This is a genomic window from Ensifer sp. 1H6 (assembly GCF_001976035.1).
GTDB lineage: Bacteria > Pseudomonadota > Alphaproteobacteria > Rhizobiales > Rhizobiaceae > Ensifer > Ensifer canadensis.
Genome location: NZ_MOAI01000031.1, coordinates 1 through 54275, shown reverse-complemented (window position 1 = coordinate 54275; position 54275 = coordinate 1). Strand labels below are relative to the sequence as shown.

Annotated in this window: 65 protein-coding genes, 1 tRNA gene, 1 pseudogene and 1 riboswitch (1 of these 68 running past the window's edge); of the genes and pseudogenes, 33 read left to right on the top strand and 34 right to left on the bottom strand. The window is 57.7% G+C overall.

The genetic code is table 11. From position 1 onward, the window contains the following. The 5 genes from BKP54_RS28100 to BKP54_RS28075 form a co-directional block, all read right to left on the bottom strand. On the bottom strand, positions 1-207 hold the start of the coding sequence (locus tag BKP54_RS28100) for a thiazole synthase (protein WP_084815240.1). Its footprint begins 567 nt before the window's first position; only the first 207 of its 774 coding nucleotides appear in the window; its start codon is at positions 205-207; the stop codon falls past the left edge of the window. 2 nt (positions 208-209) lie between these two features. Beyond that, on the bottom strand, positions 210-407 hold the full coding sequence (gene thiS / locus BKP54_RS28095) for a sulfur carrier protein ThiS (protein ID WP_025428906.1): 198 nt from the start codon (positions 405-407) through the stop codon (positions 210-212). After that, positions 397-1392, bottom strand: coding sequence for a glycine oxidase ThiO (thiO, locus tag BKP54_RS28090; protein WP_084815239.1), 996 nt, complete (start codon positions 1390-1392; stop codon positions 397-399). Before thiO ends, thiS begins: the two co-directional genes overlap by 11 nt. Positions 1393-1614: 222 nt before the next feature. Next, positions 1615-1746: riboswitch (TPP riboswitch) on the bottom strand. Positions 1747-2679: 933 nt separating this feature from the next. After that, positions 2680-2949 (bottom strand): hypothetical protein, encoded by a 270-nt coding sequence (locus tag BKP54_RS28080; protein ID WP_025428903.1) that lies wholly within the window; start codon positions 2947-2949, stop codon positions 2680-2682. 358 nt (positions 2950-3307) lie between these two features. Further along, positions 3308-3508 carry a hypothetical protein gene (locus BKP54_RS28075; protein WP_084815238.1) on the bottom strand — a complete coding sequence of 67 codons (201 nt, stop codon included), beginning with the start codon at positions 3506-3508 and terminating at the stop codon, positions 3308-3310. A 1474-nt stretch (positions 3509-4982) separates the two neighbouring features. Between BKP54_RS28075 and BKP54_RS36825 the strand changes: the two are divergent. Continuing rightward, positions 4983-5078: pseudogene (locus BKP54_RS36825) on the top strand (ATP-dependent DNA ligase); the annotation flags it as partial. A 127-nt stretch (positions 5079-5205) separates the two neighbouring features. On the opposite strand, the gene BKP54_RS28065 reads toward BKP54_RS36825, so the two are convergent. The 5 genes from BKP54_RS28065 to BKP54_RS36155 form a co-directional block, all read right to left on the bottom strand. Continuing rightward, positions 5206-5631: a hypothetical protein gene (locus tag BKP54_RS28065; RefSeq protein WP_084815236.1), complete on the bottom strand. Its 426-nt coding sequence runs from the start codon at positions 5629-5631 to the stop codon at positions 5206-5208. A gap of 323 nt (positions 5632-5954) precedes the next feature. Continuing rightward, complete coding sequence (locus BKP54_RS28055; protein WP_128090512.1) at positions 5955-6224, bottom strand: hypothetical protein; 270 nt, start codon at positions 6222-6224, stop codon at positions 5955-5957. 19 nt (positions 6225-6243) lie between these two features. Beyond that, on the bottom strand, positions 6244-6489 hold the full coding sequence (locus tag BKP54_RS28050) for a hypothetical protein (RefSeq protein ID WP_038577891.1): 246 nt from the start codon (positions 6487-6489) through the stop codon (positions 6244-6246). 55 nt (positions 6490-6544) lie between these two features. Next, a complete protein-coding gene (locus BKP54_RS35950) occupies positions 6545-6811 on the bottom strand; it encodes a hypothetical protein (protein ID WP_057206260.1) in 267 nt (88 codons plus the stop codon). A gap of 554 nt (positions 6812-7365) precedes the next feature. Continuing rightward, positions 7366-7539: a hypothetical protein gene (locus BKP54_RS36155; protein WP_164474905.1), complete on the bottom strand. Its 174-nt coding sequence runs from the start codon at positions 7537-7539 to the stop codon at positions 7366-7368. 63 nt (positions 7540-7602) lie between these two features. On the opposite strand from BKP54_RS36155, the gene BKP54_RS35945 reads away from it, so the two are divergent. Together BKP54_RS35945 and BKP54_RS28035 are read left to right on the top strand one after the other, a co-directional pair. Continuing rightward, the gene (locus tag BKP54_RS35945) at positions 7603-7770 is read left to right on the top strand and encodes a hypothetical protein (RefSeq protein WP_158071730.1); all 168 of its coding nucleotides are present in this window, start codon (positions 7603-7605) and stop codon (positions 7768-7770) included. A 998-nt stretch (positions 7771-8768) separates the two neighbouring features. After that, positions 8769-9263 (top strand): ferritin-like domain-containing protein, encoded by a 495-nt coding sequence (locus BKP54_RS28035; RefSeq protein ID WP_084815233.1) that lies wholly within the window; start codon positions 8769-8771, stop codon positions 9261-9263. 1200 nt (positions 9264-10463) lie between these two features. Here the strand turns inward: BKP54_RS28035 and BKP54_RS28025 are convergent. Continuing rightward, complete coding sequence (locus BKP54_RS28025; protein ID WP_084815231.1) at positions 10464-10697, bottom strand: hypothetical protein; 234 nt, start codon at positions 10695-10697, stop codon at positions 10464-10466. Positions 10698-10760: 63 nt separating this feature from the next. Between BKP54_RS28025 and BKP54_RS28020 the strand changes: the two genes are divergently transcribed. The 3 genes from BKP54_RS28020 (at position 10761) to BKP54_RS28010 (ending at position 11378) form a co-directional block, all read left to right on the top strand. Further along, positions 10761-10841: transfer RNA gene (locus BKP54_RS28020), tRNA-Met, on the top strand. A gap of 97 nt (positions 10842-10938) precedes the next feature. After that, on the top strand, positions 10939-11103 hold the full coding sequence (locus BKP54_RS28015) for a hypothetical protein (RefSeq protein WP_245317915.1): 165 nt from the start codon (positions 10939-10941) through the stop codon (positions 11101-11103). Between the two features lie 23 nt (positions 11104-11126). Further along, positions 11127-11378, top strand: coding sequence for a hypothetical protein (locus BKP54_RS28010; RefSeq protein WP_084815229.1), 252 nt, complete (start codon positions 11127-11129; stop codon positions 11376-11378). 64 nt (positions 11379-11442) lie between these two features. Here the strand turns inward: BKP54_RS28010 and BKP54_RS28005 are convergent, their stop codons facing one another. Further along, a complete protein-coding gene (locus tag BKP54_RS28005) occupies positions 11443-11643 on the bottom strand; it encodes a hypothetical protein (RefSeq protein WP_084815228.1) in 201 nt (66 codons plus the stop codon). 372 nt (positions 11644-12015) lie between these two features. On the opposite strand from BKP54_RS28005, the gene BKP54_RS35470 reads away from it, so the two are divergent. Next, positions 12016-12186, top strand: coding sequence for a terminase family protein (locus BKP54_RS35470; RefSeq protein ID WP_245317914.1), 171 nt, complete (start codon positions 12016-12018; stop codon positions 12184-12186). Between the two features lie 160 nt (positions 12187-12346). On the opposite strand, the gene BKP54_RS35465 is transcribed toward BKP54_RS35470, so the two are convergent. From BKP54_RS35465 to BKP54_RS35460, 5 genes are all read right to left on the bottom strand, one after another. Then, the gene (locus BKP54_RS35465; protein ID WP_128090511.1) at positions 12347-12508 is read right to left on the bottom strand and encodes a Thivi_2564 family membrane protein; all 162 of its coding nucleotides are present in this window, start codon (positions 12506-12508) and stop codon (positions 12347-12349) included. Positions 12509-12808: 300 nt separating this feature from the next. Further along, a complete protein-coding gene (locus tag BKP54_RS27985; protein WP_084815227.1) occupies positions 12809-13471 on the bottom strand; it encodes a hypothetical protein in 663 nt (220 codons plus the stop codon). 540 nt (positions 13472-14011) lie between these two features. Next, complete coding sequence (locus tag BKP54_RS27975; RefSeq protein WP_084815226.1) at positions 14012-14362, bottom strand: hypothetical protein; 351 nt, start codon at positions 14360-14362, stop codon at positions 14012-14014. Positions 14363-14452: 90 nt separating this feature from the next. Beyond that, complete coding sequence (locus BKP54_RS27970; RefSeq protein WP_084815225.1) at positions 14453-14767, bottom strand: hypothetical protein; 315 nt, start codon at positions 14765-14767, stop codon at positions 14453-14455. A 3-nt stretch (positions 14768-14770) separates the two neighbouring features. Continuing rightward, positions 14771-15031 (bottom strand): hypothetical protein, encoded by a 261-nt coding sequence (locus tag BKP54_RS35460; RefSeq protein WP_128090510.1) that lies wholly within the window; start codon positions 15029-15031, stop codon positions 14771-14773. Between the two features lie 75 nt (positions 15032-15106). Between BKP54_RS35460 and BKP54_RS27965 the strand changes: the two genes are divergently transcribed. Beyond that, a complete protein-coding gene (locus BKP54_RS27965; RefSeq protein ID WP_084815224.1) occupies positions 15107-15592 on the top strand; it encodes a hypothetical protein in 486 nt (161 codons plus the stop codon). 153 nt (positions 15593-15745) lie between these two features. On the opposite strand, the gene BKP54_RS27960 is transcribed toward BKP54_RS27965, so the two are convergent. The 3 genes from BKP54_RS27960 to BKP54_RS27950 are packed head-to-tail and all read right to left on the bottom strand — an operon-like array spanning position 15746 to position 17079. Then, positions 15746-16489, bottom strand: coding sequence for an SOS response-associated peptidase (locus BKP54_RS27960; protein ID WP_057224324.1), 744 nt, complete (start codon positions 16487-16489; stop codon positions 15746-15748). A gap of 12 nt (positions 16490-16501) precedes the next feature. Continuing rightward, on the bottom strand, positions 16502-16825 hold the full coding sequence (locus tag BKP54_RS27955) for a hypothetical protein (RefSeq protein WP_128090509.1): 324 nt from the start codon (positions 16823-16825) through the stop codon (positions 16502-16504). A 5-nt stretch (positions 16826-16830) separates the two neighbouring features. Further along, positions 16831-17079, bottom strand: coding sequence for a hypothetical protein (locus tag BKP54_RS27950; protein ID WP_084815222.1), 249 nt, complete (start codon positions 17077-17079; stop codon positions 16831-16833). A gap of 264 nt (positions 17080-17343) precedes the next feature. Here BKP54_RS27950 and BKP54_RS36815 point away from each other — a divergent pair, with 264 nt between their 5' ends. Beyond that, entirely contained in the window at positions 17344-17670 is a 327-nt protein-coding gene (locus BKP54_RS36815; RefSeq protein WP_245317913.1) for a succinoglycan biosynthesis protein exoi, read from the top strand. A 107-nt stretch (positions 17671-17777) separates the two neighbouring features. Here BKP54_RS36815 and BKP54_RS27940 read toward each other — a convergent pair whose 3' ends face one another. The 4 genes from BKP54_RS27940 to BKP54_RS27925 all read right to left on the bottom strand — a co-directional run bounded on the left by BKP54_RS27940 (position 17778) and on the right by BKP54_RS27925 (position 21762). Continuing rightward, positions 17778-18848 (bottom strand): ABC transporter substrate-binding protein, encoded by a 1071-nt coding sequence (locus tag BKP54_RS27940; protein ID WP_084815221.1) that lies wholly within the window; start codon positions 18846-18848, stop codon positions 17778-17780. 49 nt (positions 18849-18897) lie between these two features. Beyond that, complete coding sequence (locus tag BKP54_RS27935) at positions 18898-19665, bottom strand: ABC transporter permease (RefSeq protein WP_084815256.1); 768 nt, start codon at positions 19663-19665, stop codon at positions 18898-18900. 85 nt (positions 19666-19750) lie between these two features. Next, entirely contained in the window at positions 19751-20620 is an 870-nt protein-coding gene (locus BKP54_RS27930) for an ABC transporter permease (protein ID WP_128090519.1), read from the bottom strand. Between the two features lie 26 nt (positions 20621-20646). Beyond that, complete coding sequence (locus BKP54_RS27925) at positions 20647-21762, bottom strand: ABC transporter ATP-binding protein (RefSeq protein ID WP_084815219.1); 1116 nt, start codon at positions 21760-21762, stop codon at positions 20647-20649. A 283-nt stretch (positions 21763-22045) separates the two neighbouring features. On the opposite strand from BKP54_RS27925, the gene BKP54_RS27920 reads away from it, so the two are divergent. The 5 genes from BKP54_RS27920 (at position 22046) to BKP54_RS27900 (ending at position 27415) form a co-directional block, all read left to right on the top strand. Then, positions 22046-22744, top strand: coding sequence for a GntR family transcriptional regulator (locus tag BKP54_RS27920; RefSeq protein ID WP_084815218.1), 699 nt, complete (start codon positions 22046-22048; stop codon positions 22742-22744). Between the two features lie 102 nt (positions 22745-22846). Beyond that, positions 22847-24205: an aspartate aminotransferase family protein gene (locus BKP54_RS27915; protein WP_084815217.1), complete on the top strand. Its 1359-nt coding sequence runs from the start codon at positions 22847-22849 to the stop codon at positions 24203-24205. Continuing rightward, a complete protein-coding gene (locus BKP54_RS27910; RefSeq protein ID WP_084815216.1) occupies positions 24202-25911 on the top strand; it encodes an acetolactate synthase catalytic subunit in 1710 nt (569 codons plus the stop codon). Before BKP54_RS27915 ends, BKP54_RS27910 begins: the two co-directional genes overlap by 4 nt. Beyond that, on the top strand, positions 25908-26684 hold the full coding sequence (gene fabG / locus BKP54_RS27905; protein WP_057215245.1) for a 3-oxoacyl-ACP reductase FabG: 777 nt from the start codon (positions 25908-25910) through the stop codon (positions 26682-26684). Before BKP54_RS27910 ends, fabG begins: the two co-directional genes overlap by 4 nt. A gap of 35 nt (positions 26685-26719) precedes the next feature. Continuing rightward, positions 26720-27415, top strand: a complete 696-nt coding sequence (locus BKP54_RS27900) for a response regulator transcription factor (RefSeq protein ID WP_084815215.1) — start codon at positions 26720-26722, stop codon at positions 27413-27415. Between the two features lie 33 nt (positions 27416-27448). On the opposite strand, the gene BKP54_RS27895 is transcribed toward BKP54_RS27900, so the two are convergent. From BKP54_RS27895 to BKP54_RS35450, 6 genes are all read right to left on the bottom strand, one after another. After that, positions 27449-27754: a helix-turn-helix transcriptional regulator gene (locus tag BKP54_RS27895; protein WP_025428883.1), complete on the bottom strand. Its 306-nt coding sequence runs from the start codon at positions 27752-27754 to the stop codon at positions 27449-27451. Between the two features lie 4 nt (positions 27755-27758). Further along, positions 27759-29096: a HipA domain-containing protein gene (locus BKP54_RS27890; protein WP_084815214.1), complete on the bottom strand. Its 1338-nt coding sequence runs from the start codon at positions 29094-29096 to the stop codon at positions 27759-27761. A gap of 726 nt (positions 29097-29822) precedes the next feature. Next, a complete protein-coding gene (locus BKP54_RS36810; RefSeq protein WP_084815213.1) occupies positions 29823-30011 on the bottom strand; it encodes a hypothetical protein in 189 nt (62 codons plus the stop codon). Positions 30012-30053: 42 nt separating this feature from the next. Continuing rightward, on the bottom strand, positions 30054-30521 hold the full coding sequence (locus BKP54_RS27880) for a hypothetical protein (protein WP_158071729.1): 468 nt from the start codon (positions 30519-30521) through the stop codon (positions 30054-30056). Between the two features lie 327 nt (positions 30522-30848). Continuing rightward, positions 30849-31082 (bottom strand): hypothetical protein, encoded by a 234-nt coding sequence (locus BKP54_RS27875; RefSeq protein WP_057206315.1) that lies wholly within the window; start codon positions 31080-31082, stop codon positions 30849-30851. Between the two features lie 2 nt (positions 31083-31084). Then, the gene (locus BKP54_RS35450) at positions 31085-31300 is read right to left on the bottom strand and encodes a hypothetical protein (RefSeq protein ID WP_128090507.1); all 216 of its coding nucleotides are present in this window, start codon (positions 31298-31300) and stop codon (positions 31085-31087) included. A 149-nt stretch (positions 31301-31449) separates the two neighbouring features. On the opposite strand from BKP54_RS35450, the gene BKP54_RS27870 reads away from it, so the two are divergent. From BKP54_RS27870 to BKP54_RS35445, 3 genes are all read left to right on the top strand, one after another. After that, positions 31450-32178 (top strand): response regulator transcription factor, encoded by a 729-nt coding sequence (locus tag BKP54_RS27870; protein ID WP_084815212.1) that lies wholly within the window; start codon positions 31450-31452, stop codon positions 32176-32178. A gap of 177 nt (positions 32179-32355) precedes the next feature. Further along, a complete protein-coding gene (locus tag BKP54_RS27865) occupies positions 32356-33639 on the top strand; it encodes an aminotransferase class I/II-fold pyridoxal phosphate-dependent enzyme (RefSeq protein ID WP_084815211.1) in 1284 nt (427 codons plus the stop codon). Then, positions 33620-33997: a hypothetical protein gene (locus tag BKP54_RS35445; RefSeq protein WP_128090506.1), complete on the top strand. Its 378-nt coding sequence runs from the start codon at positions 33620-33622 to the stop codon at positions 33995-33997. The genes BKP54_RS27865 and BKP54_RS35445 overlap by 20 nt, the downstream gene beginning before the upstream one ends. Positions 33998-34099: 102 nt before the next feature. On the opposite strand, the gene BKP54_RS27855 is transcribed toward BKP54_RS35445, so the two are convergent. Then, entirely contained in the window at positions 34100-34453 is a 354-nt protein-coding gene (locus BKP54_RS27855; RefSeq protein ID WP_057206320.1) for a MarR family transcriptional regulator, read from the bottom strand. 711 nt (positions 34454-35164) lie between these two features. On the opposite strand from BKP54_RS27855, the gene BKP54_RS27845 reads away from it, so the two are divergent. The 15 genes from BKP54_RS27845 to BKP54_RS36150 all read left to right on the top strand — a co-directional run bounded on the left by BKP54_RS27845 (position 35165) and on the right by BKP54_RS36150 (position 46866). Then, on the top strand, positions 35165-35755 hold the full coding sequence (locus tag BKP54_RS27845; protein WP_348626769.1) for a type IV secretion system protein VirB1: 591 nt from the start codon (positions 35165-35167) through the stop codon (positions 35753-35755). 12 nt (positions 35756-35767) lie between these two features. Then, complete coding sequence (locus BKP54_RS27840) at positions 35768-36064, top strand: TrbC/VirB2 family protein (protein WP_057206323.1); 297 nt, start codon at positions 35768-35770, stop codon at positions 36062-36064. Between the two features lie 5 nt (positions 36065-36069). After that, positions 36070-36396 (top strand): type IV secretion system protein VirB3, encoded by a 327-nt coding sequence (locus tag BKP54_RS27835; protein WP_057224327.1) that lies wholly within the window; start codon positions 36070-36072, stop codon positions 36394-36396. Between the two features lie 3 nt (positions 36397-36399). Beyond that, complete coding sequence (locus tag BKP54_RS27830) at positions 36400-38766, top strand: VirB4 family type IV secretion system protein (RefSeq protein WP_057224238.1); 2367 nt, start codon at positions 36400-36402, stop codon at positions 38764-38766. Then, complete coding sequence (virB5, locus tag BKP54_RS27825; protein WP_082523513.1) at positions 38766-39458, top strand: P-type DNA transfer protein VirB5; 693 nt, start codon at positions 38766-38768, stop codon at positions 39456-39458. The genes BKP54_RS27830 and virB5 overlap by 1 nt, the downstream gene beginning before the upstream one ends. A 142-nt stretch (positions 39459-39600) precedes the next feature. Continuing rightward, entirely contained in the window at positions 39601-40533 is a 933-nt protein-coding gene (locus BKP54_RS27820; protein ID WP_084815208.1) for a type IV secretion system protein, read from the top strand. Positions 40534-40667: 134 nt separating this feature from the next. Next, positions 40668-40865, top strand: a complete 198-nt coding sequence (locus tag BKP54_RS27815) for a hypothetical protein (RefSeq protein ID WP_347369219.1) — start codon at positions 40668-40670, stop codon at positions 40863-40865. After that, entirely contained in the window at positions 40862-41533 is a 672-nt protein-coding gene (locus tag BKP54_RS27810; RefSeq protein ID WP_057206329.1) for a virB8 family protein, read from the top strand. The genes BKP54_RS27815 and BKP54_RS27810 overlap by 4 nt, the downstream gene beginning before the upstream one ends. A gap of 5 nt (positions 41534-41538) precedes the next feature. After that, entirely contained in the window at positions 41539-42411 is an 873-nt protein-coding gene (virB9, locus tag BKP54_RS27805; protein ID WP_084815255.1) for a P-type conjugative transfer protein VirB9, read from the top strand. Next, positions 42408-43580 carry a type IV secretion system protein VirB10 gene (gene virB10, locus BKP54_RS27800; RefSeq protein ID WP_084815207.1) on the top strand — a complete coding sequence of 391 codons (1173 nt, stop codon included), beginning with the start codon at positions 42408-42410 and terminating at the stop codon, positions 43578-43580. Before virB9 ends, virB10 begins: the two co-directional genes overlap by 4 nt. A gap of 10 nt (positions 43581-43590) precedes the next feature. Further along, positions 43591-44586, top strand: a complete 996-nt coding sequence (virB11, locus tag BKP54_RS27795; RefSeq protein WP_057224245.1) for a P-type DNA transfer ATPase VirB11 — start codon at positions 43591-43593, stop codon at positions 44584-44586. Positions 44587-44896: 310 nt separating this feature from the next. After that, the gene (locus tag BKP54_RS27790) at positions 44897-45106 is read left to right on the top strand and encodes a dodecin (protein ID WP_057206335.1); all 210 of its coding nucleotides are present in this window, start codon (positions 44897-44899) and stop codon (positions 45104-45106) included. Positions 45107-45627: 521 nt separating this feature from the next. Beyond that, complete coding sequence (locus tag BKP54_RS27785) at positions 45628-45951, top strand: DUF736 family protein (protein ID WP_057215297.1); 324 nt, start codon at positions 45628-45630, stop codon at positions 45949-45951. A gap of 65 nt (positions 45952-46016) precedes the next feature. Continuing rightward, positions 46017-46367, top strand: coding sequence for a DUF2958 domain-containing protein (locus tag BKP54_RS27780; RefSeq protein WP_198956882.1), 351 nt, complete (start codon positions 46017-46019; stop codon positions 46365-46367). Positions 46368-46719: 352 nt separating this feature from the next. Then, positions 46720-46866, top strand: coding sequence for a hypothetical protein (locus tag BKP54_RS36150; RefSeq protein ID WP_164474906.1), 147 nt, complete (start codon positions 46720-46722; stop codon positions 46864-46866). A 71-nt stretch (positions 46867-46937) separates the two neighbouring features. On the opposite strand, the gene traG is transcribed toward BKP54_RS36150, so the two are convergent. The 3 genes from traG to BKP54_RS27760 are packed head-to-tail and all read right to left on the bottom strand — an operon-like array spanning position 46938 to position 49361. Continuing rightward, a complete protein-coding gene (traG, locus tag BKP54_RS27770; RefSeq protein WP_084815205.1) occupies positions 46938-48860 on the bottom strand; it encodes a Ti-type conjugative transfer system protein TraG in 1923 nt (640 codons plus the stop codon). Between the two features lie 14 nt (positions 48861-48874). Continuing rightward, positions 48875-49087: a conjugal transfer protein TraD gene (locus BKP54_RS27765; RefSeq protein WP_057206342.1), complete on the bottom strand. Its 213-nt coding sequence runs from the start codon at positions 49085-49087 to the stop codon at positions 48875-48877. 49 nt (positions 49088-49136) lie between these two features. After that, positions 49137-49361, bottom strand: a complete 225-nt coding sequence (locus BKP54_RS27760; protein ID WP_057206344.1) for a TraC family protein — start codon at positions 49359-49361, stop codon at positions 49137-49139. A 190-nt stretch (positions 49362-49551) separates the two neighbouring features. On the opposite strand from BKP54_RS27760, the gene traA reads away from it, so the two are divergent. Next, the gene (gene traA, locus BKP54_RS27755) at positions 49552-54153 is read left to right on the top strand and encodes a Ti-type conjugative transfer relaxase TraA (protein WP_084815204.1); all 4602 of its coding nucleotides are present in this window, start codon (positions 49552-49554) and stop codon (positions 54151-54153) included. The last annotated feature ends 122 nt before the right edge of the window (positions 54154-54275 follow it).

Here is a 54275-nt window from a genome sequence, read left to right as displayed (position 1 = left end):
GTTCGGCAGTATTTTCGTCCCGAGCTCGCGGATCAGTTCGAAAAACGCACCTCCCGCTTTGCCGCCGGCCGTCTCTCTCCTCAACGAGACCGTGATGATTTGTGTCCCTGAAGCCCGCACGGCGTCCGAAAGCACGGCTGGAGATGGATAGCCCGCTGTTCCCAGAAGCAGTCGAGAGGTGATTTCCGTGTCGTAGACTTGCAGCATGTTCAGCCACCTTTCATCGGCGAGAGAATTTCGATGCGATCATGATCGCCTAAGCGCCATCGATCGCGGTCGGCCGCGTGAACGAGTTCGCCGTTGACAGCGGTCGCCAGCCAGCTTCCTTCATAGTCGAGTGCAGCCATCAGTTCGGCGAGCGTCGAGCAGGCGACCTCGTGCTCTTCGCCATTGACGTTAAGGTTCATCATAGAACTCCGATCTGTGGTCCGGGTTGAGCAGAAGTTCGGCAACGTCGTGCGCAAGAGCCGGCGAGAGCAGGAAACCATGCCGATACATACCGTTCACGGAATAGATCGAACCGCTTTTCGTGATCCTTGGCAGATTGTCGGGGTAGGCGGGGCGAATGCCAGTTCCGGTTTCGGTGATCTGCGCTTCGCCGAAGGCCGGGTGCAGGGCGTAGGCTGCGTTTAAGAGCTCCATCAGCGACCGTGCAGTGATAGGACCGGACAATTCGCTCTCTATCATTGTTGCCCCGACCATGAAGACGCCCTGGCGGCGTGGAACGACATAGATGGGGTGTCGAGGATGCAGGAAGCGCACTGGACGCGACAGTTGAATGTCGCCGGTGCGCAGATAGAGCATCTCGCCACGCACGCCCCGCAGTGCCGCGTCATCCGGGAGCCTGGCAGGGCCTGTGCAGTCAATATGCGAATCGACACGGCGATCGACGGTGGCATCGGTCGCCTGGCCGAAATGAAAACGCACCCCCATGGCCATTAATGTGTCATGGAGTGAAGGCAGCGCCTCTCTCGGATCGAGATGCGCTTCCCTCGGGAAGTGGAGTGCACGAGAAAAACGGCCGGCGAGATCGGGTTCCAGTTCGGCTATCTGGTCTGCATCAAGCCATCTGTGCCCTTTGGTTCGCGCCGCGAAGCGATCGAGCTCGCGTGTATCGCGCGCGGCGGCGACGACAAGTGTCCCCTCTTGCACGACCTTGTCGGGCAGCGCCGTCTTCCACCACTCGATGGCTGTCGCGCCGACGCGTTCGACTTTCTCGTCGGCACTTTCGCGCTCACACCAGGGCGCCAGCATGCCGCCCGCAAACCAGGATGCGCCGGCGCCAATCCGTTTTGAACGTTCGAAGACGTCGACCTCAATGCCGCGTCGCGCCAGTTCGTATGCGGTGACAAGGCCGATGACACCCGCTCCGTTGATCAGCACCTGCCTCATTTGGCAGCCGTTCGAGCTGTTACCTGGCCGGAGCTGTAGGGCCATTCATCCATGCGCCGCACCGCTAACGGGCGTCGATGTTGCCGTCTATGTCCGCGGTTTGGCTCGTGTACGACATCTGAAAAAACCATTGGTCGGCTCCAACCTTGACGTTTGGAGACCCAGATCTTGGCGCTGGAAAGATAGAGACACGTCCACGCGATCGCAAAGGAGCTGTCGCAACTGCCGTCGTTCCCACCGTCCCTACGCCAGCATGAACTGGATCAGGTTCAACGGGTCATTGCGCTGCGGTCGAAAGAGCCGATCCGCCCAGCAATATCTCAGCCCCTTGTCGGGACTCCCCTGGTGAATGAACCGAGTTGAACGGCCAATGCCGTGCTTTGTCAAGCGTTGTTAGTTTATTCCCAACGGGGCTAAAGCGTCATCCACATACCTTAGACTCAACGCGTATCGCGCCGAGAGGAGCAACATGAGCCGGCGCATCAATGCGGCGGGCCTCGCGCTCGTCTAGCGGCGGGAAGGCATCAAGGAGCATGCGTTTAGTAGAAAAGGCGCTGCAGCGTGAGTTTTGCTCTCAGGCAAGTGGAGGCATCGTCTGCCACACAACAATCAATGGTCTCGAATGTTCTCAAGCGATTCCTTTCTCGCTTCTTCATTGATGTCGCTCAGAGACCTTTCATGGTTGGTGCCGTCCCTGGAAGTGACAATACACACATTTCCCAAGCACACCGTCGTGTCCGCCTGCGCGGGCGCGCCCGAGGCGATGAGAGCCACGGCGTTCATGCAGTTCGACCATTTCTCCTCGTCCTGGAGCCATGAGAGTCCCCCGTTTTGAGTGGTTCACGGTGCAAGCCCGGTCGGAAAATGGCCAGCATCCAATAAAAAGGAATCCGAATGGCGCCATATCTGTGCAGAAAATTCGCTCGGCCGCGAAAGGGCGGTCAATGCAAGCAACTTCACCTCCGTCATGGTCGCGCTCGATCGCTATGGCGACATGTTTGGTCTCGATAAGTCCCGTCGCCTGCTGCTCGCAGCACGGACATGAACGTGCCGACTTCCGATTCTATCGCGAGGTCTGGGGACCGACGCCGGCGCTGAATTAACGAGCACATGCATATCGGATCGGGCCTCGGATGCGGAATATTTTCAGCTGTCTCTGGGGCATCTCGATGACGGCGTGGCCGTTGCGCGGCCACGCTGACCGGAGTATGCCTGGCGTAGTGTGATCCCAGTCGAGGGCCGAGAGTGGGGCAGCGCGTCACTCTGCGGTGTTGAGCAACACATCGCCTAGTGCAGCATACTGGTCGGTTGCTGTTCGCTCTGAATTCGACGTGTTGGGCTCGCCCGCCTACAGAACCAGCGACCGCACTCTGTTAACGCCAACTCATCCGTATTGCCGAACCTAAATTCATCCATCAGGAATTTTGCGAGGCGGCCAGCGCGGATGTCTTGGCGCGGGATCCTCGTTTCGAAGCAAATGCGATCGAATATCCTTTGAAGTGTATCGAGCTGTTCGGGTGCGAGTTCAAAACCTGACTGGTCAAAGTGAATAGCCATTTAGACCTCCCTTCTTGAGCTACCGCCTTCACCGAAGAGAGAAAGATAGCGAAATCTTTAATTGGCTCCAAGTGAGCAAAAGTTGAGATTTGCGTGCGTCGAACTGCTGCTGGTAGCGGGGAATCCGGCTCAGAGCCCACAGAGAAGCGGCGCTTATAAAAGGCGCCGCGGGAACGACAGCGGAAACGAGACGACTCCTTAGCCGCTCCTTTCCTTAAATGCGAATTGTTCTCGCCAATCATCAGATTTAGTTCGATATTTAGTCGTTGCTGAGATTGCTAGCGGTCTTCCCGCAGAGCCCCAAAAGAAGGCCGCTCTTTTCCAGTTGTCCCGCCGGGTCAGGCAGCCACCCTCCCAATTAACCAGCCATTTGCTTGAGCGCATCGTGGTCGTGGATGCCGCTTTGAAAAAGGCTGATCAGGTGCGCCGCGAGCGTAACGGCTTCATCGCTATCAAAGGCGAGGTGCCTTTCCTGGACCATTTCCCGGAAGACACATTCGATCTGCTTGACGTCGTCAGGCGTTACAATCCCTGTGCGAGATCCAACCGCTTTACCCATAGCCCTAATCCCAGCCGGCCCAGGGGAGAACAGGGCCGATGTTTGCCCCGCATAGAGTATGCGCCGTTGCTGGGGGGATTACACTGGAATCGTGGAGGGAGATCCAGACGGTCTTTGGGTTGGAGAGTAGCCAGACCGTCCGGAGCCCACGTTGGGTTGCCTCCACAATACACCAACGCTTATGCACTTAAAAACGCGTGCGGTAAGGCATTGTTCCGATTGCTAATGTATCGTCACTCTGTTTGGCGTGCGTGCCTTATGGCTCTGGCTAAAGTACCCGCCCACGGTTCTCGACCAAGGTGCCTGCTTCACAACGGCGATTGGGTAAAGCTGAAGTGCATCCAGAGCGACGGCTTCGTAGTCGTCGGATGTGAGCCATCGACGAAGGTGGCCGGCGCGATTTCGCGGTTGCTGCTTACGGCGAGGCGAGGCAACGAGCTGGTCTATGTAGGCGGGGTCGGAACAGGCTTTACGGACAAAATGGCCCGCGACCTTCGCAAGCAATTGTCGGACATGCCGCCGGTCGCGCTCAAGCGCAAGAACGCGGTTTTCTGTGAGCCGGCATTTGTCGCCGATCACCTATACCGAGATCACCAGCGAAGGGAAGTTACGGCATCCATCGTTCGAAGGCCTGCGCGAGCTGGCCGAGAACGTTGATGTCTTCGAGCTCAAAAAATAGACCCGGGGAAGAGGGGCCTTGGAGCTGATACGTTGGGGTGCTCTTATAACTCGGGTGCGACAACAATGTTCCATCGCTGCGGTCGACAATCACCGTCGGTGTTTTCGCACCCGGATCACGTTACCGTTGTTGTTGCTGCACTGCTTACAACGCATGCGTCGACCACGTGCCACGATCGACTGAGTTGTGCCGAACCATCGCGCCAGGCCGTGCCGATCGATGTGATCCCAGAGTGTTGCTTTGCTTGGGACAGGGGCGTGCGCCCTGGGACCTCTAGCGACCTAGAGGCCGCTCTGGACAATCGGAAGCCACAGACCTTCGGCGCAGCGCCAGCCGGTTAGTGGAATGTCGCACTTGCGGTCGAACTTGCCAATTGGCGCCTCGCGAACACAATTCACAGTCGAGCGAAATGGGTGTCCTGGGACCTGGAAGGTTGTCTGAGCATAGGAGGCGGTGCACGAAAAGTATGTGAGGAAAGCTAGGGCGCATGCGATATAGTTCGGCATTGCGGGATCCTCTCCAATTTTAGTAGGGGCTAAAGTTACTTCAAAACGGAGCGATTTGCCCTTAGCCTTTTCGAACTAGCTCAGGCGGAGGGGACTCTTGTTCAAACATGGGAAGCTTCATTCCTTCCCATCCAGGATAATCCGCAACGTCCAGATCATATTTGCTGCATCGAGCAGGGCAGCCCTGATTTCTCTTTTACGCGGCTCTCGATAAAACCACGCTGGCACACCTTGTCGGGAACGTGTTGCCACCATGCTGCTAGAAAGGTGCAAACGGTTAAAGATGGACCGGTCATGGAGCAGCGACGGGAAGCTCCGTCATCCGTCGTTCAAAGGGCTGCGCGAACTGGCCGATAAAGTCGATGTCTTCGAGCTACAAAAATAGGCCCCTGCGGGAGGGGCCCGAGAGTTCGACAGTGGCTGCGGGGGGACTGCCTGCTGTCACGTGGCATGTCCGGAAAAAACGCGGCTCTAAGAGGATTGTTCCTTCCCATAGACAAGCCTTTCAGGCGCTATCGACGTGGGCCAACATTGGGCGCCTTGTAGATCGACGGCCCCATGCCCCGATACTCGGGTTGAAGGAACGTGAATTCGCAGCTCCGGGTCAATGCTTCGACCAGCGCGTTGACGATGGCTGTACGGGCGACCTCTTTCCTGTTGGCGTCAATGGCGACGAGGTCTTTCGCTACTGCGTTAGGCAGCTTCCAAAGTTCGGCCGCGACGAGCGCGACAACTTCGGCATCGTCGACCTCAGTTCCGGCGCGCTCGATACGGTGGTTGATGCGGATATGCCTGACGAGTTCCTCAGCAATTGAGCGGGCGCTGTCCTGTTCGCGGCGGCGCGAAACGCCTGTTCCTGCGAAGCGGCGTTTGGTCGATTGGTCTATCACCGCCAGATGGATGGCGACGAATGAGGATAGTTTGGCGTGGTCGGTCACGGCTGAACTCCAGATAGCATTATTCAGTGCCCGATCGTCGATCGAGAAGAGTTGTGCTGCATGTCTGAGATTGGCGCCCGCCTAGCGCCGCGGGTCAGGATCGCTTGGCTGGTGGCCATTCGATCCTATGTTCGAAGCAATACCAGTTTGGCGCCGACCGTCCGTGGGCATAGCCGAACGCGTCTCACTTCATGCAGCAGGGAGGTTCGCAAAGGTGCTCGACCAGGCCGCTTTCCGCTCTCTTGGTAGCGCCAACCTCGTCGCTCATGCTCAATGCCTTCTGAGTAAATGTGTTCTACAAATGTTCTCATTAAGGCAGAGAGTCAACGACCAGATTTGGGGAGGCTCTCCGCATAACTCAAAAAGGGGAGCGCTGAATCGGGGAGCTCAATCGACCATTCGAAGCCGGTAGGTGGCTCGCAATTGTCCCAACCACCAAACTCATTCATTTGCTGCCATCGACCCTTCTTGCCGTGTCGAAATTCCTCGCTATTCGATTTGTAGATTTTGAACCGATAGGGGCGCACGACGCGGACAAAGATTACGGATCCATCCTCCGGCATGTCGCCTTTTCGCCATGTGGTGCCGGGCATTTTGATAGCCTCCACCCAATCAATGCGGCTTTGGGGCTATCAGCACGACGCCGGCGCCAAGCTCAAACATTTCTGCCTCCGCATTGATCGAGAGATAGTGGTTTTCGGCCAGTTCGATCAACGCTGATGAGGCCTCTTCGGGCGACCATCCTGCCGCCTCGATCCTTTCGATCAAAAACTGGAATTCATCAGTGATCGCCTCCTGGCATTGCAGGTCACGATCGGGGTGAGATTTCGGGTGTCTTGGCCCGGCGATTTTCGGCATGGCGTTTCCTCCTGCAGAAGATGTTAGGGCGGTCATTTCTTTCTGCAAGGCTTGGCTAATTTAACGACTCGCCTTCGATCTTAACGCGCCTGTCAGTCCAGCCGCGCCGATAGGCCTCGTCGAGCACGTCGCGCCACATGTCGTCATCGGTCCTGTTGACCCAATTTGCTTGAGCAAGCAGGAAGACGGCCAGCAGGTAAACCTCACGAAGCTCGTCGACGCCCAGACGGTGACGCCGTACATGCAGGCCCACTACGGCACGGGTGACTGCCAGCCGGAAACGGAACCGACGCGAACCATCACGAAGGACCGTGATGGTCATGTCGAGGCGACCGTCACTGCGCCGCCGTTCACGCTACGGTAGGCTGAGCGGGCTCGCGAGGTCGCCAATTTCATGCGGGCACACGGGCTTTCGGGACGATCGCGAGTTCGTCACGGTCGAGGTCTCGGGCGCTACCTTCGTCATCGTCGATATCGCCATGCGGATGCTGACGCCGCGGGAGGGGCCTTCCCACCGGATTGCGTCCTCGCCGGTGCTCATGACTATCAGGCTTGGGGTCGGTCTGGCGCTTGTTTTCCAAATCCGTGCAGGTGTCCTGCGTCGGCAACTCCGTGTCGCCCCCGGTCGCGTGCGCGCTCGTCCCCGCGCATTGCGCTGTACCTGGCAGTGCAGAAGGGCGCCGCATGAAAATCACCTACGCCGAACTCATTGAATAGGCCGAAGCACAAAAGCGCCAGAAGTTCACTGGTTGGATGACCAGGCTCGCGCTCCAAGTTCCCGCGCCCCGACGCTGAGATAGAAAACAAGATGCGGGGCATCGCCATGCTCGACGCCGTCAGCAGCATCTTCAAGGCGAGGGCGGCTGCATGACGATGCTATTTCAGGTGCTTTGGCGGCTTGTCATTTTCATCCGGATTCGGGTTGGGAATCTCGTCGGGAAGGACGTCAGGCTCGGGTTCCTCAATCGGTGGCTGAGGCAGGTCCGGCGGCAGGCCTGGCGGCAGCTCTGGAGGGGGCTTTGGGATCGGTTCCGTAGGTATCGTGCTCATGGTGGTCTCCTTTCGGAGGCCAACTAATCCCGCGCCGTTTTTGTTCCGCGAGGGAGACGAAGCGTGACGGTAGTTGCATCCAACTACAACCGGGTCGAGAACGATCTCTACCAGACGGAACCATGGGGCACCGAGCTTCTCGAGCGCTTCCCTGGTGGATGGTCTCGACGTTTTCCGGCGGCAGGAAACCACCTCATGGCCGATGTTCTGGCAGAGCAAGCCGCGTGGTGAACACGTCTGACATAGCCCTACGGTCGCCAGCATGACGAGATTTTCGACTTCCTGAAGCCTTACGGGTCTTGGGCGATTTCGGACGCCGTCATCACCAACCGCCCTACGGCGAGGGGAGCCGTGACGCCCGCCTTTTCGCCGGGTATGCGCTGCCCCGTTGCAAGGGCGCTGGTCGCTTTACTCGAGGCGATGCCTGGTGTCGCTGGCAACAAAGCCGTCGATGGTCGCCCTCTTGCGATCGATATCATGGATATCCTCAAGGTAAGGGCGGCCGAGGTCGACGCTGAGGTCGAGTTTGACCGCAGGTCACGGCTTGCGAGTCAGATTCTGCGCAAGAATACGAAGACAGATCCTCAGGGCGGCCGACGCCCTTTTCCATTCACTTGCTGTACGTGGTCTTCCCGCTTCTATTCTGGCCACTTGAGTTGTCCTCGGAGGTGAAGCCGCGGCTTCGTTGGGGGCCAGCTGCCAGTTTGATCTGGTAGGTTGCTTCCTCGCCGCGAGCGATGCCACTCCGGCGATAATGAACTTCATTGGTAGTCTCCTAGGTTCGAGCCACCCGCCAAGGATGCGGGAGTCTTGGCCTAGGACTATCGACGAACCAGTGACATACGGCAGGTGTCGTATTTCCACGGTTCAACGGTACGCGACACCTCGAAATGGTTACGAACTTGTTTGGAACACATTGGCCCCCTATATACCCGCCATCGGCATTGGTTATGAGCGCTGAAAGTTTCGCCGCTCGCAAATGCCTCATCGCTTTAGACTTTTGACCACGGATGTACTGGCACTGGTTGGTAAGCGATGATGAGGAAGGTCGGTGCGGTTTCGCCCCGGCCTTTTTTCTTGCATAAAGACGAGCTCTTCCGTTTCCTTGCTATTCGTGCGGACCCCTTGCGGCCCGTCGTCCGCGTGTCCGGTATTTTAGACACACGAACTGGAACGATTCCGCCGCAGGAAGCTTTCTCCCCTGCATTCATTTGCCAAGGAGAGAATTGATGAAATCGCTGTCTGATATTTTCGAACATACGCTGCAGGATGTTTATTTCGCTGAGAACGCCATCACTAGGGCGCTTCCAAAGGTCGCAAAGGCCGCGAATAACGCGGATCTCAAGAAGGCGGCCGAGGAGCATCTTTCGGAAACGAAAGAGCAGATCAAGAAGTTGGAGCAGGTCTTCAAGTCAATCGGCAAGACGGCATCCGGCGAAAAATGCGACGCCATCGAGGGTCTCATCAAGGAGGCCGACGGTTTAATAAAAGAGGCGGAAGGGACCGCGCTGGACGCGGGACTTCTGGCCGCTTGCCAAGCTGTCGAGCACTACGAGATCGCCCGCTATGGCTCGCTTCGTGAATGGGCCAAGGACCTCGGCCATGATGAGGCGCACAAGCTTCTTAGCGAGATCCTCGACCAGGAGAAAGCGACGAACAACAAGCTCACCAACTTGGCGGTCACATCGATTAACAAGACCTCGGCGCGTTCCAAGGCTGCATAGCAAAACAAGGGCGGCACTGACCGCCCTTTTTCCATTTCATATTCAGCGCCATTAGTAGTGGCGAGACCTTTTCCTCCCGCCGGAGAGGTGGATGAATCCGGTAACAATTTCCGCAGGCAGGGCAAATGGTAAGCCGCGTGCGAAGAACCGGGATCAATTCCCGGGCCTGCAATCGGATAGCCGCTTAGTCGGCAATAGAGCAAGAGTCGGAGCGACTATAGCTCCGGCCCCCGCCAGACGGTAAACAAGCTGGTGGGGCACCAATGAAATTAGCGGCTTCGGTCGCCTTTTTCCGCCCCGGCGACGTGAGTGAGCACGAGGCGTCATGATGCAATTTCACGCAGGCAAATGCCCGAGCTGTTATAACGGCCGGCTCTTTCTCTTTCGCGAGAGCGAAACCGGAGATGTCTACGGACACTGCGAGGAGTGCGAGCAGGGTTATCGATCGCCAGAAGAAATCGAGGGCAAGAGCGGGTTTCTAACGCTACTCAACGATTCCGATGCCGAATGGGCGACCGAGGATGAAATATCTCGAAGTGTCTGGGCGAACTATCAGATTTTCGAGGCATAGCCTCAACAGTTACGACAAGCAAAGGAGCGGTCACCCGATGATTGCCGCCTATGGAATATGGCGGCTCGACTGTTTCCAGTTCAACGGGTGATTGGTGGTGTCGGGGCTGTCTCTGATCCGAAATCCTCTTTGAACGCCATGAGGCTAAGTACGATCCCAACGAGGATGCATAGCAGCACGATGAAGATGAGGCCGGATTTGTTCATCACTCATTTCAGGCTCAGAATGTGAGAAATTCGTGGCAGAAGGCGACCACCCACTGACCGCAGTCTCTTCGTTGGGTGATCGCCTTCATTTGCGTCACTGAGTTTGGGTATCAGACTGATTTGTCTGCGACGACCCTGTGAACATTGGCGTCGCAGGTCTAAATGCCCAGACCAGCAGGATGCTCATCGAGACGACGAACAGAGAGAAAACAAGACGATTTGACATGGCGCTTTCCTCCATAGTTGGAGCGCTGTGAATGCAGGTTCAGCATTCGTCGCCGTGTCAGGTCGAGTATTTCTGGCAAGGAGACGCGCAAGCGCCTTAATCGAGGCGTCGCGGTCCGTGCGGTACGGGCGGGTTTGAAGTGTCCTGTCGCCGCATGGCAACGTGGGAAGTGTACCACGTTCTTGCTTGCGAGCGCGTCAAATAATCAACTGCACGATGTGCGAAAAGGGCGTCATCGCCCATCTGCCGTTAGCATCCTTCGCAGTTCTGTAAATGATGAAGTCCCGACCGATGGTGAACTTCCCGTGCATAGTGATCTCGTTACCAGTTGAGAGCACGGCGCGAAGTTCGTTTGCATGACGGTTAGCAATTTCGTCACCGATCAAATCGGCCAAGACCTGGTCTAAAATCACCGGTTTTGAATCAGTCATTGGAAACCCCGAACTGTTGTGCTGCAGATTTGCACTCTAACCGTTCAACCAGCGATTTCCATACGTCGGCGTAGAGCAGCCCGGTAGCTCGCCAGCCTCATAAGTTGGAGTGTGTCGCAGGTTCGAACCCTGTCGCCGTAACCAGATCCGTGCCCGGCGGTATCGGGTATAACGAAGGAGAAGGCCGACGACGGCACGAGTACGCGCAAAATTCATGTGTAGCGGCAAGGAAGGCACAACTGTGTTCCTTCACACCGTCTATTCCGAAGACATCCAGTCCGAGGACGGGCGCTTTACGAAGGTGACCCCTTGGGGTGAGCATCGGATGAACGTCGACAATCCAGACGCTGCAATCCAGTACGAGCCGGGCAAGTCTTATTACCTCAACTTCACGCCCGCCGAGTAATCCCCCAGCGGATAGGAACCAGCATGCGCCTGCACTTCGCACACCATTACGGATTCCACCGCTTGTTCGTGATCGCCGACATCTTCGCGGCGGTCGCGACGATTGTCGCATCCTTCGCACTCGCCGTCGTCCGGTACGGCGCCAGCGTCACCAGGCACTCGCTTCAGGGCCTCGGCATCGCCGCCTATCGCGTCGTCGGCTCGCTCAGGCCGGTCTACCGCGAAAGCTACGACAGCCACGGCCTCAGTCTCGCCGACGGCCGAATGCGGCCCTGATCCCACATACCTGGTTAGGGAGCCGGACCCGTGGCCCGGTTCCCCGATGTCTAAATTTCTGCCCTCAGGCGAGGCGACGTCGTTCCTCTACCATCATATTCATGATGTCGCTGGCACGTTCCTTGACGTACACAACGCGACCACCGCTGATAGCGAGTTGAATAACTGCCCTGTGGGCATCACCCATGCCGTCGTAGAAGTCCGTGGCGTTGTCCATGTTGACGAATATCGGTTGTCCGTCCTCGCTGGTAAGTTCAAGCCACATTCCATTCTCCTCCAAGGTTGCTGTGCCAGTGCAAAAAAACACCCGGCGAAACAAGTTTGCTCAGCGGCAGCGCATAGGCAAGTGGTGATCTCATGCGACCGCAACTACCGATAGAGTTACTCGAGGATTTCAACGGATGCGCCTTCGCGGCTTGCTCCTGAACTCGAAGCTTGGGCAAGAGACACCTTCATCGATCCGGACAGTGACATGTTCAACCCGGATCACGCTCACCTTATCCCGGCAACCGTCGGCATGCTGTGGACTACGGCGAACAACAAGAAGGGCCGCACCCGTCGGCTAAGCCGAGATGGGCAGCCCCGGTGGTATGATGGGTAAGTGGGCAGGAGCCCGAGCCGAGGCACAGGTGTTGGCATGGTTCGGTGGCGTGCCCGACTTCAGCAGTGGAACTTCCCGGCCGGCGCCTCGGTATCGTTCGCTCACCTTGAGCACGACAAGACGGTTCTGAACTGGCAGGGCTCGCAGATACCACTGACCTGCTTCGACGAGCTAACGCATTTCAGCGCCAAGCAGTTGCCGCTGTGATCTGTCGAATACGCCACGTCGTCGTCGACAGACATCGAGGACGTGCTCGCACTCGCAAGACATGTTGTGACCACGATCGAGGGGCTGCTCTGGCCGTTCCTCGTGCCGGTTTGGCCGGGCGCGTTGGTTGTGTAGCTTCGCGTCCTTGCCTGGATGCCGATCAGATGACGCCCAGAGAGTTGAGCAGCGAAACCACGCCGATGATCAGAATGACGATCTGAGCCATCTGCTTCATCGTCGAATCGATCGGAAGCTTCTGTACGAGATAGAGCACAACGACGACGAAAAGGACTGTGACGAGGATGCTGATAGCGGCGGTCATGTGCCCAGATCCTTGAAAAAGAGCCTCTCGGCAATGAAGGCGTAAATATGCCCAAGTTCTCAAAAAGGAAGAGCGGACTACGGTGCCTTCAGTTGGGAACGGTTCTGGAAACTCCGGCAGTCGCAGCCGCCGGGGGTTCTCTGGACTACGTGTTTCGAACCTTGAGTTCATGGCTTGGTGCCAAACCACGGGAAATATGGTCTCTCGCGAGGAGCTGGCGATCCTCAAGGCGATGGACGCAAAGCTCTGCGCTGAGATCGAGAGGGAGACTGAGGCCATCAGAGCAAGAGAGACTGCAAACTAACTGGCGGACGGCCCCGTCTTGTTAGTCCTGGGTTTCTCTTTCAGTTCGGCGACGCGCATGCGGATATTTTCCAACAACTCACGCGCTTCCTTCTGGACAATCAACGCCTTCTCAATTGCCTCGTCGGAGCCATAAATGGCGATAGAACCCACGACACGGTCAACGTGTCGAAGCTGGGTTTCGGCTTTGCGTTCAATCTTCCGGAGTTCGGTGACGTTGGCCGCCGCGTCAGCGGAAGCCGCCAATGCGGCGATGATTTCCGGTTCATTGGAAACAAACTCCTCGCGCTGCTCCTCTTCTTTTTGGCGGCGCTCTTCACGCCGCTGCTCCGGTAACGATTGGTGTAGCGAGGGTAGACGGTTCATGTGCCGTAGAGCTTCAGTCTTCGCTATGTCGACAGTCTCATACGGTTCGGAAAAATACGGTTCGCGTCGATCGTTCGGGTCACCAATGGTAAATTTCCATCCACCATCGGATTCGAACACCGCGACGTGTTTGCCGTGGTAAATCTGCGTCGGGTTTCCGTTCTCGGAGGCGCCCCACTCCTGCAGAATAGCCTGCGGTTTTTTGTCAGCTTTAGAAGGTTTCGATTTCTGAAATAGATAAACAGCAGCACCTGCTGCGACCAATAGGACCAACCAGAAAATGCTAGCCTCCATTTGTGTGCGTCACCTTCCATCAAAGGGAAACATGCGCGTTGATTAATGTCGAGGTTCTAATATCCGCCTGGGCGAGAAGAAGCGCTTCGCCTACCGCACTTGTTCCCCGCGGCATCGTATTGCCAGTCATACTGGCAGTTTCCCCTATAGTAGGGCGTGTATCCGCCTCCACCACAGTCGTTGTTCGCACAGACCGCCACAGCAGTCCCGACAATTGCCACCGCAACGAGTGCTGCGGCCGCCTGATTTTGCTGCTGAACCATTTGGTTGCACTCGATGGGGCTAATGCCACGTCGCGCTAGTTCATGGGTGAGTTCTGGCGAAAAATTAAGGTCGGTGTTTGTGATGAAGGTTCGACAGAGAGCCGCTTTGCTCACGCGCGCTGGATCCTTGCGAAAGTCTGCTTGTGTGGTCGTACAACTCGCCAACGCGAGCGCCATCGCAGCGGCCGCAGCGAGCCGCTTCGTAATGTGGATATGCAAGATTTTTCCCCCAGTTCCCTAGGGGATCATGTCACAACTTGTCGAAGAGTCGAGTCGCCTACTTAAACTCTTCTTTGGTGCCGTCTTCGTAGACGACGCCCCGCACACAGGCGTATGCGGTGACTTCATCGTATTTCAACTTTAACAGCCGTTCGAAAGTCGTCCGCCACTTCCTGATCGTTGTCGCGGATCCACCGCCCGCAATTTCTACGTCTCTATCGAACGTGTCTGCGGCGACGTGTCCGCCGAGGACATCTTTAAACCCGAAATCAGCATCGAGCATTCGGATCGGCTTTTGAGCGCGGGAATTCACGGTCACCGTTACTTCAATGTTTCGATCTGACCACTCGTCAATTGAAAGAAGGTCGGCATTGCACGCTGCGAACGACAGCAGCACCGTATCGCGCAACCTTCATTCGGCGCGCGCGCTATCCCAATCATAGCCCATCTGCCCGCTCCAACGGTTTCATGCCGCGGGGGTGATGATCGGCCATGCCATTTAACAAAGAGGAAAAGCACCATGGACAAGAACGTGTCCGCCGGCGCGGCTGTGCTGACGTGCGGCCATTCTTGTTGTGACAATGCGAAGTAACCGATCCACATCCTTTTCGATCTCGTCGCAGATTGCCTCATATTCGTTCAGGAGCGTGCTATCGGCGCCGGATGATCGGCGTAGTCGATCACGGAACATCGCCGCTTTCGCATATGCTCGGCACAGTTCTCGCAAAGCAAGGCTTCGGACCTCCGACAATTGCTGCCGGCGCTCTGGTAATTTGATCGTCAATCGAGAGCGGCCGATTTTCTCAAGGTCCATATGCTATTTCCAGATCTGCCTTACGTTAGATGTTCGCAGCAGTCGATCGACATCTCTTTCGATTTCAGCGAGGACGGCGTTCAAACCGTCGAGATCGACGTGGTCATGACGCAGCGCAACGATCAAGTCATCTCGGGCCATGGCGGCGAGTGCGTATTCTTCACATAACGCACGAAAGGCCGGGCTCCGTTGCGCTTCGATCATCGCTCGCAGCGCTGGGAGCCGCATTTTCAATCGGGATCTGCCGATCCTTTCAAGGTCCATAACGGTCTCTCCTGACCTGGCCTTGCCGCCTATCAACTATCGCATGTTTCCCTGAAAATAAAAGGGGTTAGCACCATGACACGACGCATCAACGCGGCGGGCCTTGCGCTCGTCAAGCAGTGGGAAGGCCTGAAGACGAAAGCCTATCGAGACGTAGGCGGGATCTGGACCACTGGCTACGGCCATACAAGCGCGGCCGGCGCGCCTGCGATGACGCCGAACATGGTGACCACCGAGGCAAAGTCCGAAGAGATCCTGCGCGCCGATCTGGCCAAGTTAGAGGAGCGAACCGACGCTAAGCTCGAACATCTTGGTGTTGGCATTAATCGAGCGCGAAATGCACTTGCGGAGGGCGATCACGGTCTCGCGGCGGATCTTCTGCGAGATTTCGGGGTAGGGTGCCCCGGGCGAGGTGATCCCAGAGCGCTGCGTTGCTTGGGGCTGGGGCGTCGCTCTGGGATCATTAGCGCCAATGGTGCGGTTGGCGCTCAACCAGCAATGGCAGGACCATTTAGATTCGGCAATGCAACTAGGACCTTTGTCCGGATGGATCAGACTTAAGTCCTAGGTTGTGCACTCCGCCGCTGCATGCAGGATCCTACGTCGCCCGATGCGAGTTGGCTGGTCGGGGCAGCTCCTTGTTGACCTCCGTCCCTCCTGTCGGCTGCGGTGGGTTTATGGTTTCCGGACCTTCATAGTGGACAAGGAAAGGTGTCAACCTGCATTGGCAAGCGCTTGCATGTCTGCCACCTGTACGATCTTCAGCTTGTCGTCGGGTAGGGCGCGCTGCAGTGCGCGCGCTTCTTCCCACGGAGCCGCAAGCCATGTCGCGACCTCGTTCTTCGTCGTCAGAAGCACCGGCATCGCCTTTTGATGGATTGGCGCAACGACACCATTCGGTTCCGTCGTCAGGAATGCGTACAGGTCCAGCGTGACGAGCCCTTCCTTGATCTTGCGAACGCTGGTCCAATCCTTCACCCAAATGCCGGCGAAGAACATCAATGGGTCGTCCGCAGTGCTTGCGAACCACGCGTTTGGTATGCGGCCGCCCTCGACCTTGCTTGCTGGATCCGGTTCGGCAAAGCGGGTTACGGGGACGACGCAGCGGTTTTCCACTCCCAGCCAACGCTTCCAGTGTTTACTGGATGTGTTGCGAACATTGGTGGTCCCGCCATCGGGCTCCATCTTCACCAGTTCCTCGAAGTCGACCTCTTTCCCTTTAGCGCGGAGCTTGTCGGCGCGCTTCTTCGCGCCCTCGAAAAGCGCCTGGCTTGAGGACGGCATACCCCAGCGCACCATCGCCAGTTCGCGGCGATCCTGGTTGTTGCGAATGATCGGCGCGAAGCGATCGGGGTAGATGTCAACGGACGGCTCGAGGTTGCCGACCAGGTCATGCGTGACCGATACGAAATCGCGGATCGCCTGCTGGTTCGTGGTCAAATTGTAGAGATTGCACATCGTCATTGCCCCTCAGAAAAAGTCGTCTTTCCATACTGGCTTGCGAACCGTCTTGATCCTGACCAGCTTCCGGATGCGGAGCTTCCCAGTGTCGGCTCCCCGTGGCAACTCGAAAACTGCCCGTAAATAATCCTTGTGATTGCATTTCTCGCAGCGAAAGTGCGGTGCGATTTCGTCAATCGGGACATCACCACAAAGCTGCAACAGGTCGCGACAGTGATAGCGATGCGTGATGCGGCAATACATGCAGTCGATCCTGACGATCTGGCCGGTCTCCTCGGCCTTGGACAGGGTATGCATGCGCTGTCGACGGGTTAGGCCATTCTGTTCAGGCATGGTCGTCAGCCTGAAGCGCTTGCGCTTTCTATAACTGCGGCGGCCGGATCGCGGCACGGGCGCCACCCGCGCGTGAAGCCCAGGCTCATCGAAATCTCGGCCAGTGCGAGCTGTTCGCGTAAATGCCGGCAGTCGGCCAGTAGGGTCCGGATGGTGGCCTCGGCATCGCCATTGTGCCACGCAAGGGCCGCGGCGAATTCGTCATGCGTCTGATCTGTGTTGTCGATCTGGGTCGTTTTCTGAGCGGCGGACATGGTTTCTCCTTGTCCGGAGTGCCTTCCCGGAGCGTTCGTCTGTCAGGTTTTAGGTTGGCGGCCGCATCGCCGGTGAAATTAGGACTTCTTGGCCGGTGGCCAGTCGATCCTCGTCACTCATGCTGCCTGCCTTCCCGCTGCGATGTTCCTAATATGTTCTCGTGATCGCAAGAGTCAATGTCCCTACTTGGGGCGGTTGCTTTTTGATCGATGGCTAATATATTATGCAACTCTAACTTTAGGAATTTGATGGCACGGGGAGACATGCGCCATCAGCATCGCAGAGTTCCACAGCGACGGAGATCACTGCTACGAGATGCGCCGGCCCTGCTTGTCCTTGTAGGCGCCACAGGCATCGCAGGCGTGACTTCGATCGAGGAGTGGATTTCAGACCCTTCGAAGCTCCTTTCGATGGTCGATCCTGGTTGCACTATCAAAGGCAATGTCAGCATCAATACCGGCGAGCGGATCTACCACCTGCCAGGTCAGACCTTTTATTCAGAGACCGTGATCAATTCGCGTTACGGAGAACGGTGGTTCTGCAGTGAGGCCGAAGCGCGGGCCGCTGGATGGCGAAAAGCACGGCGTTAGCCCTGAGGTGTCACCAAGCATTGAGAGATCAACGACACGCCGAACGGACGGCTCAGATCTGCTTGAGAGACCCGAGCTGTCTGTTTCATTTCTGCGGCTTGGCGCTGCTAGCGAAGCCACTCATTCCAGCGTTGCAGCAGTTGCGCCGCATTGGCGTTGATCCACTCTGAATCGGGGACAACCATATAATCCCGGACTTCATCTGCATGCGGCATCGTCTTGCGCACGTCTTCCGACATCAAGGCGATCGCCTCGGTGCTTGGCGGTGTGCACGACAGCACTTCGCAGGCCTGCGCCTGCGCCTTCGGTGAGTTCAGCCAAAAGGCCATCAGCTTCAGCGCGTTCTCACGGTTTTGCGCACCTCTGACAAGCGCAATTCGGTCTCCAACCAAAAACGATGCCTTGTAGGACCAGGCGATCGGCAACCCTTCGTTCTGCATCGCCTTTGCGCGCGTCAGCCATATCTGTCCAACTGAATAGTCGCCATTGCGAAACCCTTGCACACTCTGGTCGCCGGTCTTCCACCACACCGAAACCGAGGGCCGGATCTCGTCCAGTTTTCTTAACGCCCGCTCGACGTCAAGCGGAAACAGCTCCTCACGGCTGACACCATCGGCAAGCAATGCCGCTGCCATCACACGCCATGGATCATCGAAGTTCGGAAATGCACGCTCACCCGGAAAGGTCTTGCTGTCCCACATATCGGCCCAGGTCTGTGGCGCCGGTTCTCCATCGCCAGTTCGATAGGCGAGCAATGTGGCTGTTGATTGCAAAAGTGCACCGCCGGCTGCACAGGCGTTTGCACCGAGATCCCTTCTTCCGGCGAACTGTTTGCAGAAATCCGTCAGGTCTTCGGTGACCGCCTTGTGTGCCTTGGATGCCGCCTGGATTTCACCATCGAGATAAAGATCCCAGGTGACATTTCCAGTCTTCACCATTGCCGCGACCTTGGCGCGCATTTCCGCGTTTGTCGCAACGACAGTTACGACCTTTATCCCGGTCGCCTTGGTGAAGGGATCAAACCAGGCCTCCTTCAGCGCGCGGTCGTAGGCACCGCCCGTCGAAGCGATGACCACCTGCTCAGCTGCAAGCGATCCGGAGGACCAGGTTAGCAGAGGCAAAACGCCTGCAAGCACTATCCCGTGTATTCTAGTCCAACGCAGCGGAATCGAAATCATGGCTGTTTCCTTTGTAGGGTTGGTAGGGATATGGAAAGCGTCGCTGTGATCAGTTTCGCTTTTGGGCATTCGCCAAATGAATGGCGCCCATCAACATGAGGGAAACCGCCACGAGCACTGTCGAGACCGCGGCGATGACCGGCGTGAGGTTGAAGTCGATATCTTCGAACATCTTTCGTCCGATCGACTTGCCGCCAATATCCGAGATGAAGAACGCGACCGTCGCTTCATCGAACGAAGCCAGAAAAGCGAACACAGCCCCTGCCGCCACACCCGGTGCAATATTGGGCAAGATCACAAGGACGAAGGCCTCAAGCCTGTTGGCCCCGCAGTTCAATGCTGCCAGTTCGAGCGCGGGGTCGAAACGTTGCAGCGCCGCCGTCACCGTTATCATCACGTAAGGTGTGGCAAGCACGGTATGGGCGATGAGAAAGCCGAAGAAGTTGCCCGTAAGCTGCAGCGGCGAGAACACCAGATATAGTGCGACCCCAAGGACAATGTGCGGCACGATCATCGGCCCAAGCGCAAGAGCCTGAAGCGCCGATCTGAAGGGGAGGCGCCCTCTCACGATCGCCAGCGCGGCCATCGTGCCAGTAATCGTGGCCGTCGCGGTCGTAGCAAGCGCGATCTTGAGGCTGAACCAGGTTGCCGCCATCCAGTCCGGGTCACTGAAATAGGCACGGTACCATTTGAGGCTCAACCCGCTCGGCGGAAACTCAATATAGTCCATTTCGCTGAGTGACATGGGGATGACGATGAGCGTTGGCAGCAGCAAGAAGAAGAGGACGCAACCGATCACGACAGCCAGAGTGATCATGCCGACGGTCTTGGCAAAGACGTGGAAGGCTGACGCGGCGTAATGGTCGCGAACCACGGACAGACGATTTGGCGAACGTGCGAGATCAATGGACACTGTGCAATCCCTTGCTGAGCGAGAGCGTCTTTCGAAACAGGAAGACGAAGATGAGCGTCACGGTTAAAAGCACCGTCGAAAGCGCTGCGGCGAACGGCCAGTCGAGCAGAACAGTCGTCTGCTGTCCGATCAACGTTGCCATCAGCATAGATCCTGGGCCGCCGACCAACGCCGGCGTGATGTAAAAGCCCAGGGCAAGGACAAAGCACAGGACGCTGCCCGCAAAGACACCCGGCAGGCTGAGGGGCAAGGTGACACTGATGAATGCGCGAAACGCTCCAGCACCAAGATTGCGCGCTGCCCTGACATAGTCGGGCGGCAAGGTCCGCAATGTCGAATAGATTGGCAGGATCATGAACGGCATCAACACATGCGTCATCGCCACGATGACCGCGCCCTGCGTGTAGATCAGCTTCAGCGGTCCGTCGGTGATACCGACATCCGCCAAAAGTGTATTCACGATGCCATTGCGCTGGAGAAGAACCACCCACGCGTAGGACCTGACCAGAACCGATGTCCACAAGGGTATGAAGACGCAGGCCGCAACCACCATGGCAACGCCATGTCGCAACCGCGCCATCAGATAGGCGACGGGAAAGCCGAGAAGCAGGCTTGCAATCGTCACAACGAATGCAACCTTCACCGTGCTCGCCAACACGCCGAGATAGAGCGGCTCGGCAACAAGCCGCCGATAGTGATCAAGGCTTCCGCCCTCAAAACTCAGCGCAACCAGCCGGGTGACGGGATAGACGAACCCGAGGACCAGTGCGGCGACAAGTGGCGTCACCAAGCAGACCGAAACGCTACGCGAATAAAACCGTGCGGATGCCTCAGTCGATCGTGGCTGGCGTGCGGACATGGCCTGCGAAACTTCGGAAAGGCCGCTCATGCCGCATGCCTTTCCGTTTCTGGAAATAAGTGAATGGCTCCATCATCGAGCAGAAGGTCAACCTGATCCCGCTCGTGAAATGGCAATCCTCCATCGGCCGGCAGCTGTATCTGCAACACAACGTCCGGGCGGCTTTCCAGCCGTACCATGACAATATGGACAGAGCCCACAAAGACACAGGTCTCCACGACAGCCGCAAGGCAGCCCGCACCACCTTCACCACACCTGGCAACCCGAACCCGCTCCGGGCGTATCGCAAGCTTTACTGTTTGCCCGGCCGATGGGCCGACATTTCGCAGACCTTGTGAACGAATGGAGAGAACAGTGTCGTCGGAAAGACGCACCACGGCCGTGCCACCTGCGTTCTCGAGGCAACTGCCCTCGATGAAGTTCATTCGACCGATAAAATCGGCAACAAATGCGGAATTCGGGTGCCGATAGAGTTCTGTGGGAGGACCGAATTGCATCAACTCGCCGCCGGCCATAACCGCAACGCGGTCTGACATGGTCAGGGCCTCGTCCTGATCATGCGTCACATAGACTACCGTAGCGCCCAGCCGCTCTTGCAGGCGCTTGATTTCGAACTGCATCGCCTCTCGCAGCTTCTTGTCCAGCGCACCCAATGGTTCATCCATCAACAGAACAGGCGGCTCGAATGCCAGCGCTCGGGCTAATGCAACGCGCTGCTGTTGGCCGCCGGACAATTGTTGGGGGTAGCGCTCCCCATAACTTGAGAGCTGCACGAGTTCGAGCATCTCCTCGACCCGTGTGGCAATCCGCGTCCTGTTCGCTCGGCCCCGCATGCGCAACGGAAATGCGATGTTTTGATGCACCGTCAGATGCGGAAAAAGAGCGTACTTTTGAAACACCATGCCGATGCCACGCCGGTTAGGAGCAACATGCGTTACATCTCGTCCTCCAATGACGATTTTGCCGGCGCTCGGTCCCTCAAATCCCGCGATCATGTTCAGCGCGGTTGTCTTGCCGGAACCGGAAGGACCGACAAGCGAAACAAACTCACCGGCACTGATTTCAAGCGACAGGCTCGTGACGGCCCTAACACTGCCAAAATGCTTTTCGAGCCCAACAAGCGATAAATATTGACCAATCAATTCTGACTTTCCTTTCAACTGTTCCGGCGACGCTCTGTGGCGTCTAACCTCTGAAGGGCCCGTTTGACGGCCCCGTACCAACAATCCCATCGGGCGACCCGCAGGCGCAGCCAGGGCAAATCAACGGCGATGAAAAAATCCGCGCCAACCTGGCAGGCGGCACCCGTGACGATAATCAAGAAAGCTGCTAGGACTCGTTGATGCGACAAAAGCTTTGCAGAACTTTCATATTTCATTTTTGTTGCATCAAAAATTTGCATTGTCAACTGAGTGAGAGGTTTGAATGGCGGTCCATGTGAGCGAGTTGGCCAATATTGATCGTGCGGCGGAGAACCTTGGCGATGCGGCGTATCGCCAGATGAAGGAGCGGATTATCCGCGGCGTCTACCGTCCGGGGCATAAGTTGACGGTGAGGGCGGTTGCCCAGGACTTGGATGTCAGTACTACTCCTGCGCGTGACGCCATCAATCGGCTCGCAAGCGAAGCGGCGCTCGTCTATGCCGGCCCAAAGACGGTCGTCGTGCCTGTCCTTGATGCAAAAGCCCTGCAGGAGATCACGCTTATTCGGTTGGCGCTCGAGGGGTTGGCTGCGCAGCAGGCCGCCGAACATGCTGTCCCGCAGGACGTGCAGGCCCTTAGGTCTCTGCAAAAACAAATTAATTCAGCACTTGACGCTGGGCGGTACGCAGATGCCCTGTGGCACAACAAGGAGTTCCATTTCGCGATCTTCCGGCTGGCAAAATTGCCGCACCTTGTTTCGATGATCGAAACCCTTTGGTTGCGGATCGGCCCCTCCCTGCACGATCTCTACCCAGAATTTGCAAAGGAGCGGTTTGGCGTTCACAACCATGAGGTTGCGATGGAGGCGCTCGAGGAGCGCGATGGTGCAGCCGTCCGGGCTGCAATGGAGAATGATATTCGCGACGGCTATCGGCGTCTGAGGCGAGCCTGTCGCGAAAGGGCGATTGGCTCCGCGCAATAGAGAATTTGTTGCATGGACTTGACTGTTGGGTTTTTTGTTGCAACAAAAGTGTAAAGCTCGTACAAACGACGAGCCGAATTTGTTGCTCAGAAAGCCCAAGCCATGTCAGTTCAAGGAATTCATGCCGCGCAGGCCTCGCCTGCACGGACTAAATCGACACGTCTATTCCGTCGCGCAGTGCCGGTTTTCCCCGGTGGTGTGACCCGCGCCACGGTGGAGAAAGATCCTATCCCGTTTTACGTCGCGTACGGGGAGGGCGCCTATCTGGTTGACGTCGATGGCAATCGTCTCCTCGACCTCAACAATAACTTTACGACCCTTATTCATGGACACGGCTTCGAGCCGGTCCGTCAGGCTGCAAGCGATCTTATGCGGACGGGAACGTGCTTTGCCAACCCGACGCAACACGAGATCGGGCTTGCCGAGTTGCTTGTTGATCGTATCCCGGCCATCGAACAGGTGCGCTTCGTCAACAGCGGCACCGAAGCGGTGATGTTCGCAATCAAAGCCGCCCGCGCATTCACGGGCCGACCTGGAATTGTCAGGGTCGAAGGGGCCTATCACGGCGCTTATGATTGGGCCGAGGCCGGGCAGGCGGTGGCCTCAAACCCAGACGATCGGGCAGCCATCCCACGGGCAATACCTGCCTACCATGGCACTCCTGTAAGTGTCGCCGATGACGTCCATCTCATTCGCTTCAACGACGTGGACGGACTTGAGCAACGCCTACACGCCTTGCGTGACCGTGTCGCCTGCCTGTTGATCGATCCGATGCCCAGCCGCGCCGGTCTTCTTCATCCCAATGCCACCTTCATCGAGGCACTGAGTTCGGCTGCACGCAAGCATGGCATTCTCATCATCGCCGATGAGGTTCTCAATCTCAGGCAGGGCTACGCAGGAGCCTCGCCGCGATACGGGCTCACCCCCGATCTCGTCACGGCCGGCAAAATCATCGGTGGTGGGTTCCCGATCGGCGCGATCGGTGGACGTGAAGAGATCATGCGGGTTTTTGGTACACAGGTGAACAAGCCTCTGCTGCTGCAGGGCGGCACATTTTCCGCCAATCCCGTCTCCATGGTCGCCGGTCGCGTCGCCATGGAAGCAATGACACATGATAGCTTCAATCACCTGGAGGCGCTTGGAGAACGGCTGCGTGACGGCCTTCGAAGCAGCATCAGCCGCGTTGACGCGCCATTCTCTGTCACCGGCGCAGCTTCGCTGTTTCGAATACACCCCAAAACCAATGCACCAACCGAGTTTCGAGAAGCTTTGCTGAGCGATGCGGAAGGCCTCGTGATGAGGGGACTTGCACGGCATTTCCTTCAACGCGGCATCCTCCTTCCCCATGGCGCCGCAGCCAGCCTTTCGACACCAATGACCAACAGCGACATCGACCTCATCCTCGCTGCCTTCGATGATTTCCTGAGTGTTCACGCCGCCAACGAGAGGGCGCAATCATGACCAATGCCGCAACTGAAACTGTCGCCGAGCGCATTGCCCGCATCCTTTGCCGCCACCAGGTGGAAGTCATCTTCGCCCAGAGCCTTCCCTCGGCAGTTATTCTCGCAGCGGAGGCGGCCGGCATCAAACAGATCGCCTATAGGCAAGAAAACATGGGCGGGGCGATGGCCGACGGATATGCCCGCATATCAGGCAAAGTCGCTGTGGTTGCCGCCCAGAACGGTCCTGCCGCGACACTTCTTGTCCCGCCTCTTGCGGAAGCCTTAAAGGCGAGTGTTCCGATCGTTGCGCTCGTTCAGGATGTGGAACGCGACCAGGCGGACAGAAACGCATTCCAGGATTTCGACCAGATCGCGCTCTTTCAATCCTGCGCCAAATGGGTCCGGCGCGTTCAAGTCCCAGACCGGATTGACGACTATATCGACGCCGCCTTTACCGCAGCTGCATCCGGCCGCCCGGGGCCAGCAGTCTTGCTCCTACCTGCCGATCTGTTGCGCGCGCCGGCTCAGCCGGCCACCCTTTCGAGATCAAAATGCCTCGGCCGATGGCCACTTGATCGCACGCGTCCCTCTGAAGAAGCCCTCGATGAGGTGGCACGGCGAATTGCATCGGCGAAGGCGCCTATCATCGTTGCAGGTGGCGGCGTGCATGGCTCAGGCGCCGCAGAAGAGCTGACAGCCTTGCAGCATGAAGCAAGCCTGCCGGTGATAACCACTAATATGGGCAAGGGGGTGGTCGATGAGTTTCATCCATTGTCTGCCGGTGTCCTTGGATCATTGACCGGCCCACGCTCGCTCGGACGTCACTCGCTGCCATTGATTGAAGAAGCTGATCTTGTCCTTCTGGTCGGTACGCGAACCAATCAAAATGGAACGGACAACTGGCGCCAAATTCCAACCTCTGCGACAATCGTACATATCGATGTCGATCCGGCAGAGATCGGACGGAATTATGAGGCAATCCGCCTCGTTGGCGACGCCGCGGAAACACTTTCGGCCCTTCGGGAAGCACTTGGTCGCGTCGACCTTACGCGTCGCAATAGCGATCGTGCGCGATTGGAGGAGCGCATCAAAGGCTTCTGGACCGCGTTCGAACGTGATCGTTTAGACGTTTCAACCGCGACTTCCGGGCCCATCCGTCCGGAAAGAGTGATGGCCGAGCTTCAGTCCCTACTGACCGCTGACATGATGGTCGTCGCCGATGCCTCCTATTCCTCGATGTGGGTTGTCGGGCAGTTGCGTGCACCAGGCGTCATGCGGTTTATCACGCCTCGCGGTCTCGCAGGACTTGGTTGGGGTGTGCCGCTCGCGATCGGCGCTAAGGCTGCCCGTCCACAAAGCCCTGTCGTTGCTCTCGTTGGCGATGGCGGCTTCGCCCATAGTTGGGCGGAGCTCGAAACCATGGTGCGCATGCAACTTCCCGTTCTCATCATCGTTTTGAACAACGGCATCCTTGGTTTCCAACGGGATGCGGAGACCGTGAAATTCGGCAGATACACGACGGCATGCCATTTCGCCGACGTCGACCATGTGCAGATCGCCAAGGCTTGCGGCTGCCCCGCGGTCCGCGTTGAAGATCCTTGTGATCTGGCCGATCTGCTCAAAAGCAGCATCAATGCTGAGGGACCAATGTTGATTGAGGTCATGACAGACCCGGAAGCACATCCTCCTCTTTCTCTCTTTGCCAATATGGATGCGGCAGCATGACAAATCGCCAAACGGAAAGGATCGCCGTGGTGACCGGCGGCACGACAGGTATTGGGCTGGCAACAGCCCAATACCTTCTCGCACGCGGCCACCGGGTTGCGATCTTCGGTCAAAACGAAGGGCATGTGCGAAACGCCAAAGACGATCTTACCCGTGAATTTGGTGCTGAGCGCCTGTTCGCGCGCACCGTTGATCTCGTGCAACCACCTCAGATCACCACATTCTTTCGTGAGCTCGAGCAAAGCTGGGGAAGTGCTGGTGTTCTCGTTTGCAATGCCGGGGTCTCGCCGAAGGGTGTCGACGGTCCGTCCCCCTTCGATGAGGTCGACCTTAAAGAGTGGAACTCAGTTCTTTCGGTCAATCTAACCGGTGCAATGTTGTGCTGCCAGGCGGTGTTGCCAGGCATGGTCCGGCATGGATTCGGACGCATCGTGTTCGTTGGTTCGATCGCCGGGCGAACGCTTCCCCGCATCGCCGGTAGCGCTTACGTAACCTCTAAGGCAGCAATGGCTGGTCTCGCGCGTTCGCTTGTCTGGCCTTATGGCGCCCACGGCGTCACAGCCAACGTCGTTGCTCCGGGCAGAATTGCGACCGCCATGGCCGGTGCTATCAGCGCCCCAACCAATCAGGCGGCTATTGCGCGCATTCCCGCTGGCCGAATGGGCGTCCCGAACGAAGTTGCCGCTGCCATAGGCTTTCTCGCCGGCGATGAAGCCGCCTTCGTCAACGGGGCAATCTTGGATGTCAATGGCGGCGAGTACGCGCCAGCGTGAGGCTGAAGTTGAGCGTTTTCCGCAAAGGAGGATAGATGAACGGGCGAATAGTTATCCATACCGAAGACGCGGAGCTTTACCTGCTTCTTAAACACATCCTCACGCTTGAAGGTTTCTCGGCCGAAAACACCAACCGTTTGACCGAGCTGCTGAGCCGTGTTCATCTTGCCCCACCGCTAGCGGTCATTGTCGACTGCTCTGATCCCGACATGAATGCATCTGCCGTCTGCGCCCGCATCAGGGCCAACACAAAGCCTGAGGCAAAGGTTGTGTCTCTCGTGAATACGGCGAACGGCGGCGACGGTCATCGCCTGGCCGCGTCAACCGTGGACTGCATCATACACCGTCCGTTCAATCCGGAGCGGTTGCTTGCATTTCTGCGCGGTTTGCGCGCCGATGTGGCGGCGCAATCCAGCACGCAAACACCAACGATATTGCGTTACGCCGACATCGAAATGAACCTCGGTCGGCTTCGCGTCGAGCGAGACGGCCACCCGGTCCTTCTGTCGGCACTCCAGTTTCGTCTGTTGCTGTGCCTGATGCGGGCTCCCGACGTTGTCCATACCCGCGATGACCTAATTGCCGCTGCTTGGCCACCCGATGCAGAGGTCGAACCGCGAACCGTTGATATTCACATTGGACATATAAGACGAGCAATGAAGCGGGCGGGGGCTGATGTCATTCGAACCGTTCGCTCTGTCGGGTACGCGCTTTACCTGCCATCGCATTGACTGAGCGGATTTAATGGCTTTGCAGAACTCTTCCTATTTGTGATCTTCGGCCGGCGAATCCAGGCGTGATTTCGGGACGAACCCCAACGTGAATCCAAAGAGCCGCCCGATCTTGGCAACCGTGTCGACAGTCGGATTTGCTTTCCCGGTTTCAATCTCAGCGACTTGTCTGCGCGTGATGCCAGTCAGTTCCGAAAATTGTTTTTGGTTCAAACCAAGTGCCCTTCGGATCTCAGAAACAGCCTGGGGAAGTCGCAGATCCCCAGCCGCCGCTCTTTCAGCCAGGCGCCGTCTCAATTCCCTCGTTTCTTCCTTGGTGGGTTTCTTCCATCGAGGCATATTCTCACACCCCCGGCGCTGAAGCGGCTGCGTCCAGCACCTTTCCAACAAGCTCGGCGCACCCTGACATTGCGAAATCCACGACTTCCGCGGGCACTCCCATTGCCAGCGATATTTTCGGTGCGTTGGCAAGCCGCTCTGCAAACGTCGCCATCTCCTCAAGAAGCGCGGCCGCTGCTCTCTCGTCCTCCATGAAAATTGCACGGCAGACCTGCCACCAATCAGGATCGCTGTCGCGGTGTGTGTCGCGCATCACTCCCCATCTCGTCGATCTGGCGATGCCTTCGATCGCAAGACGCATCGGCGCGAAATCGAACAGCGGCGCAAGTGTGATATCTCCACCAGGAGTCTTGCGCAGAGCGGTGTTCCGTCCATGGTTGTCAGGATTGCCCATCGCTCTATTGGTGAGATCGCGTTTCGCGTATTCCACGATATCGATGAATGGTTGGTCCGAATGGCGCTTCAAGACATTCACATAGTCTTCGTGGTCTGCGTTGTGTCCGAACTGCGCGACACCAATGCTAGAAACCATGCTTTCCTGGCCGAAGCGACATAGCAGCCCTCCTTGGATTTCCCGATCAAAGCGCGGGATCATCAACACCCCTTGCTCATAGGCCGAGACTTCATGAACCCGCAGGCCGAGCTCTTTGGCAACGCGCGAATAGCCGGATTCCGCCTCCAGGATCAGCCGATCGCGTTCGTTGCTGCTCCTGAGTAGTTTTACGATTACGTGTCGGATGGCTTCGTCGTCCTTCACAAACGCGTCTGGATAATAGAGACCATCGACCGCTTGTGTTAGAGCGACCTTCGGCCATTCGCCTTGCAGGCCGCTCGATCCTGAGGCGATCATGCCGAACCGGTCGACGACTTCGATGAATTTTTCGCTGCGATTGAAGATGTCGTCTTCAGTGACCCCAGCGCGCGTCACGTTCTTAAGTCGTTCCCGTTCAGCCTCCGCTGCCTGCTTGATGCGGACGTTGCCCACCGGGCTGCCCGCTGCTCTCAGAAGGAGTGGGAGGTCGGATTCACGGTCATCCACATGCAGCCCAAGGTGCTCCGCGAGCTTACGTCGCGCGTGCCCCTGTGGCATGAGGTCCAGTAGGAAAGGAGGCCAAGTCGCCAGATATCGACTCTCAAGGTCTACAGGGAACCTGACAGACATGGCTCTGGCGTCGCCTACCTCACCGTTGGCACTATAATCTGCGGCGGCGAAATTGGCGAAATAGTCGATGTCATACTCAACGATCGACGGCCCCCGATAACCAAGCTGGGCGTCGAGGATCTCAATTGTGCCGCATTCGCGCCAGTCGCTTCTCCAGAATGCTTCGACAGTCAAACGCATTTAATAATCCCCTTTAAGGGATATATTAATAGAGCTTTCGGCTTTTTCCAACCCATCAAAAGGGTCTGTTGTTTTGGTCGAGATTTTTACTGCGGAGAAGGACTGATCACAGAATTCGACTCCGTCGAGCGTCGCTACGCGATTATCCAGGATGCGCAGCTTGCGTGGCGACCCAGTGCACCCCTGGCGATCTCTCAGTGTCCAACAGGTCAACCAACTGGCGTCATCTTCAATGGCGCGCGGATCGTCGGTGGGATCGCGGCTGGGATAGGCGGCACGCTTGGCGTTCCTGCGGTTACTACAGCAGGTGCTACCTGCGCCATTACGGGTACTACGACGGCTACCGCTACCAGCGTCGATCGGGCCTCACAATCTACTTTAATTTCTAGCGGGCTAGCGCGCACAGCACTGCGGCACGTCAATGCACCGACCCCGCGCGTCGTTGGGCGGCGCACATATCGCTCGCCTTGCTCGAGAAAAAAGCCGACGAAGTGAGAATCCTAGAACCGGTCGACAGACGCCCGATCCTCTTCTCATCGTCACCGTCGAACCAACCCTTTAAGTCTGTTGCAATCGGCATAGATCCTCCCGCAGGAGGATGCCGCGATGTCAGAAGAATGGCCGATGTATATTTTGCAGTGTGTTGTCGTGATCGGCCTCGTAGGAGCTCTGTTCATCAGGGCAGACTAAACCTCGATAAATACTGCTTCCTGCTTCGACATCTGCTCAGGTCCGCCATTTCGGCGTGCGGTTTGCGTTGTGTAGCAACTCGCGGGCAGTAGCAAAGTGACCGAATAGGTACCTAAGCCTCTTCTCCTCCTCGTAGCAGAGGCGGTGTTTTTTGCAGAAATCGGTCACTGACCAGACTTTCGTTGCTGCCTCAGCAGCAAGTTTCTCGGTTTCTATACGCTCCATGTCGACCTCCCGGCGATTTACATTCGGCCATCCTACTAAAGTCTAATGTAGCGGGAAATAAACTAAGACATAGCCACTTTGGGCTACCCAATTGGGGCGGCGCGCCTCCTCTGGCAAAACGGCGATTGAGCGGCCGCTCTCCTGTTTACAGGATCGAGCGGCCGCCTTTGTTATTGCGCCGGTGTTGTCGTCGACGGCTGGGTGGTTGAGGGTTGGGTAGTCGATGGCTCCGTCGACGGCGTCGTTGTCGATGGCTCGGTAGTGGACGGAGTTGTTGATGGTGCGGTCGTAGTCGGCTCCGTAGTGGATGGAGTCGTGGTGGACGGAGTAGTTGTAGACGGCGCTGTTGACGGTTCCGTAGTGGTTGCCGGCGGAGTTGCCGTTTCTGTCGCGGTGTCGTTCGTCCCTGGCATTAGGAACATCACCGCCAAGATGATGATCACAACAGCGACGACTAGGCCAATTACGGTATTCCGGTTCATGCAGACCCCTCCTAAGTGTGGCTTTCACTTAGAAACATGGAGCGCAGCTTGGGGTTTTCAATGTGGGAAGCCAATGCACGACAAGCTTGAGCGCTCGACAGCACACGCACCCATCATCTTCCTGGTCAGACAAAGATCTCTCCGCAATACGGAGTGCGCTGGTTTTGTTCGGAAGCAGAGGCGAGGGCAGCTGGCGTAGAGTGGGGAAGTGAGTGGCCACGCCTTCGGTTTCCTGCCGAAGGACACACGATCCTCCGCCACAACCGTCTCACTGAAGCCGGTGGCAGCCTAGGGCGGCATTCGTCTAATAGCGCTGTGCCTCCCTGCACCATCCAGCGAGCACTCTCCACTCACACTAAGTCGTCTTGCGATCTTTCAGCGTTGAAAATACTCCAAACCAGAATTTGTAGTCATCACTACGCGCCTCAGTCCAGGCGTCCAGTGCGCAATAGGCGGCGGCTGTCGCGGCCTGCGGCCCATAAAGATCGATTGCGGCGGTGACCGCCTCCTCGGCTCTGAAATTTTTCCAGATGCCGTCCTTACCGGCCGTATCGCTGATGCCGGACGATTTAACGAGAATTTTGGACAAGCTCAATCTCCCTGCTGTCCGGCAGGTGATGTTGATGTTGCCGGACGTTGGAACTCCGTATCCGTGAGCCACAGAAGCCGCTTGGCGGTTCTTATCGTGTCGTCCCTGGCAACATTATTCGACAACGAACGCTTGTCCTCGTCGGCTATCGATAGCCCTAAGATAGCGGCAAAGCTCGGGCTTTGGCAATCTTTTGTTGCATCAATGATTGCGAACATTATTGCAAAATCCAAACATATAGCGAAATACACAGTACAATTTGAGGGGTGCAGCGAGTTGGTGGATTCTGATAGTAAGTTAGTTTGTGACATCAAAAGCATGAGGCAACGATGAAACGCCAGCGAAGAACAGCCGCGGAGGCTGCGCAATGAAACCTCTGATCCTTATTTGCCCGCGCAACGTGGACATCTACCTCCTGCTCACGCACATCCTGAACGTCGATGGCTTCCGAACCGTGCTGGCCAGTGAAGAAGAGGTCGTCGAGAAAGCAGCGGCGATGAAGCCGGAGGTGATTATCCTGGATACAGGCACAGACGCGGCATCGACTTTAAGGACAGCCGCGGCGATCAGATCCAACGAGATCACTGCCGCAATCCCAACAATAGCCCTCGTTGCAGCCGGCGAGGAGCGGCATTATCTGGATCTCTTGAAGGCCGGCGTAGATGAAAACTTCGTTCGGCCCGTGTTGCCCATCAGGCTATTGAATTATCTTCATTCTCTTTCAAATATCGCCGCACGGCCGGCGGCAACAGAACCGCCGTTGACGGACACGCTGGCGGATACATTGGCATTTGGAGGATTGAAAGTTCGGGTGGGGCGGCGGCTGGTGATATATGAAGGGCGCGAGCTGCAACTCGGACCAATCGAGTTCAAGTTGTTGAGCCGGCTTCTCGAGGCTCCCGGCAACGTCTTCTCCCGCCAACAATTGATCGAGGTCGCCTGGCCGCCAAACCTCTATGTTCAGTCGCGCACCGTCGATGTGCACATCGGCCACCTGCGTCGTTCGCTGCGACGCCTGACCGGCGGCAATCTCATCCGCACAGTCAGGGCGTCAGGCTACGTCGTGGAACTCAAGCCGTCTATGGGCGAAGGTTGATTTAGTAATACTGTCTGTCTTGAATTTAGTATCTTATAATTCAGTGAAATGTGAGTTATTATTTAAGCTACTCTTTTTGTATTTTGCAGAAGATTCAAAAATATTTGCGCAATGCTTCGTTGAATAGGATCGTTACAACAGCCAGTCTCCACTCAATTCATGTTCTGGAGGCACGAAATGTCGATAAACACCAAAACCGGTCCGAACGGCGCAAGTAGGAGCCTTCGCCGGAATACCGATAGTCTCATCCGCCATTCGCGAAGCCACTTCGATGCTGCGCATTTCCATGGGCTCATGGCGCTCTATGCGCGCCCTTCAGTCGGTCGGGCTGTCGTTCTACCGCATGAAGGCGAGCGCCGTGTCGTTGATTTCGTGCGCTGCTCCTATCTGGGGCTCGATAATCATCCGAAGATTATCGATGGCGCAATCGAAGCGCTGATCAATTACGGCGCCTTGCATTGGTCTTGCGCGCGAACCCGCCTCAATTTCGCGATCATCGGCGAACTCGAGATGGCCCTGTCAGAGTTGTTCAATGCGCACGTGATTGCGTTCAGCACTGTACTGGCCGCAAACATGAGTGCACTTCCGTTGATCGCTTCCGGTCACCTGACAGGTGGCGCCAAGCCCGTAATGGTTTTTGACCGCCTCGCCCATGCGACGCTTGCCTATCACAAGGGAACGCTCGCTGGTGAAACCAAGGTCGAAACGATTGAGCACAATGACATCGAGGCGCTCGAGGCACTTTGTAAAAAATATCCTGCAGTTGCCTACATTTGCGACGGCGTCTATTCCATGGGAGGTTGTGTCAAGCTCGAACAACTGCGCCAGTTGCAAGACCGTTACGGCTTGTTCCTCTATGTCGATGACGCCCACGGCATCTCCATCTTCGGAGGTAACGGCGAAGGCTATGCCCGGTCGCAGATTGACGGTTCGCTCGGTGACCGCACGATTATTGCAGCATCTCTGGGCAAGGGTTTTGGCGCCTCAGGCGGGTTGCTGATGCTCGGCAACGACCATCAGGAGCAGCTTTTTCGAAGGTTCGGGGTTGCTCATGCATTTTCTGCGTCTTTGAATGTAGCGGCGATCGGCGCCGCACTCGCATCCCAAGCCTTGCATCGCACGCCGGAACTCCAAAATCTCCAGCTCGGGCTGCAGTCACGCATTGCTCTTTTTGACTGCCTCGTTCCAACCCAGCAGCGCGGCTCCTCTCTGCCGATACGAACAGTCGAGATCGGTGACGAATTAAGAGCAATCGCGGCGGCGAGAACTTTGCTGAATAGAGGATTCTACACATCGGCAATTTTCTTTCCGACCGTTCAAAAAGGCCGCGCCGGATTGCGCATATGTCCGACAGCGGGACACAGCGAGGATGATATCAAGGCAATCGGCGAAGCGATCGTAGCCGTCCTCGAAGAGTTCGAGCAAGCGGGGGTGGGAGCAAATGCTGACTTCCAACGCTAAATTCGGCTTACCCACGACCGCCAGTGAGCTGTGCATTGAGGTTCCAGGCGCCGCATATGTCGTCAGACGCCTGGCAGAACGTCCGGCACTTGGCCAACTGCTCCAGACGGACGAAGGCGATCTCATTAAATTTGTCGCTGGTGGGAGGATCACAATGTGGGCGCGCGGCAAACGATTGTTTCTGTTTGTGGAGGCAAGTGACCTCCTCACGCGTATCGCGATCGAAGACGTTCTGGCCGTGGAGCTTAGTTCCATCCACCCGACGCTTCCGACCTTGCTGCTGTGGCATGCCGCCAAGTTCGATCGCCTGCAATTTCCGCACCATCGTGAACAAGGGCGACCTTCAATTCCAGTGTAGCGACATGCGCGAAACATGGGCTTTCTCACGCCAGTGAGGCCGCCGCTTCCGCCTCAACCCAATGGAGTGAACCGGCTATGATCACTAAAAGTCTATTGGCGCTCAAGGCGAGCTGGCCTGTTTCAGTCTTGCAAAGAGCGTATCCGATATCTCGAATTCGCGGGCCTTGCCCCGTCCGAGCGCGTTCTTCGCCCAGCCTTCCCTCAAAAGGCCGCGGGCAACCAGCTGGTCGATCGGTTCTGCCGCTCCGCCCCGCGTCAATCCTGTCTTTTCCGTGATGTTTGTCAGCGTCAGCGGGATGTTGGCCAGGTGCAAGGTATAAAGCAGGCTCAGCATTCCCAGCTGCTTGAGGCGAGCCTGCGGGGTCTCTCCCTCTACCGGATTGTCCATGATCTCGCTCATTGCGAGCGACGAAAACGTAATGCTCTGCCAGCGGGCGTCAAATGACGTTGGCATGGATTTAACTGTCATTTTTGTGACACGCAGGCGATCTGACAAATCGCTCCCCCAAGGTCTCACTAGTTGCTCCGCGAGGTTTTCGCATGGTTTTCAGCATCTCTAAGATCGTCCTGTCCGGCTCTTTGTCGATTGCAATATATGCCGTGTGCGAGACTAAATCCTATGCGGATAATTGGGCATGTGAAGTCCTTCTTTGCCTGTCGAACCCTGGCGGCCCAACCGAGTTTGCGGAATGCCGGCCGTCAATCCACAAGCTTTGGAAACATTTGGCGAAGGGGCGGTCCTTCCCCGTCTGTAGCGGTATCGGTTTTCGCGCGTCTCGTCCGGGGTATGAGCCCTATTACTGCGAAGCTGGGTATCGGCTGAGCCAGCGCAGCGGGGACCGCGGCCGCGAAGCGACATGCATTTCGTTGCGGCCGGTCCCAACAGGCAACGACAGTTGTACTAGGCGGTGGCTGGACGGGCGACAGGCGGGTCAATGGGAATGGGCACAAGGACGACGCGTCTGCGTAGCGTACCGGCTGAAACCGCCGCATGTGCGCCAACACCCCCGCTTCGTCGACCTAACGATTGATGGGGTGGCGCCCCAACGTGTGTGGTTTTGATCCGATGCCCGTCCTATTCGTCGAATTGGCTGAGACCTGCGCACCGACGATCTCAAGCGAGATCCTCGCGGCTGTCGTCAGCATTGAAAGCGGCCTTGCGCCGTTGGCGATCCGTATCAACAGTGATCATCCGCTCGGCGCTCCGCCGCGCAATATCATCCAAGCCGCCGATATTGCGACCGGGCTCATTGCCGAGGGCCATAGCGTGGATCTCGGGCTCGGGGGCATAAGCCCGTCTGACCTTGCGAGCATGGGAATGAGCATCGTCGATGGCTTTGACCCGTGCGAGAACCTCAAGGCCACGGCGCACCTTCTGACGCAATACCGGATCGCTGCGGACCGCGCGGGGTTCGAAGGCACAGAGCTCGAAGCCGTCACGCTGCGCGCCTACTTCGGTCGAGGCGATGCAAAGATCGGTGAGATCGTCGGATACGACCGCCGTGTCGAAAAAGAAAAGGAGCGGTTGAAGCCACGCCTGTCCGAGCTGGAACTGGAAGATGTCACGCGGCAGGCACGGTCGCCGCACGGAGCGATCGGCGACGGCGACATTGACCCAATGCCGAATGAAGGCGTCCCGCTCGGCGAAGCCGCAAAGGCACAAGAGGTTCAGCCGTTGCCCCGCGGCGGTCAGGATGACTGGGATGTATTCGCTTCGAAAGCGGGCTCTTCGGTTGTCGTTTTTTCCAAACAATAAAGGGAGTTTCGAATGGCCTTACGATCGCATCTAAAGCCTGTTGCTGCGTCGATATTGATCACCGCAGCGACGACCTTGGCGATGATGGAACCAGCCTTCGCCCAGGCCGCTGGCATTGAAAACGTGCTTCAGAACATCGTCGATATGCTGACCGGCAATATCGCGCGCCTGCTCGCGGTCATCGCCATCATAGTCATCTGCATCTCCTGGATGTTCGGTTACATGGATCTGCGCAAGGCAGGATTTTGGATCATCGGTATCGGCGGCATCTTCGGCGCCACCGAACTGGTCAACACGATCGTCGGATGATGCTCATGTCGCGCGCTGCTGCTGTTGAGGAAGACACGCTATTACTTGCTTGCACGCGTCCCATCATGGTTGCCGGGGTGACGATGGAGGCGATGGCGATCAACGTGATGCTGACGACGATCCTGTTCATCGTCGCCGGCTCGATTGTCTATGCCCTGGTTGGCGTGGTTCTCCATCTCGCTTTCAAAGCACTCGTCAAGCACGACCATAATATGTTTCGCGTCCTCGTTGCCTGCATTGAAACGCGAGGCAGGGCGCGCAACACGATTCTGTGGGGAGGCTCGACTGTCACTCCCTTGCGCCTTGATCATGTTTTGGCCGGGAGGATCTAGACCTTGACTAGTCTTGCTAAGTTCAAAGCCCGCGAACTGGAACCGGAAACCTTTATTCCCTACGTCCGTCATATCGATGAGACCGTCATTGGCCTCGACTCTCGCGCTTTGATGTCGGTCATCGCCCTTGAAGGCATCGCTTTTGAAACAGCTGATCCCCTCGATATCAATGCGTTTCACCGCGATCTCAACACGCTTTATCGCAACATCGCCGATGAGCGGTTGGCGCTATGGGCACATGTCATCCGTCGCCGCGACAATGACTATCCGCACGGCATTTATGCCAATGCCTTCTCCGCCAGCCTCAATCAAAAATACCGCGACAGGATGGTTGGCGAGGATCTCTTTCGCAACGATCTCTATCTGACGCTGGTGTGGCATCCGGCCCGCCATCCTGCCCGCAAGATTGCAACGTTGCTGACCAGGCTAAAGACCGCACGGGCCACTGGCTTCGAACTTGATCGCCAGGCCCTCAAACATCTGGTCGACGTGACGACTGACGTCTCAGCCGGCTTGGCGCGCTTCGCGCCACGCATTTTATCGATCTATGAGCGCGACGGCATTGTCTTTTCCGAGCCGAGTGAGGTGCTCCATCAACTGGTCGGCGGCAGGCGAGAACCGATCCCGCTTACACAAGGGCGCATTTCTTCAGCGATTTACTCCGACCGGGTCATCGTTGGCCGGGAAACCGCCGAGATACGACATGAAGCCGCGAGCCGTTTCGCCGGCATGTTCGGGTTCAAGGAGTACCCGGCGCGCACCCGCACTGGCATGCTTGATGACCTGCTCACGGCACCGTTCGAGCTCATCCTCACTCAGTCATTCGCCTTTGTCAGCAAGGCCGACGCCAAGGTGATAATGGGGCGCAAGCAGAACCAGATGGTCAGCGCTGGCGACAGGGCAAGTTCACAACTGCACGAGCTTGCAGACGCCCTCGACGATCTGGAATCAAACCGGTTCGCCCTGGGCGAACATCATCTGACGCTCGCAGTCTTTGCGCCATCGGTGACCGAGCTCAATGACAATCTGGCAAAGTCGCGCGCGCACCTCACCAATGGGGGTGCAGTCGTTGCCCGTGAGGATCTCGGGCTCGAAGCAGCTTGGTGGGCGCAGCTTCCGGGCAATTTTCGCTATCGGGCCCGCTCTGGCGCAATCACGTCCAAAAATTTCGCCGCTCTTTCGCCCTTCCATTCCTATCCCCGCGGTCAGGAGCACGGTAACGAATGGGGCCCCGCCGTCGCTCTCCTGAAAACCGCGTCCGGATCGCCGTTCTATTTCAACTTCCACCATGGTGATCTCGGCAATACTTTCGTCTGCGGCCCGACAGGATCGGGCAAAACCGTCGTCGTCAATTTCATGCTCTCCCAGTTGCAGAAGCATGATCCGCATATTGTCTTCTTCGATAAGGACCGCGGCGCCGATCTGTTCGTGCGCGCCGCAGGCGGGATTTATCTGCCGCTGCGAAATGGTGCGCCAACCGGATGCGCACCACTTAAGGGTCTTGAGCTCACGCCGCAGAACAAGGTCTTTCTGTCCCAATGGATCGCGAAGCTTGTCGGCTCGAAGGCGCGTGAGCTTTCCGTTACCGAAGTCCGCGATATTGCCGGCGCCATCGAGGGAATTGCTGACCTTTCGCGCGATGAGCGCACCATAGGGGCGCTGCGTGCTTTCCTTGACAACACCGATCCCGAGGGCATAGCGGCGCGCCTGCGTCGCTGGGAAAAAGGTGGGCCGCTTGGCTGGGTGTTCGACAATGAGGCCGACGACATAGGCATCGGCGCGAAGTTCCTCGGCTATGACATGACGCATTTTCTCGACAATGAGGAAATCCGCACGCCACTGATGGCCTATCTGTTTTATCGGGTCGAGCAGTTGATCGACGGTCGCCGGATCATCATCGTCGTCGACGAATTCTGGAAGGCGCTTGCCGACGAGGCCTTCCGCGATCTTGCCCAAAACAAGCTGAAGACAATCCGCAAGCAGAACGGATTGATGCTGTTTGCCACGCAAAGCCCACGCGACGCTATCGGTTCACCGATTGCACATACGATCATCGAACAATGCCCGACACAGCTATTCATGCCGAATGCGCGTGGAAGTCATGCCGATTATGTCGATGGTTTCAAGCTGACGGAGCGTGAGTTCGAACTGATATCGTGTGCACTCTCCAACGATGCGAGGCGGTTTATCGTCAAGCAGGGCCACAACAGTGTTGTCGCCGAACTCAATCTCGCAGGCTTCGACGATGAACTCGCCGTGTTGTCCGGCCGCACCGCCAATGTCGAACTGGGGGATCGTATCCGTGCGGACGTAGGAGACGATCCGTCCGCCTGGTTGCCGCTGTTCCAGCAAATGAGGAGTAAAAGCTGATGATCAGGAAGATGACAGCGATGATCGCTGCAGCCGCAGTGCTTTATGCAACAGGGACCTCAGGGCAGGGGATCCCGGTTGTCGATAACGCTGCAATCGCCAAACACATAGAGAGCATTGCCCAGTTGACCAAGCAACTGGATACGATGAAGGCGCAGCTTGATCAGGCGCAGCAGCTTTACGGCTCCCTGAACAAGCTGACCGATATGGCTGATATCGCAACCATCTTGAACGATCCGGCGATCCGCAACGCACTACCCGACGATTTCTCAGCCGTCCAAGGGCTGCTGAAGGGCTCAGGCGCCGGCGCCTTTGGCGATTCCGCCACGAGGTTCCTCGATGACAACAGCATCTATAAAACCAGCGCCAACGATTTCTACGCCTCAGAACTTGCTCGTATGCAGAACCGCAACGCCGGTCAGATGAGCCTCGGGCAGCAGATCTATGACGCGGCAACCAAGCGCATCGATGGCATCGACGAGTTGCGCAAACGGATTGCCGCGGCCGGAGACGCCAAGGACATAGCAGACCTTCAGGCCCGGCTGCTTGCCGAAACCGCCTTTCTCGAGACGGACACCCTGCGCATGCAGGCACTGCAGATGATCCAGCAAGCGCAGGTTCAGGTTGATCTGCAACGCCAGGCCGAAGACTGGCGCAAACGGATGGACGCAATGGGAGCCGCACTCAAATGACAACGTCGATGCCGACCCGTCTGCTGTTGCCCGCCGCCTGCTTGCACGGTGAGGTTCTCACCGAATTGAACCGCTTGGCCGAGGCGGTCCGTGGCAAGGCTCGGCTCGAGCGAACGAACAAGGCGTTTGGGGGCTAAGGCGGATGTACCAGGTCTTTGCTTTCCTCGACAATCAATTCAAGGCTCCACTTGAGAGTTTCATTTCTTCCGGAACATCCAACATCAGCACGTGGGTGGCGGGGCCGTTGACGGCGGCCCTCGTGCTCTATGTCGTCCTCTATGGCTATCTGGTTCTCAGAGGGTCCATCGAAACGCCTGTGCTGGAGTTTGCCTACCGCGCGATCAAGCTCGGCATTTTGGTGATGCTCGTGCGCGATGCTGCCGACTATCGGGCGTTTGTAACTGATCTATTCTTCACCAGTCTGCCGCAGGAAATCTCCACGGCGCTCAACACCGGCACCGTACCGAGTGCGTCGACATTTGATGCACTGCTCGACAAGGGGCAGGCGTCGGCCAACCAAATCTGGAACAGAAGCTCTTGGCCGCTCGACATCGCGACCGCGTTCGGTGGCCTCTTGATGGTCGTCATTACATTCGTCGTCGCTGCAATCGGTTATATCGTCTCCCTCTATGCCCGCGTCGCACTCGCCATCATTCTGGCACTCGGTCCCATTTTCATTGCACTGGCGATGTTTCAGAGCACGCGGCGCTTCACCGAAGCCTGGATCGGCCAACTGGTTAATTTCGTTATCTTACAGATCCTGGTCGTTGCGGTCGGCTCGCTGCTGATCACGACGCTCGACACGTCGTTCACCACCGTCGAAGCCTACGAGGACGTCTTGATGCGGCCGATAGCGATCGGAGCCATTGGGATCGCAAGCCTCTATGTCTTTTATCAGCTCCCCGGTATCGCAGCATCCCTTGCTGCCGGTGGTGCGTCGCTGACCTATGGCTACTCTGCGGCACGCGATGCGCATGAGAGTACGCTCACCTCCGGAGCAGTCGCTGTCCAGCGCATCGCGCGACGCGGTATGCACGCCGCCGTTCGCCGCTTGTCGGCACACGACACGTCGTGACCTGCCGATGCTCTTCCAGCAAGGTGCCTTAACGGCGCTGCGACCCCTTTACGGATGAACAAAGGACACCGGTCGATATGCCGCGAACTGTCTTCTGCCTCCTATTGTTGGCCCTGGTCAGCGGATGCAACACGATGACGTCTCATCTCCCGAAATGCGACGGATACGCCAAACGTCCGCTCAACCGTTCAATGTGGCAATGGGAGGGCGGCAAACAGCGTTCCGCAAAACCGCTCGGTTACCTGCGTGAACAGCCTGTTCCCGCGGCCTTCGAGGAGTTTGACGAACGCGCGTCCTATCGCAAATGCGCCGAGGCGCTGGGGCGCCAATGATCACCCCGGATGGTTTGAAGGCCTATTTCGACAGGGCGCGCCGTTTCGATCAGGATCGCTTGATAAGCGTCGAACGTTCGGCACGAATTGCCTGGACTATTGCGATTGTTGCAAGTTTCGTTGCCTGCGCCGCCGTCTTTGCCGTCGCTGCGCTCGCGCCATTAAAGACGGCCGTGCCATTCGTCGTGCGTGTCGACAATTCGACCGGTATTGTCGACGTGGTATCGGCCCTGACCTCGGGGGCTGGAAGCTACGACGAAGCGGTGACGAAGTATTTTGCTGCGCGCTATGTCAGGGCGCGCGAAGGCTATGTTTGGTCGGAGGCCAAGGAGAATTTCGAGACCGTCTCACTCCTGTCGGCGCAACCCGAGCAGATGCGCTTTGCCACCCTTTACCGCGGCAGCAATCCCCACTCCCCACAAAATGTTTACGGGCGCGGTTCGACGGTGAAAGTCACGATCAAGTCGATCTCCCTGATCAACGCAAACGTCGTGTCGGTGCGCTTTCTCAGCACCATCACCCGGGCAGACGATGTGCGCACAACTCATTGGGTGGCGACGCTCACTTATTCCTATGTCAATGCCCCGGTCTCCTCGACCGACCGGCTGGTCAATCCGCTTGGCTTCGTCGTCAGTGATTATCGGGCAGATCCGGAGGCGATCAATTGAAGACAATTTCATTGCCAGTCTTTGCCGCCCTTGTCGCCGTCACAACGGTGTTTCATCCAGCCTTGGCCCTCGATATTCCGAGCGGCGCCGGGCAGGACAACCGTGTTCGTTTCGTCAACTACCAGCCGTACAACATCACCCGCATCGTCGGCACGCTGCGCTCGTCGGTTCAGGTGGAGTTTGCGCCCAATGAGGAGATCGCGCATGTGGCGCTTGGCAATTCGGTAGCCTGGGAGGTGGCGCCAGCCGGCAATATTCTGTTCCTAAAACCGCGCGAAAACCAGCCGATCACCAACATCTCCATTGTCACGACAAGACGAGATGGCTCAAAGCGCAGTTACCAGATGGAGCTGACAGTGCGCGACGGCTCCGTTGCTGCCGGACAAGATACCTATTTCTATGTGAAGTACCGCTATCCCACTGACGAGGCGCAGCGCCGGCGCCTGGAAGCGCAGGCCCGTGGCCAAGCGGAGAAAGCCGATGCTGCAAATGACGTTTTGGCGCTCCATGAGCAATATGGCCCGCGCAACTGGCAATATTCGGTGCAAGGATCTGCCGCGATCGAACCGCAGGCCGTTTACGACAACGGCAAGCTTACAACTTTTGTCTTCGGCGACAATCGGGAGATCCCGGCAATCTACCTTGAGAGCTCCGACGGAACCGAAAGTCTCGTCTCAAAATCCATCTCCGGTGGTCTCGTGCTCGTTCATGCCATCAGCCGCAAGTTCATCCTGCGTCGTGGAACGGATGTGATCTGCGTCTTCAACGAGGGCCACCCTCTTGGCGCTGACAACCCCGGGACACATACGACCTCTCCATCGGTGGAGAGGGTCGTCAAGGCAGCAGATGAGGACACAGCCCAAAGAGACGCACAATGACAGACGATGTTCCAACGACGATACCCGGCGAACGCGGACATGCCCAGCTTCCCCAAGGGTTCGACAGCAACCCGGCTCTCAGACGCGGCGCCGTTGTCGCAGCTATCCTCGCCTTCATCGGCTTCGGGCTGTGGTCGATGCGTTCGCAGACCCTTGACCCGAATGCCGAGCGTGAGGAGCGGGTGGTCATCCGGCAAGCGACGGACTTCGAGCCGGCAAAAGAGGAGCCAAAGACGGTGGAGCCATTGCCCGAAGTCAAATTGCCAACGCCGGTTGTCGCCGAAGCGCCCACCGAACCCGAAAAGGACGAGCTTCTGGAATCTGCCCGGCGAGCGCCCGTCATGGCCTTCAACGCAGGCCAAGGGATCGATCGCCGTTCCGAATACACGCAAACACCGCCGGATCAAGCTTCGACCTATCTGCCCATTAATGGCGCGCTTGGCGGCGAGGGAGGCGAGAACGAAGATCAGCGTTTCGACCGCATGCTGAAACCGACACGGCTCGAAGGTTCGCGCGCCGGACATCTCGGCAACCGGAACTATATCGTCGCGATGGGGACTTCGATCCCGTGCGTGCTCGAAACGGCGCTGTCTTCTGACCAGCCTGGCTTCGCGAGCTGTGTCATCAATCGCGACGTATTTTCGGATAACGGCCGCGTGGTGCTGATGGAGAAGGGCACACAAGTTGTCGGCGAATACCGCGGCGGTCTGCGGCGCGGCCAGAAGCGGCTCTTCGTCCTCTGGAACCGTGCGAAAACGCCAACCGGTGTCATCATTGCGCTTGCTTCACCCGCAACCGATGCGCTCGGTCGCACCGGTTTTGACGGGCATGTCGACAGTCATTGGTGGGAGCGCTTTGGCAGTGCTTTGCTCCTGTCGATCGTTGGTGATGTGGCGAGCTTTGGGGGAAGGCAATTACAAGATCAGGACGTCGACGTGGAGGGTACGACGAGCGCCGGCAGGCAAGCGGCAGCGATCGCCGTCGAGCAATCGATCAATATTGTCCCGACGCTATACAAGCGCCAGGGCGAGCTCGTGTCGATTTTCGTGGCGCGTGATCTCGATTTTTCCCGGATCTACGAATTGCGGGTGACCGAACCACGTAGCACTGTTCTCGAACGTTCTGTTCTCGGCGACTTCAGCAAACGCGCGCGCGTGGTAACGAAATGAGGATCAGCGCGTGACGGGTACGTGCGACGCGCCTGTCGTGCGCCAGCTTCTCCAGCCGATCGCCGGGTTGCTGCAAAACCCCACACTCTATGAGGTGGTCATCAACCGGCCGGGCGAAGTCCTGGCCGAAGGGTCCGCTGGCTGGTCGCGCTTTGACGTTGCGGAACTGACCTTCGACAGATTGATGCGTCTTGCCCGCGCGGTTGCCAGTCATTCGCATCAGGCGATCGACGAGGCGAGGCCGATCCTTTCAGCAACTCTTCCGGACGACGAGCGCATTCAGATTGTTATCCCGCCGGCGACAACAAAAGGCACGGTGAGCATCACCATTCGCAAACCCTCATCGGTGTCCTTGTCGTTAGGCGGCCTCGACGCAGCAGGACTATTTACCGTGACCGCCGCGGCGGGTGATCGAGCCGACTGTCCGGACAGAAGGCTGTCTAAGCTTTACGAAGCCGGAAACTATGCGGCGTTCCTGGAGCAATCGGTTGTCGCCCGGAAGAACATCATTATTTCCGGGGCGACCGGCTCGGGTAAAACCACGCTGTCGAAGGCGCTGATCCAGCACATTCCGACGTTCGAGCGCATTATCACAATCGAGGATACAGCCGAGCTGGTCATTCCGCAACCAAACCACGTTCGACTGTTCTATTCGAAGGGTGAACAGGGCCTTGCGAAAATCGGTCCCAAGGAACTGCTGGAGTCAAGCCTGCGGATGCGTCCCGATCGTGTCCTGCTGCAGGAACTGCGCGACGGCACGGCTTTCTACTACATCCGAAATATCAACTCCGGACATCCAGGGTCCATCACCACTGTGCACGCTGACTCGGCGGCCCTCGCGTTTGAGCAGCTGACCCTCCTCGTTAAGGAATCCGACGGCGGGCAGGATCTCGCCCGCGACGATATCCGCAACCTCTTGAAGATGATGGTCGATGTGGTCATTCAATGCAAACGGGTGGAGGGCAAGTTCCGGGTGACAGAGATATGGCTAAGTCGCTCGGCATAGTGTCCTCCGCCACAGCGCCCCGGGGTGCTATCATCCGTCTCACCAAGCCCCTCATGACGAGGGGCGCCGCAAGTCCTCTAAGGATTGCGCGGCCCGATTGATCTCCGGCTCGCGGTGGCCTTTGCCTCTGACATTGTTTGACAGCAACGCGGTATTGCCGGATCGTTGGGTTCGCTGTGCATGCAAGCAGTCCCTTGGCGCAGCGTTGTCGGTGTGACGATGCCCGCTCTATTGAGCAGCAACCCCGTCGAGCGGTGCCCTCGAGCCCTTTTGAAGCCAAGCGTAGCCTGAACCTATACGGGAGGATAACGTGAGCGACCATGTCTACAAGAAGGTGGAACTTATCGGTAGTTCGAAAGTCTCGGTGACCGAGGCAATCGAGACGGCGATTATGCGGGCCTCTAAAACAATGAGAAATCTCGAATGGTTCGAGGTGGATCAAATCCGGGGACAGATCAAGGATGGGGCGGTGGCGTGCTATCAGGTGGTTGTGAAGGTCGGATTTCGGATCGACGATTGACACGCTAGGCCATTTATCTGTGCCGACGTACAAGCTGTCTCCGCTTGTCGATCGGGTATTCGTGGAGGCCGCGGCTACCGTTACGGCATACCGGCGAACTATACCTCTCGGTCAAACCGGACAGCATCCGAGATCCGCATGATCTTCGGCAGCTCGCGGACCTTCGCGGATCCTGCGAGCCAGTCCGTCGGCTGTCTCGGTTAATGACGAACGCGCAGCGGCCTCCCAACCCTGCACTATTTGCGGGCGATAGCGTTGCTCATGAGGTTCCAGCCCCATGAGACCCGCGCTGCCGGTTTTTGAACGCCCGTGTGCGATGGCGCGCACGAACCACGCGTCTCCTCGATCGCTCGCGTCGGAAACCATTCCCGTTCTCGATGTCGCCTTTCTAAGGGACCGGCCGCGTCCAGCGTCAACCCGCAAGGGGTTTCCCTCCGCTTCGCTGCGGTGACACTTGCGGCTCGGCCCCTTCTTCGGGCGCCATCGGGAATGGTTCCCGAGCAACCGAAGGAGACAGCACCATGGCCACCACGATCGCAACCCTTACCGAAAAGACCGACGGCACCCTCGAAGGTCTCTTCGCCACCATTAAGGTCAACGCCCCGATCGCCCTCATCCCGAATGGGCAGAAGACAAGCGAAGGCGCCCCTGACTATCGCATCATCCACCGCCGCACCGGCTTCGAGATCGGCGCCGGCTGGTACCGGAACTCGCAGCGCACCGGCGAGGAATACCTCTCGGTCAAGCTCGAAGCGCCCGAGATCGGCGTGATTTTCGGCAATGTCGCACCGGCACCGGGCGGCGAGGCGAACCGCAAGGTCATCCTGTGGAATGATCCAGCCTGAGCGTCGCATACGCCGGCCCCGCGGTGATCGCGGGGCCGCTCCGTCCAACCCCTTCATCTTGGAGAATACCAATGCGCCTCATCACCGAGGAAATCCGCGCGGCCCTCATCACCAACGGTCGACGCTTCCAACGCGATCCAGACTTCGATCCGCTTCCGCTCGTCAAACTGTTTACGCCCGACGCGGCCGCCACATGGTTGATCGCTGCTGCCGAACCGGAGGACCCCGATCTGCTCTTCGGGCTCTGCGACCTCGGCGTCGGGTTTCCCGAACTCGGTTCCGTTCTTCTCTCGGAGATCCAATCCGTTCGCGGCCGCCTTGGCCTGCGCGTCGAAAGGGACCTCACCTTTAAAGCGGACCGGCCAATTTCGGCCTATGCCAAAGTCGCTACTGCAGCCAGCCGGATCGTCGCCTAGCTGAGTATATAGCCAGGAGGGGCCGTAGTCGGCAGGCTACGGTCCCGGTTTGTTTGTCGTCATTGGCGAAATGCAACTCGTGGCGCTCTAACCGGATCTTGTCAGAAGCGAGGTCAGCCAGGTGCCTGCACATTCTGGGTGGCATACCCAACCCACCCTGTCTGCTCAGAAGTGTCAGGATGCCATGAGGGGCCGGAACGCTTCAAGGCCGCGCGGCCCCTCCAATTTTGCCGCAAGCGGCAAAATCGGCTCCTCCGCGCGCCGGCTCCGCCGGTCGCGTGACGCGAGCCTTGACCCCTTCCGACCCCTCATGACCGACGGCGTCATCTTTCACAAATTCAAGGAGATGACGATGACGATCGAACAGCACATCGAGGAACTGCGCGCTGAATTGCAGTATTGCCCGGACGCCGAGGAGCGCCACCAGATCGAAGCCGAACTGGAAGCGGCACGGCAGGAACTCGTCCGTCGCAACACCGATGACCCGCCTCCAGAATAGAGGCCGTGCGTCATCTTGCTTCGACCGCAATCTTTTGGACGTATCGCCGAGCGGTGACAGGATGTGATCGCTTAGGTCGCCGGTGCCTTGACGAACCGGTTGGGTTCGACCGCCGCATTCATGTCTTTTCTCCGGAAATAAATCGCCCGTCCGCAACGCAACGGACTGTGACCCTGGACAATGATGATCTGCTCGTCCTTGCGCATCGACTGGATGATTTCGTGCGGCATAATCAGCGGTCTGCGCTGAAGGCTGACACTCTCTGACCGCCTTGAAGCTTTGTCAGAGCTGCTCCCGCCGATATTGCGGGACCGGCCCTCGACCTCAACGGTCATTTCGCCACATTGAGCGGAAACGTTCCGGGCCGTGTCGAGCGCCTTGATTGCCGCATAGGATGCAAAGGCGCATCCATCGATCCATGAGGTCGCGCCATCACGGCCGAAGTGCTTTTCGAGCTGGCCGACCGATTGATACATCAACATCAGCGTGATGCCGTATTTCCGGCCGTAGTCGCGGGCATCCTCGAGCACGCGCATGAAGCCGAGCAGATCAATCTCATCGAGCATGAAGAGTGCGCGGCGGTCGAAGGCCCCGTCGGCCTGGATCATGGCATTGATCAGTGAACCGACGATGACGCGGGCAATGCCCGGATAGCTGCGCAGGATCGAGGCGGGAATGTTCAGGAAAACGTCGATCGCGCCCTTGACGATATCACCCGATTTGAATGCCGTCCCGCAGACGAGCGCGGCATAGTCGTCGAGCGATAGCCATTGTGTATCCTTCGACGCGGTAGAATAGACGCCACTGAAAGTCTGTTCCGTCATATTGGTGAAGACGCCCAGCGTCTCGCGGACAAAGGCCGATTGCGATGTTTCCTGAATGTCGCGCAACATCGCCAGGACTGACGGTTCGGGCTCGGAAACAATCTGGCGCAGACTGCGAAGATCGCGACGACCGGCATAGTCCGCAGAGAGCATGACGTGCGCCAGCAAACCTGTCAGAAGATTGTGCGCCTGGTTCTGAAAGTATGACCCCGTCGATGTTTCGATCCGAGAGCTTTCCGACAAAAGCATGTGAGCAACCGCGACGATGTCCTCTTCCTTGGATTTCGAGGTTTCGATCCAGTCGAGGACGTTGAAGCCCCAAGCGGGATTGGATGGGCCAAGTACGATGCAGTTTCGTTTGAGCTTCGTTCGCCGATGGGCAACAACCATCGGCGCTACTTCGGTCGAGGGATCGAGGCAGATCAGTGGTCCGGTATAGCGCAACGCTGTCGGAATAACATTGCTCGTGGTCTTGTATCCGCCTGAACCAGCGAAAAACAGCATATGAGTGGAATCGAAATCTTGCCTATAGGTGAGCAGCGGTGCCTTGCCGCCTTTCCCCCAGGTTGACCGGTCGTCAGGCCGAAAGGGGACACGGTGGATCGTCTCGAGATCGACCCGGTAGCGCTCGCCAATGACGATTTCGCCATCCGCCGGAAACTGAGTGGCGGCGGCAGACATAGACAGCCAATCGGCATCGCCGAAGGTGCCCCGCCGGGCTCGTTTGACCGTTCCACCGATGATTATGGACATACGGGCGGTGAGCGCCACGATGGCAAAGCCGCCGATTGCGCCTGCGGCTGCGTAGAGATCGAGATAGGAAAACGCCCCTGCCCAGGTGACCACTCCAGACTGAACGAAGGGAGACAGGCGGGCGTGTTCCCGCACAGCGTAAAATCCGCCAATGCAGAGAAACGTGATGACACTGACAAGCGCGATCGGTCTGCGCCGGTGCAGAGGCAAGATTGCCACAGTAATGAGCCCCGAAATCGGTCCAGAGAAAAGATTGGGAATCGGGGGCGCACGCATGAACCAATAGGCATACTCGGGCGCAACCATAGTCGCCATCGTCGGCCACTTGTAAGCTGTGATAAGCAAAGCCGCGAGGCTCACTGCTATTGGCACGAGTGCCAGCAGGACCATCGGGCTGAGTCGTCGTTTCGCCGCCATCCCGCACTCTCTGTTTATAGTTTGATCAGTGCGCGGGCCTCCGCCCGAAAGGCCTTCGCACCGAGGGCGCATAGCCGATCATGCTCCACCGCCCCGACTGGAACCCGGCTCGCCTCGATCAGCGCTCCGAGCAGAAACGCCCGATCGGCGTTCCTTAAGCCTGCCTTGATGACCAATCCGCCGAGGATGACTTTCTCGTGGGTATCGCGCTTGCGCTCTTGCGTCATTCTGTGCTGCCGCTTCCGTTCGAGAAATACAATCCGCTGGTCAAGCCGCCTAAGCGGATGGACCAGCGGCGCCCCGGACCCTTTCGCGAAATCGTGTGACGATCTCTGCGAAAATGGCGTCGAGCTCGCTGTCGGGAATATCGAGTTCGGCGAGACCGGCTTTCTGCGCCATCCGGGCGAAACGCTCGTTGGCTTTAAACAGCAGGTTTTTGCGTTTCGCCCGCAGTGCTTCGATTTGAGCATCGATTTCCGAAATGGTTGTTTTTGAGCGCACTTTTCGTCCTTCCTCTGTCTGCGATGAGACGCGATTATACTGTCTTAAAGATCGTAGTCAAATCGTCGGAAATGAGGTATTGGAAAATGAAACTCCGAGCCAAAGATGAATCATGAAGTGCTACTAAGTAGGCGGATGGCGCAATATACGTCGCAGTTGCGACGCGCTTGGGAGGGGAGCTTGACCTGAATTGGCTATCATGTTTGTGAGGGCTCAGGTGATCAGCCGGAGTGCCGGACGCAGTATCATCTCTGCAGCTGCCTATCGTCATCGCACCAAGATGATGGACGAACAGATCGGCAAGGAATTCCGCTACTATGGCGATGCTGCGGAACTGGCGCATGAAGAACTTGCTTTGCCCGCCGAGACACCCGCATGGCTGAAGGCGGCCATAGATGGGCGGACGATCGCTGGTGCCAGTAAAGTGCTTTGGAACGCGGTCGACCGTTTCGAGACGCGCTGCGATGCGCAGCTTGCCCGCGAGATCATTCTCGCGCTTCCGGTGGAATTAAACCGCAAGGAGAACATCGAACTTGTGCGCGACTTCGTGCGGGAAAACCTCACGTCGCGGGGAATGGTCGCCGATTGGGTTTATCACGACAAGGACGGCAATCCGCATGTTCATATTATGGCAACGCTGCGCCCTTTGGCCGAGGAGGGGTTCGGGCCGAAGAAAGTCGCGATCGTCGGTGAAGACGGCCAACCGGTACGCGTCAAAACGCCCGACCGACCTGAGGGGAAAATCGTTTATCGGCTGTGGGCAGGCGACAAGGAAGCGATGAAGGAGTGGAAGGTTGCCTGGGCGGAAACGGCAAGCCGCCATCTGGCGCTTGCCGGTCATGACTTCCGCCTTGATGGTCGTTCCTACGATGAACAAGGACTTCGCGGACTGGAGCAACGGCATTTCGGTCCGGATCGTGCTGCGCTTGTTCGTAAAGGCGTCGAACCCTATTCTTCACCGACTGCATTGGCCAAGCGCTATGAGATTGCCGACCGGCTCACGGATGATCCGACCTTGTTGCTCAAGCAACTCGCCATCGAGCGATCGACCTTTAACGAGAGGGATATCGCCCGCGCGCTACATCGTTATATCGACGATCCGATCGTCTTTGCCAATATACGCGCCAGACTGATGGCATCGGACGATCTGGTGATGCTGCAGCCGCAACGGCTAAACAGTGAAACCTGCAAAGTAGAGTGTCCGGCGGTGTTCACGACGCGCGCTCTGGTCCGAACCGAATATGAAATGGCACGCTTGGCAATTAAGTTGTCGAAGATGAAAGGCTTCGGTGTCTCTAAGTCCCGCGTTGACGCTGCCGTTACATCAATTGAATCTGAAATGTCTGCCGGTGGTGTTCGGCTCGCAACAGAGCAAATCGATGCCGTCCGGCATGTTACCGCCGGTGGCGCAATTGCCGCGGTCGTCGGTGTGGCCGGCGCCGGTAAATCGACATTGTTGAGTGCCGCCCGTACTGTTTGGGAAAATGAGGGGCGGCGTGTCGTCGGTGCGGCACTGGCCGGCAAGGCTGCTGAGGGATTGGAGGAAAGTTCCGGTATTCTCGCCCGCACCATCGCCTCCTGGGAACGTGCCTGGGAGCGAGGTAACGATCTTCTCGGAAAAGGGGATGTGCTGGTCGTAGACGAGGCCGGAATGGTGTCGTCCCAACAAATGGGGCGTTTGTTGAAGCGTATCGAGGTCGCGGGCGCAAAGGCGGTGCTCATTGGTGATCCGATGCAGCTTCAGCCGATTCAGGCCGGTGCGGCTTTTCGAGCGATTGTCGAGCGCATCAACTCTGTAGAGCTGGCCGGTGTCCGGCGGCAGAAAGAGGAATGGGCGCGTACGGCCTCCAAGCAATTTGCCCGCGGCGATGTGAAAGCGGCGCTTGCCGCTTATGGCGAACGCGGGCATATCGTTAGCGCCGAGACCCGTCAGGCTGCCATCGAGCGCATCGTCGTAGACTGGACAGCTGCACATCGCGAATTGGTAGCGAACGCCAGGGCGGAAGGTCGCAAACTTCGTGGCGACGAACTGACTGTACTTGCGCATACCAATGACGACGTGAAGGTGTTGAACCGTTCTATTCGCAATGTGCTTTCGACGGATGGACTGTTGTCGGACAGCCGGCCGTTCCTGACCGAGCGCGGTATGCGGGAGTTCGCGGTTGGTGATCGGATCATCTTTCTCGAAAATGCCCGGTTCGTCGCGCCGCATGCCAAGAACCTTACTGTTCAGCACGTGAAGAACGGCATGCTCGGGACGGTTTGCTCGACGGCAGCCGGAAGCGGGACGGCGCTGCTCACGGTGCGGCTCGACAATGGACGCGATGTCGTTTTTGCCGAGGATACCTATCGCAATGTCGATCATGGCTACGCCGCGACCATCCACAAAAGTCAGGGTTCGACTTTTCATCGCGCCTTCGTGCTGGCGACCGGCATGATGGACCAGCATCTGACGTATGTCGCGATGACCCGCCACCGCGATCGCGTCGATCTTTATGTTGCTGCGGAGGATTTCCAGCGGAGGCGGGAACGCGACAGAGCGCCGCGTGCCGACTACACCGACGGGGTTAGCGGCGAGCTTGTCGAAACAGGAATTGCGACGTTTCGACCGCGCGACGATGTAGGTCCAAGTCCCTATGCCGATCTTCGTATTGAAGATGGAATGACTCATCGTCTGTGGGGCGTCAGTCTGCCGAAGGCGCTGAAGAATGGCGGGGTGCATGTCGGCGACACCGTAATGCTTCGAAAGGATGGAACAGAGAAGGTCACGGTCAAGGTTCCAGTCAACGATGAAGACACTGGCAAAAGACGCTTCGAAGAGCGTGTTGTCGAGCGCAACATCTGGAGAGCGGGTCTGATCGAAAAAGCAGAGGACCGACAACGACGGATTGCCAAGGAAAACCGTTTGCCGGACTTATTTCCGCAGCTGGTTATACGGCTCTCGCGTTCGGGCGGAAAAACGACCACGCTCGATTACGTGACGGAGGATGCATACCGATCACTGGCAGAGGACTTCGCGAAGCGTCGCGGAATTGAGGTAGTGTCTGGCTGGAGTCTTGTTGAGAAGGCGGATCGTACGCTGAGCTGGCTTTCCGATCAGCGTGGTCGAGTGGTTAGACTATGGCAACGCGCCAACTCCGCGCTTGATATTGCGGCTGAGCATGCCGAAGGCATTGAGGCAAGCAGCAGTGCAGCCAGGCGGCAGGTTCCTAAGGTCAGTGCGGATGAGAATCCAGAATTACTCCCGGCAACGATTTCGTTCTCGCGGACACTCGAGGAAGATGCTCGACTTGCGCACCTCGCATCACCTGCCTGGGCGGAGCAGGAAGCGATCATCATGCCTTTGCTCAAGCGGATTTACCGCGATCCGGCGGCCGCGCTTGCGGGGTTGAACGAACAATCCTCGAATACCGCCAAGGATCCGCAGCTGATCGCAGACCGGCTTATTCGATTCCCGAAAGCACTCGGGAAACTGCGTGGCGGCGCTAACCTTGTCGACGGTCAAGCGGCCAGGAAGGAGAGGGCGGCGACCTTGTCAGCTGTGCCAGAGCTCGCGCTTTTGGCGCGAGCTCTGGCGACGGAGTTTCGTAGCCAAGAAGAGCGCTTCCTCAACCGCGAGCGAATGCGCAGATCGCATATGAGCTTCGTTGTTCCGGCACTTTCCAAAAATGCAAGAGCGCGGCTTTTGGAGATCGAAACGGCCTGGGAGAAAGGGGGAGATGAGGCTTATCGATCCGCTTTCCGGATCGCCACGGAGGATCGCTCAGTAGTGCAGGAGGTCAAGGCCATCGACGATGCCCTGACCCGTCGGTTCGGATGGCTTGCGTTTTCCGACAAGGCAGATGGCTTCGCTAAGCGCGATACGGCGATGCGTTTTCCGGAAAGCATGGTGGAGGAAAGGCAGGCCGAACTGACTGTGCTGTTTTCGGTCGTTAGACGGTTTGCGGCGGAGCAGCGCATGATAGAAAAACACGAGCCCGCTCAACTCATCGCACCGGCAGCATTTGCTCCGCAGTATTCGGTCGCGCGCTTGCCAATGTTGCCAGCTGTAACCGAATTCAAGGTCAGTGTGGAGGATGAGGCGCGGCTCAGGGCGGTGGAGGCCCAGCATTACAGGCAGGAGAGAGCGGCACTCGGGCGAGACGCAGTTCGGATCTGGCGCGATCCGGCCACCGCGGTTGCGACGATCGAGAGCCTTGTAACAATGAAGATCGACCCCGAACGCATTGTGCATGCCATTGTCGCTGATCCCGCCGCCTATGGCGCCTTGCGTGGCTCGGACAGGGTGTTGGAGAGGCTCCTGGCAGCAGGACGAGAGCGTCGGGAAGCAATACAGTATGTCAATATCGCTGCCGCCTCCATTCGCGCCATGGGATGCTCCTACGCCGCCGCCTACGAGGCGGAGCTGTTGGCGGTCAAGAATGAACGAAACCGCATGAGTGTCGCTATACCAGGGTTGACCAAAGAAGCTGAGAGTGAGCTCCGTCGTTTAACGGAACAGACGGCGAAGAATGCGAAGCATCTCGCGGGGAAGGTTCGGGCGCTTAATCCGGAGATCCGTGCGGAGTTCGCGACTGTCCGCAAGGCGCTCGATGCACGTTTCGGACCGGGAGCACTCACCCGCGGCGACAGACATGCGATTAAAATGGTGCCGAAGTCGCAATGGGCGGCGTTTGAGGCGATGCGCCATCGTATCCGCGGGCTTCTGCCCGCCACCGGCGCCTACGAAGCAGAGGAGGCAAGCGTCGAGAGCCAGCGCCGCGCGATCAACCAGGCACGAAGCCCGCGCTAGACTAAATGTTCGCCTTGGGACCGGGTGACCCGTCTCACAATATGCAGGTATCGAGGGTTGCGTGAGTTATCCTCGCACAGAGCCTCATGCATAGGAGACGGGCCGTGGCAGACACTATCACA

What these genes read in the sequence shown, in the direction of transcription:
- BKP54_RS35950 (WP_057206260.1), bottom strand. Translation starts at nt 6,811, where the DNA reads ATGACCATCACGGTCCTTCGTGATGGTTCGCGTCGGTTCCGTTTCCGG.
- BKP54_RS28075 (WP_084815238.1), bottom strand. Translation starts at nt 3,508, where the DNA reads ATGGGTAAAGCGGTTGGATCTCGCACAGGGATTGTAACGCCTGACGAC.
- BKP54_RS28055 (WP_128090512.1), bottom strand. Translation starts at nt 6,224, where the DNA reads ATGCCCGGCACCACATGGCGAAAAGGCGACATGCCGGAGGATGGATCC.
- BKP54_RS27965 (WP_084815224.1), top strand. Translation starts at nt 15,107, where the DNA reads ATGACACGACGCATCAACGCGGCGGGCCTTGCGCTCGTCAAGCAGTGG.
- BKP54_RS27895 (WP_025428883.1), bottom strand. Translation starts at nt 27,754, where the DNA reads ATGCCTCGATGGAAGAAACCCACCAAGGAAGAAACGAGGGAATTGAGA.
- BKP54_RS28080 (WP_025428903.1), bottom strand. Translation starts at nt 2,949, where the DNA reads ATGGCTATTCACTTTGACCAGTCAGGTTTTGAACTCGCACCCGAACAG.
- BKP54_RS27855 (WP_057206320.1), bottom strand. Translation starts at nt 34,453, where the DNA reads ATGCCAACGTCATTTGACGCCCGCTGGCAGAGCATTACGTTTTCGTCG.
- BKP54_RS28010 (WP_084815229.1), top strand. Translation starts at nt 11,127, where the DNA reads ATGCGCCTGCACTTCGCACACCATTACGGATTCCACCGCTTGTTCGTG.
- BKP54_RS36815 (WP_245317913.1), top strand. Translation starts at nt 17,344, where the DNA reads ATGCGCCATCAGCATCGCAGAGTTCCACAGCGACGGAGATCACTGCTA.
- BKP54_RS36810 (WP_084815213.1), bottom strand. Translation starts at nt 30,011, where the DNA reads ATGGAGCGTATAGAAACCGAGAAACTTGCTGCTGAGGCAGCAACGAAA.
- BKP54_RS35445 (WP_128090506.1), top strand. Translation starts at nt 33,620, where the DNA reads ATGCTGACTTCCAACGCTAAATTCGGCTTACCCACGACCGCCAGTGAG.
- fabG (WP_057215245.1), top strand. Translation starts at nt 25,908, where the DNA reads ATGACAAATCGCCAAACGGAAAGGATCGCCGTGGTGACCGGCGGCACG.
- BKP54_RS27765 (WP_057206342.1), bottom strand. Translation starts at nt 49,087, where the DNA reads ATGACGCAAGAGCGCAAGCGCGATACCCACGAGAAAGTCATCCTCGGC.
- BKP54_RS36155 (WP_164474905.1), bottom strand. Translation starts at nt 7,539, where the DNA reads ATGAGCACGATACCTACGGAACCGATCCCAAAGCCCCCTCCAGAGCTG.
- BKP54_RS27835 (WP_057224327.1), top strand. Translation starts at nt 36,070, where the DNA reads ATGTCGCGCGCTGCTGCTGTTGAGGAAGACACGCTATTACTTGCTTGC.
- BKP54_RS27910 (WP_084815216.1), top strand. Translation starts at nt 24,202, where the DNA reads ATGACCAATGCCGCAACTGAAACTGTCGCCGAGCGCATTGCCCGCATC.
- BKP54_RS27840 (WP_057206323.1), top strand. Translation starts at nt 35,768, where the DNA reads ATGGCCTTACGATCGCATCTAAAGCCTGTTGCTGCGTCGATATTGATC.
- BKP54_RS27785 (WP_057215297.1), top strand. Translation starts at nt 45,628, where the DNA reads ATGGCCACCACGATCGCAACCCTTACCGAAAAGACCGACGGCACCCTC.
- virB10 (WP_084815207.1), top strand. Translation starts at nt 42,408, where the DNA reads ATGACAGACGATGTTCCAACGACGATACCCGGCGAACGCGGACATGCC.
- traG (WP_084815205.1), bottom strand. Translation starts at nt 48,860, where the DNA reads ATGGCGGCGAAACGACGACTCAGCCCGATGGTCCTGCTGGCACTCGTG.
- BKP54_RS27950 (WP_084815222.1), bottom strand. Translation starts at nt 17,079, where the DNA reads ATGTCCGCCGCTCAGAAAACGACCCAGATCGACAACACAGATCAGACG.
- thiO (WP_084815239.1), bottom strand. Translation starts at nt 1,392, where the DNA reads ATGAGGCAGGTGCTGATCAACGGAGCGGGTGTCATCGGCCTTGTCACC.
- BKP54_RS36150 (WP_164474906.1), top strand. Translation starts at nt 46,720, where the DNA reads ATGACGATCGAACAGCACATCGAGGAACTGCGCGCTGAATTGCAGTAT.
- BKP54_RS27940 (WP_084815221.1), bottom strand. Translation starts at nt 18,848, where the DNA reads ATGATTTCGATTCCGCTGCGTTGGACTAGAATACACGGGATAGTGCTT.
- BKP54_RS27920 (WP_084815218.1), top strand. Translation starts at nt 22,046, where the DNA reads ATGGCGGTCCATGTGAGCGAGTTGGCCAATATTGATCGTGCGGCGGAG.
- BKP54_RS27815 (WP_347369219.1), top strand. Translation starts at nt 40,668, where the DNA reads ATGACGTCTCATCTCCCGAAATGCGACGGATACGCCAAACGTCCGCTC.
- BKP54_RS28035 (WP_084815233.1), top strand. Translation starts at nt 8,769, where the DNA reads ATGAAATCGCTGTCTGATATTTTCGAACATACGCTGCAGGATGTTTAT.
- BKP54_RS27935 (WP_084815256.1), bottom strand. Translation starts at nt 19,665, where the DNA reads ATGATCACTCTGGCTGTCGTGATCGGTTGCGTCCTCTTCTTCTTGCTG.
- BKP54_RS35450 (WP_128090507.1), bottom strand. Translation starts at nt 31,300, where the DNA reads ATGTTCGCAATCATTGATGCAACAAAAGATTGCCAAAGCCCGAGCTTT.
- BKP54_RS35465 (WP_128090511.1), bottom strand. Translation starts at nt 12,508, where the DNA reads ATGACCGCCGCTATCAGCATCCTCGTCACAGTCCTTTTCGTCGTCGTT.
- BKP54_RS27890 (WP_084815214.1), bottom strand. Translation starts at nt 29,096, where the DNA reads ATGCGTTTGACTGTCGAAGCATTCTGGAGAAGCGACTGGCGCGAATGC.
- BKP54_RS27810 (WP_057206329.1), top strand. Translation starts at nt 40,862, where the DNA reads ATGATCACCCCGGATGGTTTGAAGGCCTATTTCGACAGGGCGCGCCGT.
- BKP54_RS28025 (WP_084815231.1), bottom strand. Translation starts at nt 10,697, where the DNA reads ATGACTGATTCAAAACCGGTGATTTTAGACCAGGTCTTGGCCGATTTG.
- BKP54_RS27865 (WP_084815211.1), top strand. Translation starts at nt 32,356, where the DNA reads ATGTCGATAAACACCAAAACCGGTCCGAACGGCGCAAGTAGGAGCCTT.
- BKP54_RS27930 (WP_128090519.1), bottom strand. Translation starts at nt 20,620, where the DNA reads ATGTCCGCACGCCAGCCACGATCGACTGAGGCATCCGCACGGTTTTAT.
- thiS (WP_025428906.1), bottom strand. Translation starts at nt 407, where the DNA reads ATGAACCTTAACGTCAATGGCGAAGAGCACGAGGTCGCCTGCTCGACG.
- BKP54_RS27900 (WP_084815215.1), top strand. Translation starts at nt 26,720, where the DNA reads ATGAACGGGCGAATAGTTATCCATACCGAAGACGCGGAGCTTTACCTG.
- BKP54_RS27820 (WP_084815208.1), top strand. Translation starts at nt 39,601, where the DNA reads ATGTACCAGGTCTTTGCTTTCCTCGACAATCAATTCAAGGCTCCACTT.
- BKP54_RS27970 (WP_084815225.1), bottom strand. Translation starts at nt 14,767, where the DNA reads ATGGACCTTGAGAAAATCGGCCGCTCTCGATTGACGATCAAATTACCA.
- BKP54_RS35470 (WP_245317914.1), top strand. Translation starts at nt 12,016, where the DNA reads ATGGTTCGGTGGCGTGCCCGACTTCAGCAGTGGAACTTCCCGGCCGGC.
- virB5 (WP_082523513.1), top strand. Translation starts at nt 38,766, where the DNA reads ATGATCAGGAAGATGACAGCGATGATCGCTGCAGCCGCAGTGCTTTAT.
- BKP54_RS27955 (WP_128090509.1), bottom strand. Translation starts at nt 16,825, where the DNA reads ATGCCTGAACAGAATGGCCTAACCCGTCGACAGCGCATGCATACCCTG.
- BKP54_RS35460 (WP_128090510.1), bottom strand. Translation starts at nt 15,031, where the DNA reads ATGGACCTTGAAAGGATCGGCAGATCCCGATTGAAAATGCGGCTCCCA.
- BKP54_RS27960 (WP_057224324.1), bottom strand. Translation starts at nt 16,489, where the DNA reads ATGTGCAATCTCTACAATTTGACCACGAACCAGCAGGCGATCCGCGAT.
- BKP54_RS28050 (WP_038577891.1), bottom strand. Translation starts at nt 6,489, where the DNA reads ATGCCGAAAATCGCCGGGCCAAGACACCCGAAATCTCACCCCGATCGT.
- BKP54_RS28005 (WP_084815228.1), bottom strand. Translation starts at nt 11,643, where the DNA reads ATGTGGCTTGAACTTACCAGCGAGGACGGACAACCGATATTCGTCAAC.
- BKP54_RS27915 (WP_084815217.1), top strand. Translation starts at nt 22,847, where the DNA reads ATGTCAGTTCAAGGAATTCATGCCGCGCAGGCCTCGCCTGCACGGACT.
- BKP54_RS27870 (WP_084815212.1), top strand. Translation starts at nt 31,450, where the DNA reads ATGAAACCTCTGATCCTTATTTGCCCGCGCAACGTGGACATCTACCTC.
- BKP54_RS27985 (WP_084815227.1), bottom strand. Translation starts at nt 13,471, where the DNA reads ATGGAGGCTAGCATTTTCTGGTTGGTCCTATTGGTCGCAGCAGGTGCT.